The sequence below is a fragment of the Pseudomonas sp. C321 genome (genome assembly GCF_055407105.1).
The window spans coordinates 1-57,671 of record NZ_JBUZRB010000015.1; the positions used below are offsets into that span (position 1 = coordinate 1).

At 57.7% G+C, this 57,671-nt stretch carries 45 protein-coding genes and 3 pseudogenes (1 of these 48 running past the window's edge); 4 read left to right on the forward strand and 44 right to left on the reverse strand.

Annotation, left to right across the window (positions count from 1 at the left end; all coding sequences use genetic code 11):
- Window positions 1-561: 561 nt before the first annotated feature.
- The 5 genes from ACZRJ6_RS25395 to ACZRJ6_RS25415 form a co-directional block, all read right to left on the reverse strand.
- Window positions 562-2,070: a class I SAM-dependent DNA methyltransferase gene (locus ACZRJ6_RS25395; protein WP_463970588.1), complete on the reverse strand. Its 1,509-nt coding sequence runs from the start codon at window positions 2,068-2,070 to the stop codon at window positions 562-564.
- Between the two features lie 14 nt (window positions 2,071-2,084).
- The gene (locus tag ACZRJ6_RS25400) at window positions 2,085-2,864 is read right to left on the reverse strand and encodes a hypothetical protein (RefSeq protein ID WP_463970589.1); all 780 of its coding nucleotides are present in this window, start codon (window positions 2,862-2,864) and stop codon (window positions 2,085-2,087) included.
- On the reverse strand, window positions 2,851-4,590 hold the full coding sequence (locus ACZRJ6_RS25405) for an AAA family ATPase (RefSeq protein ID WP_463993560.1): 1,740 nt from the start codon (window positions 4,588-4,590) through the stop codon (window positions 2,851-2,853). The genes ACZRJ6_RS25400 and ACZRJ6_RS25405 overlap by 14 nt, the downstream gene beginning before the upstream one ends.
- Window positions 4,591-4,592: 2 nt before the next feature.
- Complete coding sequence (locus tag ACZRJ6_RS25410) at window positions 4,593-6,332, reverse strand: restriction endonuclease subunit S (RefSeq protein ID WP_463970591.1); 1,740 nt, start codon at window positions 6,330-6,332, stop codon at window positions 4,593-4,595.
- 280 nt (window positions 6,333-6,612) lie between these two features.
- Entirely contained in the window at window positions 6,613-6,936 is a 324-nt protein-coding gene (locus ACZRJ6_RS25415; RefSeq protein WP_463970592.1) for an HVO_A0114 family putative DNA-binding protein, read from the reverse strand.
- Window positions 6,937-7,758: 822 nt separating this feature from the next.
- Here ACZRJ6_RS25415 and ACZRJ6_RS25420 point away from each other — a divergent pair.
- Complete coding sequence (locus ACZRJ6_RS25420) at window positions 7,759-8,010, forward strand: hypothetical protein (protein WP_463970593.1); 252 nt, start codon at window positions 7,759-7,761, stop codon at window positions 8,008-8,010.
- A gap of 295 nt (window positions 8,011-8,305) precedes the next feature.
- Here the strand turns inward: ACZRJ6_RS25420 and ACZRJ6_RS25425 are convergent, their stop codons facing one another.
- The 11 genes and pseudogenes from ACZRJ6_RS25425 to ACZRJ6_RS25475 all read right to left on the reverse strand — a co-directional run bounded on the left by ACZRJ6_RS25425 (window position 8,306) and on the right by ACZRJ6_RS25475 (window position 16,312).
- The gene (locus ACZRJ6_RS25425; protein WP_463970594.1) at window positions 8,306-8,926 is read right to left on the reverse strand and encodes a hypothetical protein; all 621 of its coding nucleotides are present in this window, start codon (window positions 8,924-8,926) and stop codon (window positions 8,306-8,308) included.
- On the reverse strand, window positions 8,923-9,495 hold the full coding sequence (locus ACZRJ6_RS25430) for an RNA polymerase sigma factor (protein WP_133103735.1): 573 nt from the start codon (window positions 9,493-9,495) through the stop codon (window positions 8,923-8,925). Before ACZRJ6_RS25430 ends, ACZRJ6_RS25425 begins: the two co-directional genes overlap by 4 nt.
- A gap of 32 nt (window positions 9,496-9,527) precedes the next feature.
- Window positions 9,528-11,201, reverse strand: a complete 1,674-nt coding sequence (locus ACZRJ6_RS25435; protein WP_463970595.1) for a vWA domain-containing protein — start codon at window positions 11,199-11,201, stop codon at window positions 9,528-9,530.
- A gap of 133 nt (window positions 11,202-11,334) precedes the next feature.
- The gene (locus ACZRJ6_RS25440) at window positions 11,335-11,988 is read right to left on the reverse strand and encodes a DUF799 domain-containing protein (protein ID WP_133103737.1); all 654 of its coding nucleotides are present in this window, start codon (window positions 11,986-11,988) and stop codon (window positions 11,335-11,337) included.
- A complete protein-coding gene (locus ACZRJ6_RS25445; protein ID WP_149414240.1) occupies window positions 11,985-12,344 on the reverse strand; it encodes a DUF4810 domain-containing protein in 360 nt (119 codons plus the stop codon). The genes ACZRJ6_RS25440 and ACZRJ6_RS25445 overlap by 4 nt, the downstream gene beginning before the upstream one ends.
- A gap of 29 nt (window positions 12,345-12,373) precedes the next feature.
- Window positions 12,374-13,053 (reverse strand): annotated as a pseudogene (locus ACZRJ6_RS25450) (CsgG/HfaB family protein).
- Window positions 13,054-13,094: 41 nt separating this feature from the next.
- Window positions 13,095-13,676 (reverse strand): hypothetical protein, encoded by a 582-nt coding sequence (locus tag ACZRJ6_RS25455; RefSeq protein WP_463970596.1) that lies wholly within the window; start codon window positions 13,674-13,676, stop codon window positions 13,095-13,097.
- Window positions 13,677-13,859: 183 nt separating this feature from the next.
- On the reverse strand, window positions 13,860-14,552 hold the full coding sequence (locus tag ACZRJ6_RS25460) for a transposase (protein ID WP_463970597.1): 693 nt from the start codon (window positions 14,550-14,552) through the stop codon (window positions 13,860-13,862).
- A gap of 156 nt (window positions 14,553-14,708) precedes the next feature.
- On the reverse strand, window positions 14,709-15,167 hold the full coding sequence (locus ACZRJ6_RS25465; protein ID WP_463970598.1) for an SMI1/KNR4 family protein: 459 nt from the start codon (window positions 15,165-15,167) through the stop codon (window positions 14,709-14,711).
- A 6-nt stretch (window positions 15,168-15,173) separates the two neighbouring features.
- Window positions 15,174-15,515 (reverse strand): HNH/ENDO VII family nuclease, encoded by a 342-nt coding sequence (locus tag ACZRJ6_RS25470; RefSeq protein WP_083351518.1) that lies wholly within the window; start codon window positions 15,513-15,515, stop codon window positions 15,174-15,176.
- Window positions 15,516-15,682: 167 nt separating this feature from the next.
- Entirely contained in the window at window positions 15,683-16,312 is a 630-nt protein-coding gene (locus ACZRJ6_RS25475; protein ID WP_463970599.1) for a hypothetical protein, read from the reverse strand.
- A 722-nt stretch (window positions 16,313-17,034) separates the two neighbouring features.
- Between ACZRJ6_RS25475 and ACZRJ6_RS25480 the strand changes: the two genes are divergently transcribed.
- Complete coding sequence (locus ACZRJ6_RS25480; protein WP_116643810.1) at window positions 17,035-17,583, forward strand: RNA 2'-phosphotransferase; 549 nt, start codon at window positions 17,035-17,037, stop codon at window positions 17,581-17,583.
- 2 nt (window positions 17,584-17,585) lie between these two features.
- Here the strand turns inward: ACZRJ6_RS25480 and ACZRJ6_RS25485 are convergent, their stop codons facing one another.
- From ACZRJ6_RS25485 to ACZRJ6_RS25570, 18 genes and pseudogenes are all read right to left on the reverse strand, one after another.
- Window positions 17,586-17,978: a hypothetical protein gene (locus ACZRJ6_RS25485; RefSeq protein WP_463970600.1), complete on the reverse strand. Its 393-nt coding sequence runs from the start codon at window positions 17,976-17,978 to the stop codon at window positions 17,586-17,588.
- Entirely contained in the window at window positions 17,978-18,448 is a 471-nt protein-coding gene (locus tag ACZRJ6_RS25490; protein ID WP_463970601.1) for a hypothetical protein, read from the reverse strand. The genes ACZRJ6_RS25485 and ACZRJ6_RS25490 overlap by 1 nt, the downstream gene beginning before the upstream one ends.
- 66 nt (window positions 18,449-18,514) lie before the next feature.
- A complete protein-coding gene (locus tag ACZRJ6_RS25495; protein ID WP_463970602.1) occupies window positions 18,515-19,381 on the reverse strand; it encodes a hypothetical protein in 867 nt (288 codons plus the stop codon).
- Between the two features lie 18 nt (window positions 19,382-19,399).
- Window positions 19,400-27,676, reverse strand: coding sequence for a two-partner secretion domain-containing protein (locus tag ACZRJ6_RS25500; RefSeq protein ID WP_463970603.1), 8,277 nt, complete (start codon window positions 27,674-27,676; stop codon window positions 19,400-19,402).
- A gap of 31 nt (window positions 27,677-27,707) precedes the next feature.
- Window positions 27,708-29,429, reverse strand: coding sequence for a ShlB/FhaC/HecB family hemolysin secretion/activation protein (locus ACZRJ6_RS25505; RefSeq protein WP_463970604.1), 1,722 nt, complete (start codon window positions 29,427-29,429; stop codon window positions 27,708-27,710).
- 376 nt (window positions 29,430-29,805) lie between these two features.
- Window positions 29,806-30,282: a poly-beta-1,6-N-acetyl-D-glucosamine biosynthesis protein PgaD gene (gene pgaD / locus ACZRJ6_RS25510; RefSeq protein ID WP_463970605.1), complete on the reverse strand. Its 477-nt coding sequence runs from the start codon at window positions 30,280-30,282 to the stop codon at window positions 29,806-29,808.
- On the reverse strand, window positions 30,279-31,625 hold the full coding sequence (gene pgaC / locus ACZRJ6_RS25515) for a poly-beta-1,6-N-acetyl-D-glucosamine synthase (RefSeq protein ID WP_463970606.1): 1,347 nt from the start codon (window positions 31,623-31,625) through the stop codon (window positions 30,279-30,281). Before pgaC ends, pgaD begins: the two co-directional genes overlap by 4 nt.
- Window positions 31,626-31,628: 3 nt before the next feature.
- The gene (gene pgaB / locus ACZRJ6_RS25520; RefSeq protein WP_463970607.1) at window positions 31,629-33,626 is read right to left on the reverse strand and encodes a poly-beta-1,6-N-acetyl-D-glucosamine N-deacetylase PgaB; all 1,998 of its coding nucleotides are present in this window, start codon (window positions 33,624-33,626) and stop codon (window positions 31,629-31,631) included.
- A gap of 12 nt (window positions 33,627-33,638) precedes the next feature.
- On the reverse strand, window positions 33,639-36,098 hold the full coding sequence (gene pgaA, locus ACZRJ6_RS25525; RefSeq protein WP_463970608.1) for a poly-beta-1,6 N-acetyl-D-glucosamine export porin PgaA: 2,460 nt from the start codon (window positions 36,096-36,098) through the stop codon (window positions 33,639-33,641).
- Between the two features lie 217 nt (window positions 36,099-36,315).
- Complete coding sequence (locus tag ACZRJ6_RS25530; RefSeq protein WP_463970609.1) at window positions 36,316-37,812, reverse strand: YdgA family protein; 1,497 nt, start codon at window positions 37,810-37,812, stop codon at window positions 36,316-36,318.
- 165 nt (window positions 37,813-37,977) lie between these two features.
- Window positions 37,978-38,610 carry an NADH:ubiquinone oxidoreductase subunit N gene (locus ACZRJ6_RS25535; protein WP_133103608.1) on the reverse strand — a complete coding sequence of 211 codons (633 nt, stop codon included), beginning with the start codon at window positions 38,608-38,610 and terminating at the stop codon, window positions 37,978-37,980.
- Window positions 38,611-38,692: 82 nt separating this feature from the next.
- Window positions 38,693-40,135, reverse strand: coding sequence for an efflux transporter outer membrane subunit (locus tag ACZRJ6_RS25540; protein ID WP_463970610.1), 1,443 nt, complete (start codon window positions 40,133-40,135; stop codon window positions 38,693-38,695).
- Window positions 40,132-41,022 carry an efflux RND transporter periplasmic adaptor subunit gene (locus ACZRJ6_RS25545; protein ID WP_463970611.1) on the reverse strand — a complete coding sequence of 297 codons (891 nt, stop codon included), beginning with the start codon at window positions 41,020-41,022 and terminating at the stop codon, window positions 40,132-40,134. Before ACZRJ6_RS25545 ends, ACZRJ6_RS25540 begins: the two co-directional genes overlap by 4 nt.
- Window positions 41,019-41,228, reverse strand: coding sequence for a DUF1656 domain-containing protein (locus tag ACZRJ6_RS25550; RefSeq protein WP_149414255.1), 210 nt, complete (start codon window positions 41,226-41,228; stop codon window positions 41,019-41,021). Before ACZRJ6_RS25550 ends, ACZRJ6_RS25545 begins: the two co-directional genes overlap by 4 nt.
- On the reverse strand, window positions 41,225-43,303 hold the full coding sequence (locus tag ACZRJ6_RS25555) for an FUSC family protein (protein WP_463970612.1): 2,079 nt from the start codon (window positions 43,301-43,303) through the stop codon (window positions 41,225-41,227). Before ACZRJ6_RS25555 ends, ACZRJ6_RS25550 begins: the two co-directional genes overlap by 4 nt.
- Entirely contained in the window at window positions 43,300-43,731 is a 432-nt protein-coding gene (locus ACZRJ6_RS25560) for a MarR family winged helix-turn-helix transcriptional regulator (protein WP_149414257.1), read from the reverse strand. The genes ACZRJ6_RS25555 and ACZRJ6_RS25560 overlap by 4 nt, the downstream gene beginning before the upstream one ends.
- A 144-nt stretch (window positions 43,732-43,875) precedes the next feature.
- The gene (locus tag ACZRJ6_RS25565) at window positions 43,876-44,127 is read right to left on the reverse strand and encodes a DUF2789 domain-containing protein (RefSeq protein ID WP_463970613.1); all 252 of its coding nucleotides are present in this window, start codon (window positions 44,125-44,127) and stop codon (window positions 43,876-43,878) included.
- A 66-nt stretch (window positions 44,128-44,193) separates the two neighbouring features.
- Window positions 44,194-44,505: pseudogene (locus tag ACZRJ6_RS25570) on the reverse strand (glycosyltransferase family 39 protein); the annotation flags it as partial.
- A 230-nt stretch (window positions 44,506-44,735) separates the two neighbouring features.
- Between ACZRJ6_RS25570 and ACZRJ6_RS25575 the strand changes: the two are divergent.
- Together ACZRJ6_RS25575 and ACZRJ6_RS25580 are read left to right on the forward strand one after the other, a co-directional pair.
- Window positions 44,736-46,898: a PA5441 family protein gene (locus ACZRJ6_RS25575; protein WP_463970614.1), complete on the forward strand. Its 2,163-nt coding sequence runs from the start codon at window positions 44,736-44,738 to the stop codon at window positions 46,896-46,898.
- Between the two features lie 3 nt (window positions 46,899-46,901).
- Window positions 46,902-47,606 (forward strand): DUF3142 domain-containing protein, encoded by a 705-nt coding sequence (locus ACZRJ6_RS25580; protein WP_463970615.1) that lies wholly within the window; start codon window positions 46,902-46,904, stop codon window positions 47,604-47,606.
- Between the two features lie 121 nt (window positions 47,607-47,727).
- Here ACZRJ6_RS25580 and ACZRJ6_RS25585 read toward each other — a convergent pair.
- From ACZRJ6_RS25585 to ACZRJ6_RS25630, 10 genes and pseudogenes are all read right to left on the reverse strand, one after another.
- Window positions 47,728-48,003, reverse strand: a pseudogene (locus ACZRJ6_RS25585) (TonB-dependent receptor domain-containing protein); the annotation flags it as partial.
- A 148-nt stretch (window positions 48,004-48,151) separates the two neighbouring features.
- Window positions 48,152-49,597, reverse strand: coding sequence for an efflux transporter outer membrane subunit (locus ACZRJ6_RS25590; RefSeq protein ID WP_463970616.1), 1,446 nt, complete (start codon window positions 49,595-49,597; stop codon window positions 48,152-48,154).
- Window positions 49,594-50,652, reverse strand: a complete 1,059-nt coding sequence (locus ACZRJ6_RS25595; protein ID WP_463970617.1) for an HlyD family secretion protein — start codon at window positions 50,650-50,652, stop codon at window positions 49,594-49,596. Before ACZRJ6_RS25595 ends, ACZRJ6_RS25590 begins: the two co-directional genes overlap by 4 nt.
- Window positions 50,653-50,678: 26 nt before the next feature.
- Entirely contained in the window at window positions 50,679-52,214 is a 1,536-nt protein-coding gene (locus ACZRJ6_RS25600) for an MFS transporter (protein WP_463970618.1), read from the reverse strand.
- 137 nt (window positions 52,215-52,351) lie between these two features.
- Window positions 52,352-53,272 carry a LysR family transcriptional regulator gene (locus ACZRJ6_RS25605; RefSeq protein WP_463970619.1) on the reverse strand — a complete coding sequence of 307 codons (921 nt, stop codon included), beginning with the start codon at window positions 53,270-53,272 and terminating at the stop codon, window positions 52,352-52,354.
- A 171-nt stretch (window positions 53,273-53,443) separates the two neighbouring features.
- Window positions 53,444-54,292, reverse strand: a complete 849-nt coding sequence (locus ACZRJ6_RS25610; RefSeq protein ID WP_463970620.1) for an ABC transporter permease — start codon at window positions 54,290-54,292, stop codon at window positions 53,444-53,446.
- 26 nt (window positions 54,293-54,318) lie between these two features.
- Window positions 54,319-55,170, reverse strand: a complete 852-nt coding sequence (locus tag ACZRJ6_RS25615) for an ABC transporter ATP-binding protein (protein ID WP_463970621.1) — start codon at window positions 55,168-55,170, stop codon at window positions 54,319-54,321.
- A gap of 1 nt (window position 55,171) precedes the next feature.
- Complete coding sequence (locus ACZRJ6_RS25620) at window positions 55,172-56,197, reverse strand: ABC transporter substrate-binding protein (RefSeq protein WP_463970622.1); 1,026 nt, start codon at window positions 56,195-56,197, stop codon at window positions 55,172-55,174.
- A 14-nt stretch (window positions 56,198-56,211) separates the two neighbouring features.
- The gene (locus ACZRJ6_RS25625; protein WP_463970623.1) at window positions 56,212-57,096 is read right to left on the reverse strand and encodes a TauD/TfdA dioxygenase family protein; all 885 of its coding nucleotides are present in this window, start codon (window positions 57,094-57,096) and stop codon (window positions 56,212-56,214) included.
- Window positions 57,097-57,339: 243 nt separating this feature from the next.
- Window positions 57,340-57,671: the final stretch of an HlyD family type I secretion periplasmic adaptor subunit gene (locus ACZRJ6_RS25630; RefSeq protein ID WP_149414263.1), read on the reverse strand. The gene runs 1,033 nt beyond the window's last position; the window shows 332 of its 1,365 coding nt (coding positions 1,034-1,365); its start codon lies beyond the right edge, outside the window; its stop codon occupies window positions 57,340-57,342.

Genomic DNA, 57,671 nt, shown 5'->3' on the forward strand with positions numbered 1-57,671 from the left:
GTCGGGACGCATCATGGTTGCTGGCTCCTGAAAGAGATCGGGAGCACAGCTTCAGGCTTCAACTAGCGGATTTAAATGTGGGCACGGTGGATCGCTTACTAAGGAACAACCCTTACTCCCATTCGAAAAAGCCGGCAACAGTCGGCTTTTTTAGGCGCTAGCCGTGATGGCCAGACTGCTCAATCGAATACCATTTTCACCCACAGAATCCAGACGACCAGTTCAGACGCACGATCTTACCCAAGGTGCTGAGCTGGCAGTCCGGTTATATGAAGGTAACGTCATCCTTCACGTCTATTGACACTCAGTAAAGGGTCTGAAATTTCCTCTAGGCGGACAAGCATAAGTACCTTATATGCGTGTGAATTATGATCAATATGATTTTAACTATCCGGGTTAAGATGTCTGAACTAATTAGATTAACCTGCCGTAACGAGTCGATACGGATGCATTTGAAATGCCTAGGACCGAAGTCACTGATTGAGCATTACACTGCAATCAGCGCCTTTACATGATCTCAAAACCATACTTTTTAAAAAGTTATGATTTCAGGTGATGACCTTAGCGCTCCGAGCTAGGTAAGCTCGCAGCAACATCACGAAAAGCCAATAAAGCAGCTTCAAGATGATCGATAATTTCCAGCTGTAACACATCAGGAGCTGGTAAGTTTTCAAGGCTATCTAGGGTACGATCCTTGAGCCAGAAAACATCAAGACTTGCCTTGTCTCGTGCGATTAAGCTTTCGTAGCTGTAATACTTAAAACGTTCAGTCTCTAGACGATCGTTTCTATTTTTCGGGTTGTAACAGGCAATGAAATCGCGTAAATCCTCAAGCTTTAACGGTCGAGTTTTCAGCGTAAAGTGTTGATTAGTTCGCAGATCATAAAACCATATGCCTTTGGTATGCGTCTTTCCATCCTTGGGTTTTGCGTCGAAAAACACCACATTTGACTTTACTCCATGAGCATAAAAAATTCCGGTAGGCAGCCGAAGAATTGTGTGTACGTCGCATGTTTCCAAAAGCTTTTTTCGAATTTTCTCCCCTGCACCACCCTCAAACAATACATTATCCGGCAATACTACAGCCGCTTTACCTTTTACATTCAACATCGCGACGATATGTTGCAAAAAATTCAATTGTTTATTTGAAGTCGTATCCCAGAAATCTGGACGCTCATAGGTGAGTGCATCCTTATATTCCTCACCTTCCTCGTTGGTAATAGTCATACTGCTTTTCTTACCAAAAGGGGGATTAGCCAAAACATAATCAACAAGTATCTTTGGCTCGCTGATCAATGCATCGGAACGATCTACGGAGGGTTCGCCAACTAGTTCGCCGATGTTATGCAAAAATAGATTCATGAGGCAAAGACGACGTGTATTAGGAACAATCTCATTGCCGTGGAAAGTTTCGTCGCGAAGAAACACTTTTTGTTTGGCAGTAAGTTTAGGTGTTTCGTAGTTTAGCCATTCCGAATTATGCTTTAACCAATCCCCCGTACCGCTCAACCATTCATTGGCCACCAAAAAAAACCCGCCAGTACCGCAAGCTGGATCGGCAATTGTTTTGAGCGGTAGCGGACGCAAACAGGCAACCATAGCTTGAATCAAGGCACGAGGGGTGAAGTACTGACCAGCGCCGCTCTTTGTGTCTTCCGCATTCTTTTGAAGTAGGCCTTCATACAAATCACCTTTGGCATCGGTGTTCATATCTATCCAGCTTTCAGCATCAATCAACTGCACTAGACGCGCGAGCTTTGCGGGATCTTGGATCTTATTTTGGGCCTTGAGAAAAATTGCACCCAACATACCTGGTTGCTGACCGAGCCTGTGCAAGATATCAAGATAATGCGTCTCTAAAGGCTCACCCATTTTACTGCGCAGGCTGGCCCAGTCATAAGCCTTGGGAATTTGGGTCTCACGTAGCTCGGCTCCTTCAGAGTATTCATGCGCCATTTTTAGAAATAGCAGATAAGTTAGCTGCTCCAGATAATCGCCATATCCCACGCCATCATCACGCAGGGTATGACAAAAATTCCAGATTTTCTGGACCAGGGTGGATGTGTTCATTATTTCTTAAATCCTCAAGCACACTGCAGCAGGTCTTCAACCCAAGGTTTATCTCTGTAACCGTCGACTATGCGCCGGGCAAATACTGAGAACTCAGCTCTTTCACCTAATGCTCGACAGATGCTTTCTGTAAATTTCGAAAAAGCTAATTCCAATTTCGGGTCGCCCTGATCCACCTCGTTATAAATTGCATCCGCGCCGTCTATCCAATCTTTGATTTGAAGGGCCAGCTGGCGTCGTGACTCCACTAGATCTGGATGGTCCAGATGGTAGTAGTGAATGGACTGCTCTGCTCTCGAAAATCGTTTCGGTTGGCTTGGATATTTTGCACATGCGGCACCATCATCACGGAAATCCAATAGACCCGGATCGGACCCACAGCACGGATCTAAGAGAACCTCATCTTCAATATTTAATTCTAGGAGATTAGTAGCCCGACGAGTATTAAATAACGGGAAGTGGTCTCCTTTTCCTGCCGACTCACCCGTTTCTGGGTTATTCCGAATGCTATTGCAGAAAGTGCACGCGTAACGAAAATTAGATAATTTAAACGCAAGCCAAGGATACAGACTTTTTGGGCGATAGTGATCTACAGCATTATCTGATCTTTCCTGTCTTGCCTCACAGTACCAGCACTTACCGTTAGAAACAGCCTTGAGTCGGGCCTTGGCATTCGCCCACACCCGGGAGTAATCACTTGATTTACCCCCGTTCACAACAGCTACCTCGGCAGCAGCTGCACTAATATTCCATTGAGCGTCAGCAGCAATTTTAGCCAGATCAATTCTCCGCATTATTGCTTGCCTCCTCAGATTTCACTTTCTCTAACGCGATTTGAATAAGTTCCTTAGCCCTTTCTCTGCGCTCGGTTGATGGTAGTTGCTCTATCTGTTTATCTGCTGATAGTTGACCATCGCTGCTGTATCTGGCGCGTAAATACTCTTCGAAGATAGGATCCCGCATTGAGTACCTAAATCCGTAACCATCCAGTTCAATGTTTATTTCTTCAAGACGATCACAATCTGCTTTTGAAAGCGGTTGATCGCCTAATGTCAGCGATCGTTTCTCCTCTAAGAGAGCTTGGGTGTGGGAATCTAGAGAGGATGCCAAACCAAACATGTCACTGGTAACAATACCTGCATACCCCATACCGCGAGGATCAAATTCGGGCATCCGCGCCTCAACCCGACGTGACACCTCATCACGCTTGAGGATTTGAACCTGTCGCTTAACCAACTCTGCAATCGCTAAAGGATTATGAGTTGTCAAAACAATATGACTCGTCGTCGCATCTTTTTCGTCGCTGCTAACAAGATCCTGAAGGTACTTCAGGTAATTAGCTGACCAACTTGGATTTAAATGTGTGTCCGGCTCGTCAAGTAAAAACAAGCTCTCCTCTTCAGCTGTAAACCTTAACAGCCCCAACACTGTAAGAAACTGTTGTTCACCCTCACTCAACTCTCGAAAAGTCACACTCCCATCGTTTTTCTTCAGCCGCACGCGGATACGAACTTCCTCGATCAGCTCAGAAACATAGGTACTCTCAAGGTCTCTAAAAAAATTAGTCGGAGACTGGCTTCCAACCAACTCCCGAAGAGCGGCAATATCCTTAACAAATAGATAAAGAAACTCTGTACTTTCTTCATTCCATAACGTTGTAGAAACTTTCCGCGTCGTCCGAAATGGCGCGAGTGAAATATTATGCAGACGATTTAAGAACTTTTGAACGACGCCTTTTGCGCCCCACAAACGGTCATCTCCATCACTCTCAGCTAATTTACGCTTACCTCGGCGCTTACTCCAACTTGGCTGTTTTAGGACAAAAAGAACAGACTCAATGCCTTCATTTGGATCAAGTCCTAAGTGGTCATCTAAGAACTGACGAACAGCATCAGATTGTTGAATTAAAAATGCTAATAAAACGAATTGACTATGAACCGGAAGCGCGTAAAAAAGCCGCTTCATCCCCGGATCCTCACCACTTGGATTACGCAATTTACTATCGTAGCTTTCCAAATAAGGACGAAACACATCGTGCATGCGCTTGCTTTCACCAGAGTAGTAACTAAATACGTAATGGGGTAAATTCAGACGCTCTTCTGCGAGGAAAGCAGCTAGTTTAATAGGTTTCCCAAGAAACGGTGATGAAGGTTCCTCGCTTATTAAACAGGGTGCTGTGTCTTCCCCATTTATTTCTTCAGCATTCGTAGCAATATGGATAATAAGAGGGTCTTTTTCTCGATCCGGATCGGCATCAATGTGAATATGTCGTACAGCCTCTCCAGCTCCCATACGATATGCGAGCCTAAAAGCGAACTCAGACGTACGCTTTTTACAAATTAGGTCCCGAAAAATTATAGCAAGCGCTTCTAAAACGTTAGATTTACCAGTACCGTTCCAACCAATCACCACAGTTACCCAATGGTCTTGATCAAAATCGATCGTGACATCTTTGAGGTTTTTAAATTGGTGAGTAGGGCTGTTTTTAGCGCTACCTATTGTTAATTTATCGAGCCGCATAGTCAGGCCGCCGCTACTATTTTTAAGCGGTCATATATCTTGCGGCCATGCTCATCGATTACTGGCTCGACCGTCAACTGTTGAGATTTATCAAGCTCACGGAGCTCGGCATATAATGCCTCGATATCCTCGGTGCGCGCGCCATTAGCTACTCCGCATAAGAGAAATGCCTCCTGTGTGGTTAGCCAATCATCTGCTTCTTTAAGAACCTCAATTAGTTTTTTAGCCACGCTGACAATCTCCTTTTTTGCCTTACTTTTGCGCTGCTTCGGTTGTTTTTCTCGCATTTCTCGATCTACACGAATATGTGCAAGCAACACGCTAGCCTGTTCGTCGTTTGGGTCTTGTGGCACTAGCTGTCCGAAAAACGCTGCCTTCAATATGTTTTGACGTTGGGCCGCGGCTTGTTTGAGAGATATCCGAATTGTTTGCTCTTGATCATTAGAAGCAGTCAGGGCACCACTCAAAAGAGCAACAATTTGTTGTTGTTCTCGGTATGGGGGTAAAGGAATGCAAACCCGTTCAAGAATTTCCAGATTGATATTTTTCTGAGCTGTAGCTGGAGCTTCATCTTCTAGTTTTTGCTGGACCGTTCGCATGAAGTATTCAACGAAACTCGTAGACACCTCAGAATTAACAGGTAAGAAACCAACCACACTATCAGGAAAGCAGGCTTCGATTGCTAAAATTGCAGTCTGGCCGATATTGGCAGCGATAGTTATACAAATTGTACCCTTTGGCCAGAGCCTGCTTTGAGCAAGACCCGCCTCACTATAACTTGCATCGACAGTAGTGATGTAGGTGTCAGCATGGCGAATATCACCAGTTTGCACAAAAGGATAAGGACCGCCATAGAGATGTGGTGCATTTCTGGGCCGGTGTTTTGAACGCCCCCGGTCCAAATATCCAATTTGAGACAATGTTGCCCAAACCCACCCGCGCGGTAATTCTGGCAGGCTATTAGTGTCGGGAGAAATTGGCTCAGGGTATTTATTCTTCCAATCTCTCGGAGGGGTCTTGCTTTGTTTCTGAAACTTCTCGAGCTGCTTTGCTTCCCAGCAAACGCGACTTTCAATGAGTATTCGACGTAGCAACTCGCTACCGGTTTCAATTCCTGGGTTTTGTGTGCGCCAGTCTCTACTAAGTGAGCCGTTTATTCCCGATTGCAGTAGCGACTTTCTATATTGATTATTTTTTTTATGCGCAGCGCTTAGTTCGGCTATACCTGCTTCGAGGTCAGTGAGTAACTCTTCCACTTTAGCAACTATTCGATTTTGCTCTTCCCTTGGAGGAACGAGAAGAGGCCAGCCCTTTACGATTCCCAATGAGATATTAGGTTGAGCGCCACCTTTTCCAGCGTCTATAAATCCCTGAGTCTGCGACAGCAAGAAATAATATAAATACTCGGAGCTCACAGCATCAGGTACTGCTACAGCGCAAGCTTGATTCGTAGCCGCCTCAATTCCTAGGATAGATGCCTTTCCAATAGTTGCACCATACATTGCGACGGCAACGGAGCCAGAGGGGAATAATTTTGCGCTAGAAGAACTTAATGCCTCTTCTGAAATATGCTCCTCTGCTTCTGTTAGTATGCGCGGGCCTAGTTCGCCCGTTTTGAACCAGGGGATACTCCCCAAGTAAAAGCCTGGATTAGCTCTTGATGGTGTTCCACCAGACGACCAAACTGCTACATCATTAAGGGTAGCGGAGGTCCAACCCATAGGTAGTTTTACTTCACTCACGCTAACAGCTCCTTATACTTCGATGAATGCAACCGAACAATCCATTTAATTATGTATTCAAATTTTATGGAACAATAAAATTCCGCTTCGTTTCGCGAGTTTTTTTCGCAAACTAAGCCGGTCGACCTACTCGTAACCTCATTCAAAAACATTCGCAAACAGCGGCTATTGCGCCACTTAAGACTTAGGGTAGAGTAGCGATCATCCTGCGCCGAGTGCTCAGTCACTCCTAATAGTTTTAAACTAAAAACGAATGAGTAACCGTTGGTTTCGAAGAGCATTATTCGAGCACCACAAGGAACTCTGTTGCCAACGCAACAGGCTCAATCTCACGCATATTTCGATTGAGCATCACTAAGCCGTAACCCGCCATCATCCTGAGAGTACGTGAAAGGTTTGGAACCTTACGTCCGCTGAGTTCAGCTAGTTCAGTAATGGATTTAGGGTGACGCTCGTGGATAGTTCGTAGAAGCGCGCGATTTTCATCAGAGAGCACTGCTGCAAGCGACGCCATTGAGGAGAACCAGACAGTAGGTTCGACGTCACCTTTGAGCTCAGGGGTAGGCTCACCTGGCCGGCAGACTCCAGCAACACAGCGGTTCATCGTACAGGCTCAAATGGCGTTGGGAAGGAGCGAACTTTATCAGTCATTGATAAGCATCGTCGAGCCGTTACACCGGTAAAATCGAAAGGCTCTACGTTGCGTGAATAAGCAGGAATGCTTGCGATTGGCCGAAAGCGGTCCGAGCGGCATCCGAGAGGCAGAGCCGGCGGGCATGTCTATCATCCTGTAACACAATTTACCTCTGTAACACGGGATAAAAAATGCTTCCCTTCGGTGTTACATAAAATATAATCAATAAAATCAATATCTTAACTGATGACGTAACACTAGTAACACGCGTAACACAATTTTTAGCTACGCCCCCTTGTACCCCGCCAGAGCGGAAGCCTTCCGCGATAGAAACACCCTCACGACAACGGAGCATCTAAATTTCGTTTGCACTCCTGAGAGGTCGGTTCAGATACGGAGTTGGAAACCCGCGAGCTCAATTGATTGACCGAGGAAAAATCTGTTAACAAGCACCCAAATAGTGCCGGGGCCCCTGAGGATCTCCCTCGACACGGGGCGAGGAACCCGCGCGTTCGTGTTAGCGGATGGATTTTTTAAGTTGGTTGACAGGTTGACACCCATCACCGTGGTTGACGCCATGCAGGTGTTCACTATCCGCAACAGATACAGCCACCTTTACCGAAGCTGTAACGATGGCCTTTTTTCTTCAAGATCTTTTCAATTTCAACGATTGAAATTTCAGTAACTTCCGGTACCTCCCACTAACTCGATCCCGCGGGTTTCATGCCCCGTGTACTCAGGATATCGTCAGGGTCCCCAGCACCTTTTTCTGCAACCCACCCGAGATCTCAGATGAGTAACCTCCAGAACCTAATCGTAAATGCCCGATCCGGCTTAGCTCTCGACGAAAAAATCTCTGATGACAGTTGGCAGGCAATCGCTAAGCAATGCGGTGCCGCTGAGATCGAAGAAATCGAACAGCGTATCGTCAGCTTACGAGCCGAGTTAGAAACGGTTGAGGAGTGGGACGGAGATACCCAAGATGACATACACCTCGCAATTTACAGCTTCACCCAATTACTGAAGGCAGAGAAGGCACGGTAGTTGTGCTGGTGGCGAAAGAACCACAGGATTCAACGTGGAGAGGCCATTGAATACAGCGAGTCACCCATCGGGATCTCGGTCACGAGGAGCTTCGATGAAGCCTTCACGAAGACCGTTAACGGCGTCAGCACACTGCGCCCTGTATGCCCACGTGTATGCCTAACCGACGAACCACCAAAGAAACCCAATAAATACGGGCATCTTACTACCCAGTTCAAACGACGCCGGGGCACCAGATACAGACAAAAAAGCCCCAGGTCGAAAGACCTGGGGCTTTTTTGTCGCCGCCGTTTACTTATGGTTTTTGCAACGCCTCCAACCGAGCCGGCAAGTCTTCCTGGGGAAAGCGCTTATACAGCGCCAGAAGCTTTTCATCGGCCGCCTTGGCCTCTCCCGCTTGGCGCAGGCGCACAATTTCCTGAAGCCCTTGCTCCAGGGATTGTGGCTTGGCAGCCATTCGCTTGCTCATTTTTGCCACAGACTCGTCCGCCATGGCTCCCGCCACTTCAGCCTGAACCTGCACACTGTCCGCCTGGGGTGCCATGGCGAGTCGAGTCATGGGCGGTGCGGGCGCTTGCAACGCTTGCGGCGCTGGGCGAGCGAGTTCCTCGCGGCTGGCGGAGTACTGCGCCGCCGCTGGCGCGGGCAGGTCGGCATTGGGCACTGGTGAGCGCACCACCAAACCAATCATCAGCGCCACACCGGCAACGGTGGCGAATGCCATTTGCCAGCGTGGCCGTTGGCAGGCCAGCAGCCAGCGTTGCCACAGATTTGGTTGGGGCGCCGGGGCTTCGCGGCGGGCGGTGGCCAGCAGGAAAGCGTCCAGGGAAGCAGGCGGTTCGCCGCTGGTGTGTTGGCGAAAGTGTTGGATCAACACTTCGTCGTCGGGATTTGGGGTGTGTCGGGAGTCAGTCATACGGGTACCTCCTCGGCCAGCAGTCGACGCAATTTCTGCTGGGCGTAACGCAAGCGGCTTTTGACCGTTTCCAGTGGAACGCCAGTGAGCGCGGCGATTTGCGGCACCTCCAGGTCGCCATGCAGGCGCAGCAGGAATACTTCCCGCTGGTCTTCGGGCAAGTTTTGCAACGCGGCGTCCAGACGGCCCTGGTCGCGGCTCAGGCTCAAGAGTTGTTCGGGGCTGCCGCTGTCGTCGGGCTGGGCGTGAAGCTGTTCATCGTAGCTGTCGTGCAGCGGATTGTGGACGCCGTGCTTACGCCAGTAATCGATCAGGCGGTTGCGGGCAATCTGGAACAGCCAGGTACGAAAACTCGCTCGCCCTTGTGGCTGAGTGGCGCTGCGGATCAAGCTGAGCCAGGTGTCCTGGTAGATTTCCTCGGCAAGTTCCGCCTTGTTGCTCAAGGACACGAGGAAACGATACAAGCCTTGTCGATGACGCGCGTACAAGGCCTCGAATGCGGCAGTGTCGCCGGTGCGATAGCGGGCCAGCAGCGATTCGTCGCTGGGTGAATCAACTGGAGCGGGCATGGGGGTGGCGAACTCCTTTCTTTTCAGCATCTTCAGTGTTTGACCGAGGCCTTGAGGCTCTGCGCCAGTTCGACCAATTGCACGAGCTCATTGCGCAAGCCAAACGGGTCGTCGCCTCGGGCAGAACGAGCCAAGGCAGCCGTGTCTTTCAAACTCATGTTCCCAGTGTAGCGACCGTCACCCTTGAGCTGCTGGGCAAAGGCTGCCACGGCGGCTGAGAAGCGTAGGTCGTCGCTGGCCTTGCTGGCGTTTTGCTCGCGGCTGATGGGGCGTTCTATCAACTGGCTGCTGCCTCCTTGGACGGTCTTGTAGCGTACGCGCAAGATCGCCAGCTCCCCAGACGTGCCGCCTGATACAGGCTTAGTGGCATAGCGCAGCGGTTCCAACCAACCTTTTTCACCCTTGGGGACGATTTCATACAAGGCCGTCACTGTATGCCCCGCACCGATATCACCGGCATCGACCTTGTCGTTGTTAAAGTCCTCACGCTTCAACGCGCGGTTTTCATAACCCAGAAGGCGATACTCACTGACCTGCGCCGGGTTGAATTCCACCTGCAATTTAACGTCCCGCGCGACCACCGCCAGGGTCGAGCTGAGCTGGTCCACCAATACCTTGCGCGCTTCGCGCAGGTTGTCGATATAGGCGTAGTTGCCATCGCCGGCATCGGCCAATTGTTCCATCAGGTGTTCGTTGTAGTTATCCACACCAAACCCCAGGGTAGTCAGGGATACGCCGCTTTTGCGCTGGTCGACCGCCATCTGCTTGAGGCTGTCGAAGTCACTGATGCCGACGTTGAAGTCGCCATCGGTGGCCAGCAGGATGCGGTTGATGCCCTTGTCGATAAAGCCTTCCCGGGCCATTTGATAGGCCAGTTCGATACCCGAGGCGCCTGCCGTCGAACCGCCAGCGGTCAACTGGTCGATGGCGTTGCGAATCTTCGCCTTGTCACCACCCGAGGTCGGCTTGAGCACCACGCGCGACTCACCGGCGTAGACCACCAGAGACACCCGGTCCTGATCTCGCAGCTGATCCACCAGCAGTTTCAGGGTGCTCTTGACCAGTGGCAGGCCTTCGCGGCGGTCCATGGAGCCAGACACATCCACCAGAAACACCAGGTTGGCCGGCGCCAGGTCTGCCACGGCGCGGTCGGAAGCCTTGATGCCGATGCGCAGCAAACGGGTGTGGGCATTCCACGGTGACGGCGCCACCTCGGTGGTCACGCCAAAGGGCGAGCCATCTTTGGGCAGCGCGTAATCGTAGGGGAAGTAATTGACCATTTCTTCAAGTCGCACAGCGCCTTGGGGCGGCAGGCTACCTTGATTGAGGAAGCGTCGGACGTTGGCATAGCTGCCGGTATCCACATCAACACTGAAGGTCGACACCGGGGTTTCGGCGACGCTATGGATCGGATTGTCCGGCAGGTTCTGGTACTGCTCGCGGGGTTCAGCGCGGTATTCCATCGCGACCGAATCGCTCATCACCAACCGTGAGGCCATCGGCGCAGGCATGGCCATGCGTTTGCTCAACGCACCCTGAACGCGAGCCGGCTCGCTATGCAATTCGGGGCTGGGGGTAACAGGGGATGCTTCGGCTGTCTTGGCCACATCCCTGGAAGAGGACAGTCCGCACCCGGCGAGCGCCACCAGCAAGGTGACGGCAAAACCCTGGGCTGCGGGGCGCAAGAGAAGAAGAGGACGGGACATGGGCTGAACCTCGGGAGTGAATGATCCGTTCACAAGGTCAGACGCAAGGCAATTACGGTTCGGGTTAAAACCGCAAATTTTAAATACGAAAACTGGCTACCCGAAGGTAGCCAGGCTGTTTATTGCAGGTCAATCAGTCCGACCCATACTTGGGCGAACGCGGCCCGTACAGAATCCCGGTGCGTTGGCCTGCCGACAGCAGACGCGCACTGGTGATGCCGGCAATCGGGTGGCCGGCGTCGGTTGAGCTGTTGATGATTTGCTTGACCGCTGCGGTGATCAGCATCCCCACCAGACCGCCGCCGCCATTGTTACCGCCCTCTTCGCTGGAGGCGCGAGCGGAGCCGGTCCACAGCGTGGTGCCGGTACGCAGGTCTACCAGTTTGGCCGACGCCGTCACCGCCGTTTCACTGGAGATCAGCATGTAGCTGGTGCCGTACTCGGTGATGGTGATGTACAACCCGGCGTCCGCACCGAAGATTTCATGCAACTTGCCCGGTGCCACGCCCTGGATGTCCGTCGGCGTGGTCAGACCGTTCTGGCGGAAGGTTTCATCCACCAGGGCGATCGGCAACACGTAGTAGCCGGCTTCGGCCAACGGGTAAGTCACCTGCGACACCAGGCTGTAGGACGCCTGCACTTCCGGCGATTCGTTGATCGGTGGCAGCACCAGGATCGACTTGGGCCGGGCCTGTTTAAACGCCGAGTAGTCGACGGTCTTGGGTGCCGCACAACCGCCCAGCAACGCCAGGGCCAGCAGAGCGCCAGTGAGTTTCAAAAGGCTCATTTGACGTCTCCGGTCTTGGCGTTCTTGAGCAGGAAGTCCATATAGGCAGCGGACTCAGGGAACAGCGCCTTCTCGGTGCGAAATTGCTGCACCATCTGGTCATCCTTGCCCATGCTCAGGTACAGCATGCCCAGGTGGGCGTGATAGCCCGGCGGCGCCTGGCGGCCACTGGCGTTGATCTTCTGCAGATCCCGCTCCAGCGCTTCGACCTGGGCTTCCTTGGGCTCACCCTTGAAGTATTCGTAAACCTGCGGCTGGTAGCTCTCCCATTGATAGAGAGGCTTGGGCGCCGTCTGGCACCCCGCTACTGTTGCTAAAACTGTCAGCATCAGCGCCAACGTCACTGCCTTGTTCATCCGTGTACGACTCCTTGTAAATCTGCTGATCAGTTGCGTGGGTTCCAGGCGCCGGCGTTGATGCCGTCTACCAGACGATTGATCGCTTCGCGCATGGCCAGGTCGAGGACCTTGCCATTGAGGGTGGAGTCGTAGCTGGCGGTGCCGCCGAAGCCGATCACTTCACGGTTGGACAGCGCGTATTCACCGGCGCCCTGGGTGGAATACACCACTTCGGAGGTACTGATGTTGACGATGTTCAACGCGACTTTGGCGTAGGCCACTTGGGTCTTGCCACGGCCGAGGATGCCGAACAGCTGGCGGTCGCCGGTCTCTTTGCGGCCGAACTCGGTTACATCGCCGGTCACCACGTAGTCAGCGCCCTTGAGCTTTTGCACGGTGCCTTTGATCGCGGCTTCCTGGGAGATTTCACCCATGTTGTCGCGGTCCAGCACGCTGAAGCGGTTGGTCTGCTGCAGGTGGTGATCAGGATGGTCTTGGCCTGGCCACCGAGGCGGTCAACGCCGTCGGAGAAGATGCCGCGCATGTAGCTGGAGCGGTTATCGAACTTGCCCACGGCAATCGGCACGCGCACGCCGGAATAGGCGATGTTGGCGCTGGCGACTTGTTCCACCGGCATCGCGCGGTTGCTCTCCGTGGCACAACCGGCCACGGTCAGCAGCGCTGCGGCGGTGAAGCCCGACAGCAGGATTTTGGACAGTGTTTTCACGGGGTGCTCCTAGAGTGAGAAATCGGGTGCAGCAGGTAACGCTAGCGGGACGGAATATCGCGCAGGTCATCAAGGATGTAGTCGCTCAGCCCGCCAGTGAAATATGGCTCGACACTGGAATTACCGGTGTTGGTGATAATGCCGCCAATGGTCTTCCATTGCTGTGGCTGGCCCCGCCAGTTGTTGGGTACCAGGCCGGGCCGGTTCTGGGCGAAGTGAAGCACCTCGGTATCAGCTTTCTTGACCTTGACCTTGTAGCCGAAATCGATGCTTTGCAGGATGGTGCCGTCGCTGACCACAAGGTTGGACAGCCCACCGTTGGAGTCGATGATATGGCGCACATAGACGACATCCACGTCCAGCAAATAATCGGCGGTTTGCTTACTGGCGGCGTAACGCTTGGCGTTAAGCAAGCGATTGACCAGATCGACGCCGAGTTCCTGGCGGACCTTGTCATCAGGCATGAAGTGCTTACTCTCGCCCCTCACCTCAACGTTGAAGGTGTCGAGCCAATAGGTAGCCGTCTTGGGAATGGTGACCGGCGCCGGGGAGATGTAGTAAGCAGGCTTGGAGGCGCAACCGGCCATCAGGCAGATGGCCAGGAGAAAAGCAAAAACACGCATGTTTTGATTCGTCCCTGAAAGGTAGCATGTTGCTATAGCCGCGGCATTTTACGGGGTTGATCGCGGTACTCAAGCGGTTTCGGTGCGCTGGGAACTCTCACCGCCCAACGGCAACGCACGGCTCGCGGCGCAAGCTTCAAGGCCGCAGGGCAAGTAAATAAGGGTCAGACTACGATTACACGACTAACAAACAATTTTCTTTGGACGTCCCGCCAACCCTCGGACAACTCGTTTACCCAAGGCGTGTGAAATCTGTGATGCAAACCTAGCCCCGCCCAGAACATAATTTCCATTTGTAGATGTTCGTATCTGATCAAAAAAATCTGAAGAAAGTTGACTCTTAAAAAGCTCCTGATATCCCTTGGCGCGGCCTAGGGGATCGGGACCTAGCTCGTTATAAATAGGATGCTGCGTTACAAGATTGGACGATTCGCCCAACGCGTTCACCCTATAACTCGTCCAGTGATAGTCTGCCGGGTGCTTCACCATTCCCGCCCTAACTGGGTTCAGCTCAATGTAGCGATAACAGGAAAGTAAGTAGCTCTCTTGTTGCACTACACAAGAACGAAAACGTCCTTCCCAGAGGGTGCCAGTTCTTTGGTAGGTGCGATTTATATACTGAACATATCGCTGCCCCAACCCCTTCATCAATAAAGCAGTCCCCTTAGAGCAGCTAGGGGTCAACAGAATGTGAACATGATTGGTCATCAAGCACCACGCATGAACCTCACAATTATGCAACTGCGCCAACGCGGTCAGCGTATCAATATAAAATAGATAATCGTCGTAGCAGAAAAAACATGCTGAACGGTTATTTCCCCGCTGGATAATGTGGAGTGTAACACCTGCAAGCAAAACTCTAGGACGACGAGGCATGAGAAACTCCTTAATAGATTAGAGCATATCAGCGTAGTCATCCATTGCGAGATCAAGAAAATTTAATAGTTTCAAAACGTATAAACTTTTAAAGAACAGTATTACAAATGTCGCCTCCCCTAATTCCCCAATCGTGGTCTGACCCCTATTTCTTATTCAACTGAAAGACATTATTCTTTTTTCTAAGAAATCGATAAAGTTTTTCGCATACAAACTAGAAGTTTGATCAGAAAGTTCAAGCCTATAAACAGGATACTCTCCATCATTAAGACCATCGTCCGTGGCAAAATAAAATGATTCCCCTGCACCCGGCGGTTCGCAGATAAATAGCCTCTCCTTCCCACACAACCCATTTCGACCGTTAACGATTGACATATAAACGATATCACCACCCCTTACACTATCAAAATCCATTTCGTAGATACTATAAATCTCCTCCCCAGATATTTCCCCGCCAGAATAACACTTCAGCCACCATTTATAGCTATCAGGCAACTTCAACCCAAGACGAGCTTCAGCTTTATAAATCCACTCATCAGCAATCCCGTCACCATAATCAGCAAACTCAACGAAATCCGACTCTTTAATAAGATTAATTATTCTCGAATAATCCACGCCTAATTACTCCCCGCTCCGAGCCCGCAACTTCCAATAATCCGACTGATAAGAGTTAAACTCTTTAGCCTGCTTTGTCAATGTTTTTGCATTCAAGTCCGTAGGAACTGAAACATAATCAGTCGTAGGGTTTCTGTATTCTGCAGAGTCTTTGTAACGAGTATACCTAAAGCTTTGAGCGGCATTGGATGGGACATGAAGAACACTGCTATTCTGGCTATGGAAAACAGAACCAACTTCTGCAAGTGAACCACGAGTACCAGCGAATCCATTAACTTCAGTTTGCGAGAGATGATGTAACTCAACTGATTTCCCATCATACCCAATTGGTGCTCGACCCGAGGCCATCCTCTCAAGGTTTGAGCCTTCAACAGTTTTACCTCGTACTCTCCAAGTCGATAGGGCCTCTGGGTCAAAGAGGTCGTTACGTTGATAAACTGGAAATAGGGGTCAGACCACTATTCTTCTATGTTTTTAAAGAGCAACTCTGCCAGCCTTAAAACGTGGTCTGACCCCTATTTTCTCAATTTGAAATCATCTAGTTTTTTGTTTGCTTTTTGCAAAAAAGCTTTAGCAAACTCACTATCAACCTTCAACAAAAGATTCAGAACATCATAAATCTTCCACCTGTGAACACTTGGAAATCCAACTATCATCGAAAGATGCTCACGCAAAGCTGGAACATACTCGAGAAACTTCTTATCTTCTACCAACCAGAAGAAACCGGAAATTTCAAATGGGCGACTATTTGAAAAATTAATAATCTGTTTGATTGGCTCAAAAATTTCAACCCTTGCAGGGTCTCCCTCCCCCCTGTCAGAGGAGCGTGTAAAATATCCAACAAGCGCTGCCAATGCAAATTTGAATGTATCGTCATAGCCGTATAGCCTATGAACTTCAAGCCCCTCAACCTCCATTGGACGGCATAGAGCGTTAGAGAGATATAATAACCCCTCTCTATACCCCCAACTCGTCAACAGTCTTGCTGCAGAGAATCTTATATTTTCATCATCGTGTTCCAAAAGCTTAAAGACACCCTCTGTTCTGCTACGGGGAATGTCCTCTGAGTCTATATCTGTGGCATCAACGGCATAATCTGCGTTCGGGGGAACAGAATACAGCAGCTCTTGGATTTCTTTGTTCATTCTGACCACCTAGTTCTTTACAGGCTTGATATATTTAGACGGGACGCAGCCTTTTATCAGGCATTCTCCGTCTCTACTAGCATTCTCAAGGTCTTTCTGAGCAGCTTTTGAGGAAATAGGGGTCAAACCACTATTCTTCTATGCTTTTAAAGAGCAACTCTGCCAGCCTTAAAACATGGTCTGACCCCTATTTTCTTATTGCTCGTGCAGCAGGGCCAGCAGCTAAAGGAAAAGAGTCATGACGACAGCCAAATACAGCCTGTAGTCGCTCAAACACAGGAATGGCGTGGCCTACAGCCAAAGCTGTAGTCGCTTGGCAATACAAGGAAAAATCCAAAAGCCGGATTAATCCTATATAAATCAATATATTACGAGCACCCGTAGGGTGCGTATGGTGTATCGCAAAATGGCTAGGGTTTAAGGGCAGCCAAACACCTCGAAAACCGCACCGATTTAAGGGCAAACACCGGCCAGAGGGTCAAAATCTTCGCCAGCGGCCCGACCGCTGGCAGCGGTAGCAGAAAGATAGCAGCTAGATAGATGAGAGATAGCAACAGATAGTCGATAGATAGCAGCTAGATAGCACAAAGGAAGCAGCTCACCGGCGTGATGCAGACATGATGCAAGTTGCATGCAGCAGTGATGCAGGCATGTGGCAAGAATGATGCGCCGATGATGCAAACCGCTGCCAATCAATGAATGATTCTGAGGCGTTAAGCAGGATGAATACCAAGCAACCCAACGAGACCAGCAAATTTCTTAGCTATGTTCTCAGGCATGAACCACACGCCATCGGCTTGCAGCTAGACAGCGAGGGCTGGGCAGATGTGGAATCCTTGATAGCCGGTGCCGCTAAGGATGGGCGAATTTTAGATATTGCCCTGATTCAGGCTGTCGTCAGCAGCAGCGATAAAAAACGCTTCAGCCTCTCGGATGATGGCCTGCGCATTCGCGCCGTACAGGGCCACTCAACAGCCAGCGTGAGCCTTCAGCACGTAGAGAAAGAGCCGCCAGAGTTTCTCTACCACGGCACCGCCACACGCTTTCTGGAGTCGATTCGTCAACAAGGACTGATTGCCGGCTCTCGCCACCATGTACACCTGTCGCAGGACATAACGACGGCCATTGCTGTTGGACAGCGCTATGGAAAGCCTGTGGTACTAAAAATTGAAGCCCTGCGGATGTACCAACAGGGCTTCAAGTTCTTTCAAGCAGAGAATGGGGTTTGGTTAACGAATCACGTGCCCATGAGCTTTATACATCAGGATTGAGCTCAATATTCGGCGCGCTCAGACTTATAGCGAGCCGACTCTTCGTAGGTCTTTTTAAGCCATTCGGAGAAACTCACAACACTCCCTCTTGCCTCCCACCCCTGAGAAGCAAAAGCATGCACATAAATAACTATTGGATCACCCGTGTGATCGCTCCCATCAAAACAGGCAAAATCATCAGAGTCCTCTAGCTTTGCAAATGGAATGAAGTGAAGACCCGGGTACTGTCGCGCCAAATCATTAAGCCAATACTCTGCATCATCTTTGAATTCGCACAAGAACCACCAAGGCTCAAGATCAGGAATAGATTCCTGACTTATGAAATCAAGATAATCCTTAGAGAACAAAAATCCGGCAGGCAATACCGACTCAGGATACAAATAACGCTCACTCATTACTCGCGCCCCGTAATGCGTGGAGGCTGAGATGCCCCATATGGGTTCTCCTTATAAAAGCCACCTGTCTGCTTATTGATCCGACCAGTCATAGCCTCACCCCAGGTTTTGGGAACAAATCCTTTCTTGGGAATTGTAAAGCGCTTTATCTCAGAGGCGCTAAGCAAATCATCAAACCCTCTAACTGTTGCTTTGACATCTATCCCTGCCTCCCTGGCCGCAGCAATACGAGTGTTGTCGATAGAGGTCAACTTCCCATCAGGCATCCTTACCACATCCACCGGATCGCCCTTCCACCCATCAGACTTCATACTTTTCACTAGATCGCTATAAGTGAAAGCTCCCCCATCTTTATCTGTCTTATTGAATGTAACGGTATTCTGCGAAAAACGAATATCGTCAGCCTTATGGGAAGTGGCATTAACTATTCCTTTTGCACCAAGTGAACTGCTATTCAGCCACATCAACATCTACGAAAAACGTGGTCTGTCCCCTATCGTTTATCAGGGTCAGTTCCCGATTGTTCTATCTGTGCTTTAGCTGAAGAAATTTCTATAGGCCGTCTCAACCCTTACAGAAACGTCATCAGGCTTGAAAGCCAGATTCTCCAATGCAGCCACTTCAATAGATAACAAGGGATTCGCAACTGCAAGTGACTTCAACCCGCACTGTTGGCGAACCTTAAAAATTGCGAAAACCTCCAAAGGCAGCAAATCAAAAGGTGGGTTTTTGAACTCAGGGTCCCAAGCCCCGCCCTTATCTTCGGAGTTAGCTAAGTGATATTGGCATACCTCGTCCAGTACACCGGCAAGCCTTTGCTCATCTGCCCAACTGTCTATCACTTTCTTGTAAATGCCGAGATCCATAGACTCAATCAGGGCAGGTGCACTCCCACCCGAATAGACACAATAGAGCCACAGCATGAAAGGTTCGAATCGACGCCCTTTGAGATAGCCGGGATCAACAGCTCCATCAACAGTTAACATCCCGACAAGCACATCGGCGACCGACTCTGCTAGATCATGCCTATCCGCAGCAATGAAACCTGCAAGTAAGCAACCTGCATTGCTCAACTGATTAGTCAGATTCGGGGCGTTTCTAATGCCTTGAAGAAAGCTCGTATTAGAAAAGGTCTTAGCTCTGAGCATTAGCACCCAATAGCGGTAAATCATCGCGCGGGATACTTCCTCCCAGCCAGAAATATCACCGGCACAAATAGAAACCTCTCCCTGTATACCGTGACAAACTGCAAGTATCCCCAATGAATCAGATACATTGCCCAACCCCTCCAAGGAGTCACAGGCAAGATCCTCTTCAAGGTACTCAAGCTCTTGAGCCACCATCCCATCCGACTGAGACAGCCAGTGCCGATGCTGCTCTAGGATTCCTTCTATTTTTTTCATTCTGGTACGCCCCATCAGTCAATTACGCGCCCAAGGTGAGACCCGCAATACTTCACCCTGTAGGTCAACGCCGATCAAATTACCACTCACATTTTCAGGGGCACGCCTGAACTCCCGAAGCATCTGCCTAGCCTGCTGCTGCTCTGCCACGCTGATGCTCTTGTAACGACCTTGTCGACTAGCTGCCTGACCCAGAACATCCTCGATGAACGTTGTCATGTTCTGCTGTCGTACAGAAAGATCTCCCACATTCCCCGTTCGCGAAGTTTTTACTTCAGTGAACGCGAGGCGGCCATCCGGTGTACGGCTGACAATGTCGATACCGTTACCACTGCGGTTCTGCACAGCGAAGATGTCAGTGTGGTTGTTGTCACGCAAGAAGACCTTGGAGATATCTTCACCTAGGTCACCAACCTGCTGATTGGTTAGCTTCGAAAGATCTTTACCTCGGGTGGCTGAAAACAGATCAAGTGTCGTACCCGGAGTAACGGCTCCACCTGTCTGACCTAGCCCTTTTGCACCAACAGCTTCCGCCCCCGCCCGGGTAGCCCAACGCCCCGCAAACCACTCAATCGCCTTACCACCAACCAGTCCGCCGGCAGCACCTGCAGCAGTGCCCAATGTCATATCAAACAATCTGTCGCCCAATTGCTCGGGTGTGGAAAAGACCAGTTTGTCCTCAGCCCGGGCGATGGCTTGTGCTGGAATCGGCCCCGTCCACCAATCGACGCCATCCCTGGCCGCCTGTGCGATGCCTGCGGGAATTTGGTCGTAATTATTTATGAGACCCTCGAGCCCCGCCTTGAATCGCCCAGGAAAATCGGCGGCAAGGTCCACAACATGACTACCTAAAGCCTCAGCTCGGTAACCCAGTTCGTTGGCGGGCGCGTAGCCCGTGAAGACCAGGTCTCTCGGATCAAGACCATTGAAGCCGTTGAGCAGTGCTTCACGGTACTCACCTTGCGTAATTCCGTCTCGCAAAACTGATAGCTGCAATGAGCGGTCAAGATCAAACAGTCCGAGGTTTCTGGACTTATCGAGCTCGTCCATATCCCTGATGATTTTCTTCTCGCACGCACCCGCTCCCGCTCCGAGCGCACCACACCCAGCTCTCGCCTTATCCGCATCCTCAATTTCACGGTGAGTCAGCCAGTTGTACGTCGAGGCTTTTTGAGCGATCTCCGAGCCCTTTTCAAGATCACCATCAACGGCTGCAGCTGCTAACAAGCCCGTCAGCTGCGACAACATCAAAGTGATGTCATCATTACCGCGTGCTGCCCAAGCCAGCTGGTTGATCAGTGCCTCATTCAGTCCGGCAGCCGCAGCACCGGTTTTGAAGTCGCTGCCAGTCGCTTCTGCTAGCAGGCCGCCCATCAACGCGTGGGCAGCGATCTTCTGAATGCTGCCATCCGGGAACTTGATGGTGTCACCCACCCAGTTGAAACCGGTCGCCATTGCTACGTTGCCAGCCTCTCCCAGTAACGCCGCGTTGAAGTTGTCGCCAAAGCTTCCGCCCTGGATAGCCGTCGAGATTCCGCTGGAGATGACCGCTCGACCACCAGCACGCAAGGCAATGTCACCCGCAGACGTCCAGGTAAAAATATCGCTGGGAGAGTTGGTGACGGCCAAGGTTGACCCCGCGCTGGGGCTCACGCCTTGGACTGCTGTTGTACTTGTGCTCTCAGTGCCGCTGAACCAATTGGTGTCAGCATAAGAAAGCGCGCCAGCCGTAAAACCGGCGACTGCCGCACTTTTAATACTGTTGCTACTAACGGTTTCCTTTAAGGCTCTGCCGAGGTTGCCTTTATTGTTAATAGTGCTGGTAACACCAGTGGTCGAGAAGCTCGTGGCTACTGCCAACTCCCAGCCCCCAAGACCAAAACCTGCGGGCCCCATGATCGCGGCCATCATGATCGCAATCGCGATCTTGGCGCCGGCGCCCAAGCCAGAGTTGTCGTACTTGAAGCTCTCGTGAATCTCTTTGACCTGGCGCCAATCGATGTCTCCACGTGCCTCGGCTTGCTTAAGCCACGCCAGATTGGGATCAGCCTTGACCATCGCATCAACGGTCTGACTTACAGTCTGCTGATCGACCTGTTTGACATCGATGCGGATCCCCTCGGCGGCCTTGATAACGAGCTGGCCTTGAGCAACCAATTCGCTTTGGCGCAGGGTTTCATCCGTATTGCCTTTACCTTTGGCACTGAACCATGAGAGGTCACTTTTGCTTTTAGTATGGCTCTCATCGTGCAGGTCTTTGACCCCTTCAAAGACAACCGCACCACCGCTATCGAGGATGATGTCCTTACCGCTATTGAGCTTGGCAACTTGATACAGCTGGTCGCCTTCACTTTTAAGCGTCAGATTGCCACCCGTCTTGATCTCGGTGCCCATCTGGGTCGTGCGGGTGACTTCATCTGTCTGCGCTTTTTTCGCGCCCCAGCTTCCCTTCTCCTTCATGTCATACAACGTATGCGTGCTGTTCTCAGCCGCCAGCAAATTCAACTTATCCCCGCTATACAGATAAGCCTCATTCCCCGCACTGATCTTGCTCGCCACCAGCGTGGTGTCGCGCCCCGCCTGGCTCGTAAAGTCCCTGCCCGCCGTCAGCACACTGGCTAACTGCGTGGTCTGCTCATCCGCCGTCTTGATGCGTTTCTTGCCGTCTTTTTCCTTGCCCTCGACGTTGTGCACATCGCTGACAGAGGCCACGTTGAAATCGCGCCCGGCCTGAATGTTCAGGTCCTTACCCGCGGTGGCGTTGCTGCCGATGATGTTGACGTCTTGCCCCGCCACCATGCTCAGGTTGCCACCGGCCGTGACCGTGGCCGCTTGGTTTTTCACGTCGGTGGTGATGCTGGATTTGTGCCCGCCGTCGCTGAAGGCGTGGATCTCACTGGTGTCGCTGACGGCGATCAGGTTGAGGTCGCGCCCGGCTTTCAGGTCGGCATCGCCGCCGGCGGTGAGTGCACCGTGGTTGGTGAGGTCGCGGCCAGCGTCCATGGCGAGGTTTTCGCGGGCGACGATGGTGCCGGCGCTGGTGTCGGTGAGGGTGCGCATGCCGGCGCCGTCGCGTACCTGGATGGCGGTGGTGTCGTTGGTGATGTCGCCCTTCAGGGTGGTGAGGCTGACCTGGTTGCCGCGTATCTTGCCGGCCATGGAATTGCGGATGCTGTCCTGGGCCAGCAGGCTGAGGTTTTTGCCGGCCTCGATCAGGCCGCCGGTGTAGATGCTGCCCTTGCTGGTCACCGAGAGGTTGTTGCTGGCGCGCAGGGTGCCGACGTTGATCAGGTCGCCGCCGGTCATCAGGTTGAGGTCGCGGCCCTGGATCAGGCTGTTGCCGCGCACATTGCGGGAGTCGGCCTGGGCCAGGTAGAGCACGGGCACGAGGACGGTCTGGCCGTCGACCACGCGGTTTTCCATCCACACGATGTCGTGGGTCAGGGCGCCGACTTGCTGGTCGGTGAGGGACACGCCGACGCTCAGGCGCAAGGCGTCCTTGCTGGCCAGGGCGTTGTCCATCAGGTAGCGGAACTGGTCGTAGTCGCTGGTCAGTCCACCGGCGAGGAAGCGTTGCCCGGTTTGCGCCAGCACGGCATCGCGGATCAGCCGTGACTCGTATTGCCCGTCACCCAGGCGACGCCAGGCGTTGTCGGGGTTATAGCCGAGCTTGTCGAGCATGTAGTCGGAGCTGAAGAAGCCCGCCAGGGTGGTGAGGTTCGAATTGGTCTCGATCAGGTAGTGGCTGGTAGGGTCGGCATTCTTGATGAACAGGCCGTAGTCGCCCTTGGGCAACTGGAAGCCGGGCGCGGTGGTGGGGTCGACCGGGGTGAAGGACTCGCCGGTGTAATCCACAGGTACGTAGCGGCCGTCGGGCGCGATGCTGGTCACCGGCAATACGCTGCTCGGCGCCTGGGCCGTGGCGTCGTTGACGTGCTTGCTCAGGTTGATATTGATGCCGCCGACGGGGATGCCGGTCTGGTCGTCACCGAGGGTGCCGGTCAGTTGCTCCAGGGTGTTTGTGTGCAACGTGCCATTTTGCAGGGTACGCGCAACGTTGAGGTTGACCGCGCCACCAGCCTGTATCGTCGCGGTGTAGCCCGGGCCGCCGTTGTCGGTCCAGGTGGTGACGTTGCTTTGTTCGGAGAAGCGCCAGTCGCTGGACCGGGCCTTGAGAACCTCAAAGCGTGCTTTATCGAAATTACCCGCTGCCACCGCTGCGTTGAAGGCGGGTACGTCGATGTATTCCATCCGGTCCCACTCACCGGTGTCGATGCGCTCCGGGGTGCCGATGACGATGGTGTTCTGCCCGGTGCGGGTCGCGGCGCCCTGGTTGAGCAGGTCGTTGGCGGTGATGCTCAGGTTGCCATTGGCCGCCAGCAGGCTATAGCGGTTCTGGACGTTGTCGCCCTGGATCAGCAGGTCTTTGCCCGCTACCAGGCGCGCAGCGGCCGAGTCTTTGATCGCGGATTCAAGGAAGGTCTGGTTGATGGTGATTTGGCCGCGCTTGAACGAGTCGTGCCCGCCGCAGTGCTGGCCGCACTGCCAATTGAGGCTGCCAGTGGTTACGGTCTGGCCCAACTCGAATTCAGCCTTGGCGTTTTCCACATTCCGCGCGCTAATGCCGATATTGCCTTCGCTTTCAACCGTACCGGAAAGGTTGCTGAAGCCCGCCGCCATGCCGCCGTCGAGCGCCGCGAAACTCAAGTTGCCCTTGCTGTAGACGTCGCCGTACAGGTTGCTGAAGCTGTTCCCGCGCAGGGTCAGATCACCGCCGCTGAACAGCAGCGTGTCCGCGCTATTGCTGATGCCATTGCTGGCGCTCAGGTTGACGCTGCCTTGTGAACCGAGGGTGCCGCGGTTGTTGATTTGTGCGGCGGCAATGTCGAGTTGCTGGCGTGCGGTGAGGTAGCCGAGGTTATCCAGCGTACCGCCCAGGGTGATCCGGGTGGTGGTGCCGCCGGCCAAACGCCCACCGTTCTGGCTGAGGTTGTTGGCGACCACGCTCAGTTTTTGCTGGGCCGAAAGGCGGCCGCTGTTGGTCATGTCGCCGGTCAGGGTGACGCTCAGGTCACCGTCGCTGAGCAACTCGCCCGCGTTATCCAGGCTGGCGACATCCAGGGTCAGACCCTTGGCGCTGGCCAAGCGGTCGCCGGCCTTGAGGCTCAGGCCCTGAGTGCTGGTGTAATGCAAGGCTTCATTGAGTTGCACGCGGCCGAGGCCATCGACCCGGCCAAACGACCAGTCGGCGGTGCCCAGGCCATTGATGCTGCCCTGGCTGCCGGTGAGGCTGGTGGTGTTGAGGCTGAACACGCCGGCGCCGGCGTGCTGCAGTTGCCCGGCCTGGTTATTCAAATGCCCGGCGTTGAGGCTGAAGGCCTGGCTGCCGAATTCAAGAATGCCGTTCTGGTTATTCAGTTGGTCGGTGACCGTCAGCGTGCTGCTGGCGCCTTCCATCGCCCGTAGTTGGCCGCCCGCGCTGTTGTCGAGGTTGCCGCCATTGAAGGTCAGGCCCTGGTTGGACTCAATCAGCCCGCCCTGGTTGGTCAGTTGGGTACGCGAGGTCAGGCTGATCTGATTGCCGCTGATCTGGCCGTTGGCGCTGTTGTCCAGTGTGGCGCCGGAGACGGTGACGTGCTCCTTGCCGAACAGTTTGCCGCCACGGTTGGTCAAGGCCTCGACCGTCAGTTGCAGGTCGCTCTTCAAGGCGGTCATCGCGCCGGCCTTGGTGCCGTCGTGGCTGTTGTCGACGCTGTCGGCGGTGACCGTCAGGCTGTCACCCTGCACGGTGCCGCCCTGGTTGTTCAAGGTGCCCAGCGTCAGGTCGACCGCCGCACCACCACTAAGAATCATGCCCTGGCGGTTGCTCAGGTCCTGGCCACGGTAGCTCACGCCCTGGTTGCCGGCCAAGAGCTGGCCCTGGTCGTTGTTGAGGGTTTGCGCCGCGATATCCAGGCGCTTGCCCCGCAATGTACCGCCCTGGTTGTTGAGGGTGGTCAAGGCCTTGACCAGCACACTGCGCTCGGCAGCGTCGATCACGCCGTTGGTGTTGGTCAGCAGGTTGCTGATGTTGAGGGTGATGTCGCCGTCATTGCTGACCAGCGCGCCCTTACTGCTGTTGTCGAGGTCTTGCGCGGTGACAGTGAGGGCCTTGCCCAGCAGGATCCCGGCGCTATTGCCCAGGCGCTTGCCGGTCAGCAGCAAGTCACCCTCACTTTGAACACGGCCCTGGGTGTTAAGCAATTGGTCGCCCAGCACCACGCTCACACCCGGCACACCACCGGCCAACAGCCCGGCATCGCGGTTGTCGAGGCTGCCGGCGCGCACGTCCAGTTGGTCACCGACGATACGCCCGGCGCGGTTGTCGATCTGCCCGCTTCGAGCATCCAGCAGCAACTGCTTGCCGATGATGGCGCCGCCCTGGTTATCCAGGCTCGCGGCGTGCAGTTCGATGTCGCCTTGAGCGGCCTGCAAATGACCTTTGGCGTTGTTCAACTGTTGGGCGACGGTCAAGGTCAACTTGCCGGCATCCGCGCTGAGTACACCTGCGTCGTTGTTGCTGAGGCTGCCGAGGGTAGCGGTGATCTGCCCACCCACCAGCTTGCCGTCCTGGTTGGCGACGTCACCGGCGGTGAGGTTCAAGTCAGTGCCGGCCTGGGCATGACCCTGGCTGTTGTTGAAGGCGTTGGTGACAGTGAGGTTGAGCGCGCCTTTCTCGGCACTGATCAAGCCCTTGGCGCTGTTGTCGAGGCTGGCGGCGTTCACTGTCACGGCGTCGGCGACAATCTGCCCACCGTTGTTATTCAGCGCGCCGCTGTTGAGCGTCAAGCTGCCGCCCGCGACCTGGATGCGGCCTTGGCGGTTGTCCAAAGTGGCGCTGTCGAGGGTAGCGGCCTGGCCTTCGCCGAAGCGAATCAACCCGCCCAGATTGACGATGGCCGGTGCGCTGATCGCCAGGCTTTGCTCGCCGTACACTCGGGCGGTGGCGCCTTGGTTGGTCAGCTTGGCGGTGCTGACGCTGACAGTTTTGCCCTGGATGATGCTGCCCTGGTTAGTCAGCGCCTGCGCGGCGGTGATCGCCAAAGCGCGGCTGGCCAGCAGGTTACCGCTGGTGTTCACGGTCTGCGCGTTAACCACCACGTCGCCCGTGGCATTGCGGCTGTTATCTACCTGTACGCCCGCTTCGATGATGCCCGGGTTGGTGACCTTGATCGCGTTGAGTTCGATGCGCTGGCCCGCGGCCAGGCTCTTTTGGTTGACCAGTTCTTCAGCACTGCTCACCTGCACATTGCCGGTGGCGTAGACCTTGTCGGACAGGTTCACGTTCTGCGCGGTGACCTTGAGGTTACCGGTGGCCGCCGTCTGCGCCATGCTCAGGTGCCCATTGGCATCCAGCTGGATGTCTCCGCCACTGGCGGCCAGCGTACCGTCGAGCTTCACGCCCACGCCAGCTTCGGTGCCCACCAGTTTGATCGCACCGGCGTACATGCCGCCCAATGCCGAGGAGTCGATGGCCAATTCTGGTTTGGCGCTGCCGTCATCGGGGCGCGCGGTGGCTTTCAGGCTTTTGGCATCGACGTCGTTACGCCCGGCGATCACGGTCAATTCCCGTGCGTTGATCTGCGCATTGATCTTGGCCGAGCGGGTGATGATCTCGAAGCGGTCGACGTTACTGGCGTTCAGGCCCTGGCCGTCGATGGTCACGGCACCGCCGTCGACCTGATAGCGCTGCAACTGGCCGCTCGCGTCGAGCACCGGTTTGCCGGTAGTGAGGGTCACGTTGGGAGTGTTGATGAAGCCGCAGCCGCTGCACGTGACGCCGTAAGGGTTGGCCACGATGACTTTGGCCGACTGGCCCGCCACTTCGGTGTAGCCGCGTAATTGGCTGGGGCTGCCGCCGTTGACTTCGTTGAGGATGACGCTGGCCGCGCCGCCCTTGAGGTTGGGGTTGCCGACGATGTAGCCACCCAGCTGGGTGTTCGTCACGGGGCCGCTGGCGTTGTTGAGGATCACGCCGTTGGGGCCGACGTTGTAGTCCTTGAATTGGTTATGGGACAAGCCGCTGCCATTGGGAGTGGCGATGTTCACCACTGGTACGCCATTGCCGGCCTGGCCGACGGTGGTGCCTGGCCCACTGACCACAATGCCTTCGGCCTGGGCCAGCAGCGGCTGCCAGAACAACGCGTTGGCCAGGATCAGCGCCAGGCCGCGCTTGGGTAGGCCCCAGAACGAGTCGCGGCTTTTCAGTGCAGAAGAAGGCTGGCGAGCCAGGAAGGCAAAGTGGCGAACATCCATTGTCATATTCTCGATGTAACGGGGCGTTGAATTACAGGAAGAAATCCATGCGGAAGTAGATCGGCGCTTCGCGCTCGCTCATCACTGCCGGGCGTTCCAGAGAATGGGCAAAGGTCACGCTGGTGCTGACGTATTTGCCGCGGGCGAACAGCTCCAGGGAGTTGCTCGAGACCCGGCCATGCACTTCACCGTTGTAGCGGTCGTTGCTGATCACGCCCTGGTCGTAGCCGACGCTTGCGCCGTATTCGGCAAAGGCCGGGCGCATCCAGTCCCAGGTCACCGGGCGAGCCCAGCGCACGTCGTTGCGCCAGTAGCCGCCGCTGTCGCCGGTGAGCTGCTGGTCTTTAAAACCGCGTACCGAGGCCGAACCGCCGAGGCTCATGCGCTGGGGGCTGAACAAGATGTCTTCACTGCGTTGGCCGGTGGCCAGGCTGGAGAAACTGAACGACTCGCCCCACAGCGTGAACGGCTGCAAGTAGCTGACGGTGGCGGTGTATTTGCGGTAGCGCGCGTTGGGCTGGCGATTGCCGTACGCGTCACGCTCTTCGTTGGCTTGAGCATCGAAGGCGCCGATGCCGTTTTGCATGCCCAGGTCGAGGTTGACGAACGAGTTGCCGATACGCCGGCCGTGGTTGATGCCCAGCTGCAGTTCGCTGAGGCGGTTACTGCTGGGCTCGGTGCGGATGTCGAGGATATAGTTGTTGGTGCGCAGGTGCGACAAGCCGACGTTCACCGACGTCTTGCTCACGTCGTCACGATGGATCACCCGCTCGGCGCGCAATTGGTGGTTCTCGTTGTCGCCGTTCTGCTTGAACTTGTAGTCGTTGGTCACGCCGTAAGTGCGGTAATCACTCTCGCTGTAGGTGTAGCTGAAGTTCCACCAGCCCCACGGCACGTTGTAGTAGAGCATGGTGTTTTTCGAGGTTTTCTGGTGGTCGCTGACGGCATCGTGGCCGCCGCGCAGTACCAGTTGGTCAGCCAGGCCCAGCGGGCTGTCCCACTCAAGGCCAGCGCCCCACTGCTGTTCGCCGGTGCTTTTCTGCCCGTCGTTGTTGCGCGACAAGCTGGTGCGCCAGGGCTTTTGCGGGGCATTTTTCACCAGCACTTCGCTACCGCCTACCTCGCTGCCAGGGGCCAGTTCCATCTGCGCCTGTTTCGACGGCAGGCGGTTCAACTGGTCCACCAACTGCTCGATTTCCCGCAGGTTGAGCTGCTCTCCGACTTTGCCGGGAAAAGCCATGGCCAGTTCGCGTTCGGACAGGTTGCTGCCCTGGGCACCCTTCATGCCTTCGAGCTTGCCCTCGACCACCAGCACGCTCAGGTGGCCGCTGGACAGGTCCTGCTGCGGCAAGTAGGCGCGGCTGGTGACCATGCCCTTGTCGATGTAATAGTCGGTGATGACCTTGAGCAGCCCATTGAGCTGGGTGACGCCCAGGCACTGGCCAATATAGGGTTTGAGCAGACGCACGCGGTCTGTGGCGGACAGACTGTCGGCGCCCTTGAGTTCGATGTCCTTGATGGGAAAGCAGCGGCTGTCCACCGGAGCGGCGGGCACAACGGGCTTGGCTTCTTTACCGGGCAGTTCCTTGAGTTCTTCAAGGCGCCGGCGCTGTTCTTCCAGCAGGCGATTTTGCCGGTCGCGGATCAGGTCTTGATCCCCTGGCGTGGGTGCGGCAACCGCGCTGTTCAAAACAAGGCAGGCAAACAGCGAGATACACAGCAGATACCGAATCCGAGGCAATAACGAAGACATGTTCGATCCATCGAAAAACAAGGGCGGCAAACTACCATCGAACTCCAGGACGGCCAAGAATCTGGCTTAGTTGGATTCGATAATTAATAAGTTCGTAAGTCCTTGATTAAAAACAACTAAAAAATCAAGTAACGATTACCAACTTGTATTTGGAATTTTTATTCCGACAAGCGGTAACAGTTTTGATGCAGGTCTCGTCAAGGCTCTAGAGAGTTGCCACTAGTTAGCCACCAACCTTGCGTCGAGATTGATTAGTAGCCAGAAGAGAGGAAAAGTTCACGAGCCTTTTGTGAATTGGATCCCATATTTGAATGTTGATCGTTGCCACACTCTGTGGGACACGGAGCGTGGCAACGATCATCAACAGAGGCTGTATTTAGCCCACTTCCTTGACCCGCCCCCGCACCAGCTTCAACCCCACCCGCTCCACCTCACGGGACACATGAGCGGTCACTTCCCGCACCCCACCGTCCTGGTCGTTATGAATCACCAACACCCCCGGCCGGCGCAGTTGTTCCAACTCGCCCTCGGCCAGGCTGAAACTTGCGCTCAACCCTTTATCACTCAGGGCCTTGCCGGCAGCTCTGCGCTGGGCAAAACGCTTGCCTCGGCGTTGTTGATAACGCGCCCAACTGATCAGCAGCACCGCGTTAAATACCGCAATCCACAGGTAAATCTGCAAGGTATTCAAGGCCGCGAAAATCGGCGCATCCAGGCGCGGGCCGCCGTGGGTTTCCAGCATCGGCACCAACCCGCGTACCAACAAAATAATCAACCCGGCCCAGGCCATCAGGGTCAGGAATACATCGATTGCCCACATCACCGGGCGCTGAGAGGTTCGAATCAGGTTCATGGCTGCACTTCCTTGTGGGGGGCTTTGATTCCGCGATCCGGACTGACCCAGCGCGCGCGCTTCTGGTGTTGGCGGAACAGCACTTTGGGGAAACTCACCAGCGTGGTGAACAGGCTGACCAGCCAGAACACCAGCGGGTACCAGACGGTCCAGAACAGGGTTTTCCACAGGCCGCGCTCATAACGGCGGTCGATCATGATGCTCACGGCGAACTGCACCAGGCACACCACCGCCAGCAGCAAACCGGTGAAGGCCGGTGGCATCAACGAATCCACGGCAATCGCTTGCGGCAACGGAACAATTTTGCCCACGCCCCAGAAGATCACCGACAGCAGAAAAGTGAAGGCCCAACCGGTGGACAGGCAGTACTCGAACAGCAACGGCCACAGGTAGCGATGGCGCCATTGCCAGATGCCACGGATATTTTTGAACAGTACTTCGGCGCCACCCTGGGCCCAGCGCAGGCGCTGCTTCCACAAGCCGCCGAGGGTTTCCGGCATCAGAATCCAGCACAGGGCGCGGGGTTCGTAGAAGATGCTCCAGTGGTCCAGTTGCAGCTTCCAGCTGACGTCGATGTCTTCGGTAATCATGTCGGTGCTCCAGTAGTCGACCCGGTCCAGGGCCGCACGACGGAACGCCACCACCACGCCGGAGACGGTGAAGATCCGCCCGAACACCCGCTGGGTACGCTTGATCAAACCGATGATCGAGGAGAACTCGCCCACCTGCACCCGGCCGATCAATGTGGAGCGCGTGCGGATGCGCGGGTTGCCGGTGACCGCACCCAATCGCGGGTTGTCGAGCATCGGCGCCACCAGGTAGGCCGCCGCATTGCGGTCGAGCAAGGCATCACCGTCGATGCACACCAGGTACTCGCTGCGAGCCGCCACCGCGCCCATGCGCAGGGCAACCGCCTTGCCCTGGTTTTGCGCCAGGTGCAGCACTCGCAGGCGCGGCTCCCGCAACGCCAGGGCATCGAGCACGGCGGCGGTGTTATCGCTGGAACCGTCGTTGATGGCGATTACTTCGATGTTCGGGTACTGCTGGGCCAGCGCGGCGCCAATGGTGTCGGCGGCGTTGTCGCCTTCGTTGTAGCAAGGGATCAGGATCGAGATCAGCGGGTTGCCCGCCAGCACCGGCGCCGGGGTGTCATCGGCCCACGGCCAGTGGCGCTCCCAGTGCAGCCAGAAGTACAGGCCACCGGCGATCCACAGCCCGGACATGAACAGTGGGTAAAAAAACACGAAGTCCATCAGGAACTGCCCGGTGACCAGAAAGATCAGGCCCAGGGGCACGCCCAACACCAGGGACAAGACGAGTAAAGCCAGGATTCTGTCGAACATGGGTCAAGGATTCCACTGGTTGGAAAGGGCCGGACGCACGGTGTTCAGGTCCGGCGAGTTCTCCAGGAAGTTGTCGGGGTAGTAGCCAAAACTGGTGACGCCCTGGCGCTTGAGCACGCCCATCCACTCGGCCATTTGCGCGCCGGAAAGATCAGGCGCGGCGGCGGTGCGCCAGTCCTTGGCTTGCAACTCGAAGACCGTGCGTTGCAGGGCACCGGGGCGGACCTTGACGGTGGCCACCAGCTTTTCCAGCCAGGCGTTGGAGTCTTCAAGGCTCTGGCCTTCCATCAGCGGCATGGCCATGGGCGCGGTCCAGTCGTAGCTCTGGAGGAAGTCATCGAGGTTCTGGGCAAACCAGGCTTCGCTGCCAGGGTTAAGCATTGGCTCGGCGAAAATATTGCGTGCGGTCTGCACTTGCGAACCGCGAAGTTTGCGGACCTTGGCGGTCAACTCGTGGGTGAAATCGATCAGGTATCGGCTCTTGAAGCGGGTCCAGCGCTGCATCACCGCAGGGTCGGCACGCAAGGCTTCAATACTGTCTGGCAGGCCGTTGGCGGCATAGGCCTTGAGGGCGGCGGGGCTGGCGTCTTCAAAGTCGGAGAGCACCGCATCATCGTGGAACAGCACGCCGTCGATGGCATTGATGCGGGCCAGGTCTTCGTAGATCTCGCCAATGATCTGCCGCACCTTGGGATCAAACGGCGACAGGCGCTGGTACTGGTCCGGGTCCTGGCCAACCTTGCCGGTCTGCGGGTCCCAGCGGGTGACGCGAGGCAGCTTCGCATCAAGGGCGAAGCTGAGCACCGGCATCCAGGCAAACACCCTGGCATGGGCGCGGGTGTGCAACTGCCAGGCGACGCGGTTGAACAGGTCGGCGCGCACCGGCAAGTGGCGGTTGGGGAAATACAGCGAATGCACCAGCCCATCGCCCTTGGGGTCGGCGAAGGCTTGCAGGAATACCGTGTCGGCGCCCATGTCCACCACGCGCTGGACCAGTTGGTCGAGGTTGCGCGCTTCTTGTGCCTTGTCGGGGTCGTAGACGTTGTCCAGGTCCACATGCAGCACGCGCAACGGCGCCTGGGTCTGAACGTTGACGATGGCATTGGCAAAGTGCTCGCCGTCCGGGTCCGAGGCCACCAGGAAACGCGGGCTGCTCATCAGGTTGCCGAGGCTATCGAGGCCGTCTTCCAGGGTCAGGGCCATTTGATAGCCCTGCTCGTCCACCACTCGCAACGTGGTGCCATCCGGAGCGCCATAAGGCCAGACCCACACACGCGGGGCCTTGCCAGTGACAGCGCGGATCTTGTTGGAAATACCCGCCACATCGGGACGCATCCGCGCCTGGAACTGTGCCTCGGTTTCATAGCGACCGGTGGCTGTATCAAAGCGGCGGGTGGTGGCCGCCGGTTGCAGGTTGCCCTGGGGATTGGCCAACACGCCCTTGTGGTTGGCGTCGGTGTGGGCGGCGATTTCCACCAGGCCCGATTGCGACACTTCGCGCACCTGCTGCCAGGTCAGGAAGTCGGAACGCGGGCGCGGCGTGCCGGCGAAATCCACCGGCTGGTTTAACGGCGTGTCGATCCAGGTGCCCACCGGCGCCAGCAGCGCGTGCCAGTTGTAGGCCCTGAGGATCGGCATCACGCGGGTATAGAAGCTGGCGTAGCCGTCATCGAAACTAAGCATGATGGCCTTGGGCGGCAGCTGCGGGCCGCCCTTTCGGGCCGCGAGGATCTGGTCGACGGAGACTGGCTGGTAGCCGTTTTCCCGCAGCCAGGCCAACTGTTCGATCAACCGCTCGGTGCGCACCGCCACCACCGCCTGATCGGGGTCGCGGTCCTCGACATCGTGGTAGGCAATACCGAGAAAATGGTTTTTCGGCCACGGCGCTTCGTTGGCCGCCTTGGGCCGTTCGGCGGGTGGAGTAAAGGGCGCGGGTTGCTGGGCGCAAGCGCTGCTCAGCACGAATCCCAACACCAGGCAGCAGCGGGAAAGAATGGACATGATCGGACTCTTCTAGAAGCGGTACGTGAGGTCGACGATCAGGCGCAAATCGCTTTCGCGCTCACCGTCATAAGGTCGGCTGATCCAGCTGAGGTTGGCGCCGGTTTCCAGTACGTCGTTCCAGCGAAAACGCTGGCCGTAACCGATCAAGCCGACGCCACCAGTGGAATAATCCCGCTGGCTGTAAGTGCCCGCTCCGACCTGGAACTGCTGACTCCACTGGGTCTCGTAGCGGTGATAGAGCACGTGGTTGACGTTCACCGTGGGCAGCACGCTGAAGTCCGAGCGCGGGTTGAAATACGGCGCGCCTTGCTTGCTGTTGCGGCTGGTGCCGACTTCAAGGCCCAGGTCCACTTGCACACCCGGCGAGCTGTAGACGCCTTCGCGCCCGGTCAGCAGGGCTTCGACACGGTTGTTGCCGTCGCTGAAATGGGACGGGCTCAGGGCCAGTTTCCATTCGCGGCTTTCGTTGGCGCGCCAGCGGATAAAACCGCTGCCGCCGTTGGCGGTGATGTCGGCATTCAATGCCCGCAGCGGGGTGGCGGCGGCGAGGTAGTCGAGGCTGCCGCCGTATTGCCAGTGATCATTGATATCCCGTGCAATCGCCAGCCGGGCGCCTTGCTTGGAACCAAAGCCGTAGGAGTGATTGGAGACTTCGGCTTCGAGGGTCATGTCACGGGTGCGCCGCTCCACGCCCAGGCGCTGCCAACGGTGCTGGCCGGTGCCTTCCTCGAAGTCGGCGGTGGCGTAGCCGACGCCGCCGAACAGGCGCCAATCCTCATCGATAGGCGGGCTGTAGAGCAGGGTTTCGATGCCAAAGTCGCGGCTGCCGACGACCGTGCCGCCGTTACTTTTGCCGGTGTAGGCCTCGACCCGCAGCTCGGCCATGTCGTGAACCTCACGCAGGCGCTTGAGGCGCTGCACCTGGCGGTTCTCCGGAGCGCGGGCGACCACATCATCGGTCAGCGCATCGAGCTGGCGCCACTCCTGCAAATCCAGGGCGGTGTGACCTTGGGAGACCTGCAGGCCGATGTCACGCGGGGCCTGGTTTTCGGTTTCCTTGAGGGCGTTTTCGGCGCGCCGTGGCCAGTCGCGGGCGCGGTACATATCGGCCTGGGCCAGGCGCAGCCCGATGTTGCCAGGGGCTTGTTTCACCAACGCCTCCAGGCCTTTTTCACTGGCTGGTAGGTCGGCGCCATAGGTGCCAGCCTGGGCCGCCAGTTGTTGGGCGTCCATCCAGGCGTCGTTGGGATTGCCGGTGGGCAGGCCCTTGAGTTCTACCCGTGGTTTCTGCGCGCTCGCGAGATTGTCGGCGACGGTGCGGGCTTCGTTGACCTGATCGTTTTCCAGCAGGGCGTAGAACAGTGCAGTGCTGTCTTCAACGTGATCGCCAGCATCCGCGTCCTTGGCCGCGAGGGCCTGACGGTACAGCGGCGCAGCTTTTTCCGGCTGGCGTTGGTCGAGGTAGGCGGCGGCGACCCAGCGCAGGGCGTAGGTGGGCAATTGCACACCCTCGCTGGTGAGGGTCTGGTAGTCGTAGATCAATTCGGCCGTGCGTGCGCGGGCCTTGAGGGCGCCCAGGCGGTCGATGCGCCAGCGCACCACGTCGTCATGGGCGCTGGGGTCCGGGGTCCAGGTGGCGAGCAGTTGGTCGTAATCCTTGAGGGCGCGGTCGGCGATGACATAGCGCTCTTTTTCGCTACGGGACGCGAACTCGGCCAGGCGTACGCGCTCGGCGGCGAGGTCACCTTCCAGGCGGCGTTGGGTGACGGGGTCGAGCAAACCGGGGTACCGGGCGGCAAGGCGCAGGGCGGGTTCCGGCAGGCGGGCGCGTTGCAGGGCGACGAGGTATTCACCAATGACTTCGGGCCGGTTGCCGGCGCGGATGAAGGCTTGGTCGAACTCGAACAGCGCATCAAAAGGTGAGCCTGCGCGGGACAAGGCGTAACCGAGGGCCAGGCGCCGGTCCACGTCCGCAGGTTTGGCGGCCACCAGGGCTCGGGCGCGCTCCACGGCTTCGGCGGTTTGACCTGCATCGGCGAGGGTCAAGGCCAGGCCCAACTGAAGGTCTGGGTTGTTCGGTTCGCGCACCAGCGCTTGGCGATAGACTGCAATCGCCGGGGCCCAACGTTGCTGGCTGCGGTAGGTACGGGCGACGGTGGCGAGCGCTTGGGTGGTCAGGTTGCGATTGCGCCCCTGGGCCTCGTAGACCGTCAGCACTTCGGCGTCCTGACGCGCCCAACTGGCAATCAGCAGGTGATCGCTGACCTGCCCCGGCGTCTGGCGTTCGACGGGCAATTGGCGCAGCAGGTTGAGGGCGGGCGTGTAGTTACCCGAGCGGGCCTGATGAATCAGGGCGTCATAGGCCGCATCGGCCGACGCCACGACAGGCCATAGCAGCTGGCTGCACAGGGCAACCCGGATAAACAGGCGCAATCGGCTTGGGATAGAGGGGTGAACATTACGCGACATGTCGTCAGCTTCCTTACCAAGGAAAGCTGTAGCGATAAATTCACCTGTACAACACGCATCAGGCGACCGGTATCTGATGACCCGGCCAAGCTTTCCTGGGGCGCAATATCCATGAGGGGGGGTATAAAAAGGTCAATTCAGAACAATTGTTCAGAATTTTCCTACAAGAATTTACCACCCTGTGGCGAGCGGGCTCACCACAGGGGGTTTTTCAGTTTTACTGAGCGCCGCTTACCGCCCCGACCTTGCTCATCACAAAACCAATGAACTCCTCGACGGTCATTTTCTGGCCATTGAGGGTCACTTCATTGTTGGCGTAGTGCAGCTTGGAGACGAGGTCGTTACCTTCAAGGGTCGCCAATTGGGTACCGACGGCCATGCCGCTGACCATCTCGCTGGCCATTTGGGATTGCTGCTCGATGGCTTTCGGATCAGTCACACCACCGACCTGCGCTTGCAGTGCGGCGACATCAGCGATCATCGGTTTGGACAGCGTCAGGTTAGTGTCCAGAACCGCAATGATCTGCTTGGCCAGTTCAACCGGCGGCAGTTCCATGGTCGACGGCTTGGTCAGGTCCACCAGCAGGTTGAAGCGACTTTCGCCATGGACGGTCTTCAGGGACAGGTTTTCCAGGGCCACTTGCGGCTTGGCGGCCAACAGTTTGTCGACGTTGGCCTGGGCCAGCACTTGTTCGGCTTCGTTCAGCTGCAACTCAGGAGCAGGCTGCCCGGCAGCGGCAGCGGCTTGCACCGGCTGCATCTTGGCCTGGTAGAGCTGGGTCAGCACCATCATGGCCGGAACATCGACGTTTTTCATGCTCACGGCCATGGCAGCCGAACCCACGGGTTTACCCTGGTAAACGATCTCGTCGATCTTGTAGTCCACGCGCCCGGCCATGTTGTTGTCCTGGACGTCGCTGGTGTCTTTTTGCTCGAAACCCTTCAAGGTCAGCATCAATTGCTGCGGGCCAAAGGTGAGTTGGGTGTTGGTCAGCTCAATCGTATTTTGCCCGGTGAAGAAGCCAAACGAGCTGCGGGACAGATTGCTGGCCAGGGTCAGGCCACTCAGCTCGGCTTTGAACGGCGCGCCGTTTGGATCGATCAGCGAGAGCTTGAGGTTGTCCATGTAACCGTTGACCTTGATCTTCTCACCCTTGGCTGTGTTGAAAAAATCCAGGTTCAGGCCGGAGAAGTTGACGCTGGAGGTGTCATCCTTGAATTCCAGGGGCAGCAGTTCCAGGTTGCCGTCCACCGAACGATTGAAGGCGATATTGGCGGTGGCTTTGAGCGGCGACACGTCTTTGGTGGCGGCGAACCATTTCTCGGTGGTGGGGTTTTTCTCAAGGGCCAGGTGGCTGGTTGCCAGGACCGGCAGCCATTTGAGGGTCAGCAGGCGGGAGAGCGGCAGCGGGCCGTGTTCGATGCGGTCGATAAACAGCAGTTCGGTGTCTTTATGGTCTTCACCGAACACCGAGCCCTGGGCCTTGAGGCGGAAATGGCCGGTGCTGCTGAACCAGCCACGGTCCAGGGACAGCATTTCAATGGTCACGGTGCCATCAACCCCAACCATGGAGCGCTGCATTTCCTTGTTGGCCTCCTCGATCGAGGTGTTCAGTACACCTTCCAGTTGATTGCCGGTGTACCAGGCGCCACCGGCACTGACTACGCCGACGGCGGCAACAAAACCCAAGAGAACGATTGCTGACTTATTCATGAAGAGACCTGATCAAATCCTGTGCGAAAGTGGGCTGTCTTCCCTGACCCCCTGCTGGGGTGTCGGCTCAAGCCCGCCGAAAAATCCGGTGAAAGATTAGCATAGGCTCCGTAGCAGCGGTCGGATGCAGCCTCGCTGCGCTCGACCACTGCTACGGGAGAGGACTCAGGAATATTCCAGCTCGATCTCGTCGAGTTGATGATCAAAACTCTTCAATCGCGCCGTCCAGGTGTACACCAGCACTTCAAACTCGCGATGGATCACCGCATTGCCCGGCGTATCGGACTTGGGATCGCAAAAATCCAGCTGATAACGCTCACGGGCCATGTCGGTGGCAACATCGGACAATTCTCGCGCGTTATTGAGCCAATGCCGTCCGTCGGCCACTTGCCGGTCCAGGGCCACACATTGTTTTTTCAGGGCTTCGAGGCTTTTTTCCAGGGGCGTACCGGTGAGTTCGCCCATGACTTCCTGAAAGGTGCGCCCCGGTTGCCAGTAACTGCCCCAGAAATAGCGGTCGAACACCGTCTCGACACGGCGCAGGGCAACCTTGGTGTCCCAGATCGCCACCCGCGTCTTGCCTTGTTCGAGGAGTTTTTTCTTGGTTCGCTGGCCTTGGTAAGAAGCCCAGGCCACCACACCAATGGACAGCACGGCAATCAGCGCACAGGCACTGTCGAGGAACACCATGGCCTTGTCGATCTGATGGGCAAGCATGATGCCGTAGAAGTAAGTTGCCGAGAGCAGCACCAGTGCGAAGAACACGCACCAGAAAGCGGGAGCATAAGGGTTTTTCATTATTGGAATCCCCATGAGCAACGCGAGCAGTGATCAGCGGGGCCATCACGAAAGCCCAACTGATCAAAGCATAGCAACCGTCTCAGGGTTTGCTGGGTTCTGTGCCTTGCGTTCGTCCGCTTTCCCAGCCACCGCCCAGGGCCAGGAACAAATCGATCTGGCTCATGGCGACCTGGGTGTTGGCCTGGGCCAACTGGGCGCGCATGTCGGTGTAGGTGCGGGTGGCTTGCAGGTCTGCCAGGAACGACGCGCGGCCGGCCTGGAAGAAGCGGTGGGTCTGGTCGGCAGCCTGTTGCGCCGACTGTTCGGCATCGGCCAGGGCGTCGCGGCGCTCCAACTGAGCGGTGTATTGCGCCAGGCCGGTCTGGGTCTCGCGGATGGCGTTGAGCACCACCCCGTCGAAATGCGCCAGCGCGCCCTGGGTCGCCGCTTCGGCTTCGTGGATGCGCGCGCGGGAGCCATTGGACGGCACCGTCCAGCTCAACAAAGGTCCGAAGCCCCAGCGGTTGGCGGCTGGTTTGCCGAGGTTTTCCAGCAGGCCGACGGTGCCGATGGAGGCCCCAATGCTGATGTCCGGGTACAGCTCGCCGGTGGCGACACCGATGCCAGCGGTGGCGGCAGCCAGGCGGCGTTCGGCCTGGCGCACATCGGGGCGACGCTTGAGCAACGTCGCGCCGTCGCCTACCGGTAGCAGTTGAGCGATGTGCGGCAACTCGGCGCAATCGCGGGTGCCGGCAGGCAGTTGGTCGACAGGCTTGGCCAGCAGCATCGACAGGCGGAACAACCCAGCCTGGCGCAATGCTTCATAACGCGGCAGTTCGGCGCGCAAGGATTTGAATTGGGTTTGCGAACGGGTGACCTGGGTCTCATCACCACGGCCGGCGTCCCGCAGGCGTTGGGTCAGACTCGTACTTTGTGCTTGCAGGTCGAGGGAGTGCCGGGCGATTCCCAGCTCCTCATTAGCCGCGCAGACTTGGGTGTAGGAACGCACCACATCCGCTACCAAGGTAATACGGGCGGTATCGACGGCCGCCTGGGTCGCATCGGCATTGGCCTGGGCGCCTTCGATACCGCGCTGCAAAGTGCCGAACAGATCGAACTGATACGAGGTGGTAATGCCGACGTCACCGACGTTGGCCACTGGCACTTTATCCGCCAGCAAAAACGCTTCGCCGGATTCCTGCAAGCGCTGGGCACCCAGCTTGACGCCGCCGCTCCAGCCACCCGCAGACTGTGCCTCTTGCACCTGGAAACGCGCCCGTTGCAGGTTGGCTGCCGCGACGCGCAAGTCGGTGTTGGAGGCCATGGCCTGTTGCACCAGTTGATCCAGTCGCGAGTCCTGATAGAGCTTCCACCAATCGGCGGGCACCGGTGCCGAGACCACGCTGGCGCCCTGCCCGGCCATCTGCCCTTGCAGGTCACCACGGTTCACCGCGGCCTGATCCGGCAGTTGATAATCCGGCCCAACCACTTGGCAAGCCGACAGCAACAACCCCAGCCCAGCGGTTGCTAACAGCCGTTTCATGGTTTGTCTCCCGCATTGGGCTGGTCGTCGATGATCGACACCGTGGCCGTGCGCCCGGCGATCATGCGAAAGTTCGCCGGCACCTCGTCAAAGGCGATGCGCACCGGAATCCGCTGGGCCAGGCGCACCCAGCTAAATGCCGGGTTGACGTTGGGCAACAGGTTGGCGCCGCTGCTGCGGTCGCGGTCTTCGATGCCAGCGACGATGCTCTGCACATGGCCGCGCAGGCGGGCGCGGTCACCGACCACGCGGATGTCGACTTTCTGACCGACGTGAATGCCGTCCAGCTTGGTCTCTTCAAAATAACCGTCGATGTGGAAGGAGTTGCTGTCCACCACCGACAACACCGGGCGCCCGGCGGTGACGAACTCCTTGACTCGAGGTGCGCGGTCGTTGACGTAGCCATCCACGGGGCTGGTGATTACCGAGCGGTCGAGATTCAACTGAGTGCTGTCCACCGCCACTTGCGCTTCGGCAAGGGCCGATTGGGCGCGGGCCACGCGGGACTGGCTTTCTTCCAGTTGCTCGCTGGCCACCAGGTTGCCAAGGCCACGGTTACGTTTGTTTTCACGCTGGGCCTGGGCCAGGGTTTCCTGGCGGTCGGCCATGGCGGCCTGGGCTTGGCGCAAGGCTAACTTGAAGCGGTCCTGGTCGACGGAGAACAGCACCTGGCCGCGCACCACCCATTGGTTGTCGCGCACGTCCACTTGCTGGATCAGCCCGGAAACGTCCGGGGCGATCTGCACGATGTCGGCGCGGATGTGCCCGTCCCGCGTCCAGGGCGCGAACATGTAGTACATCACCATGCGCCACACCACGACGCAGGCGAAGGTCACCACCAATAACGTCAGGACCACGCGGCCGATGGTCAAAAAAGGTTTTTTCATGTCATCAGGTATCGACTGAGTGAATCCACTGCGCCCAGTAACAGAGCGTAGAGACCCACATTGAACAATGCCCGGTGCCAGACCAGGCGATAGAAGTGGAAGCGCGTCAACAGCCCGTGCACCACCAGGTACAACACATACGTAATGCCCATCAGCACCAGCAGCGTAGGCAGGAACACCCCGCTGATATCCAGATCACCGATCATAAAGGCGCTCCATCAGGTAGCGGCGCGTCCATCTCGCCTGCGCTGACAAACTCCACGCCCGGCAACAGTGACAGGCGCAAACCGCTGAGAGCGTGGAGCAGGTGCAGGCGGGTCTCGTCTTCGCCTTGCAGGCCTTGCCCGTTAAGGGCGCGGCGGGTGCGGTCCAGGGTCATCAGCAGACCGCTGGGAGTCGGCAAGCGCTCTCCGGCTTTCAGGCACGCCTTGAAATAGGCGCCGACGTCCTCCACCACCTGGTTGAGCAGCACCCGAGGCACGCCGAGGATTCTTGGCGAGTAGGCCTGCAAGTCCATCAGGCTCAGCGCCACGCCCAACTCGCGCAGGGCGATCCCGGTGTCTTGCCCGATGATGGCCAGGCGCGGCAGGTGTTGCATCAGCCGGTCGAGCATTTGCGCGCCCATGTGCCGATGTTCGGCCAGGGTTGCAGGCTTGGTGAGGCTGACGATGTCGCGCCAGCTGAAGCGGGTCAGGCGCTTGGCCGCCAGCTCCGCGCCGAACGGGCGGGCGATCAGGGTCCAGAGGAAGGCGAACAACAAGCCCACGGGGCCGGCCAGGTTGGAATTGACGAAGCTTAGAAAATCCGCGTCGTAGGCGCCCTGAATGCTGATAAACGAGGACGTGTTGACGATGGTCAGCAGCATGCCCAGGTAAAAACGCGGCTGTACGGTCAGGGTCCCAACGCAGATAAACGGCACCGCGAAGGCCAGCACCAGCATCGGAAAATCATGCAGGTTGGGCAGGATCAGAAACAGGTAGAGGCTGGCGAACACCACCGACAGCGCGGTCCAGAAAAAGAACTTGTAGATCTGCGGCGCCGGGTCGTCCATCGAGGCAAAGAAGCTGCACGCTACTGCCGCGAGAATCACCGCGCTGCCGCCGTCGGTCCAGCCCAACAGAATCCACAACACCGAGGCGACGATGATCGCGCTGACCGTGGAAAACGCCGAGTAGAACATCAGGCCTCGGTCGAGGAATGGCGTCAGCCGGCCCAGGCGCCAGTGGCGGTAGACGGCGCGCCAGGTGTCCAGGTTTCCGCACTGGATGGCCGCTTGCAGGCTGCGGCAGTCTTGCCACAAGTCGATCCATTCGCCAAGGCGATAGAGGGCGTTGGAGAACAGCAGTTGATAGCGGTCGTCCAGGGCATCGGCGTCGGGTTGCAGGGCTTCAAGTTGATCGCGCAGGACGCGCCAGCGTTCGACAGGCGCATCCTTTTTGGTGCTTTCCAGCCACTCGGTGGTGGCCGCCAACAGCGGCGCTAATTTTCCGACCAGCTCCGGGGTGCGGCGCTCCAGGGCATACAAGGCGTCATCCAAGGCCTCCACCACCGGCAGCAGGTGGATCATCCGCCCGCGCAGCTCTTTGGTGTTGCGCACCGTTTGCGGCCGCGCGCCCTCGTGGGGGAGTTGGCCGATCATTAATTCCAGGGTGTTGAAGGTGGCGACCATCCCGCCGCGCAACGTGCTGACCTCTTTGGGCTGCACGTTACGACTGAGAAAGCGCTGGCTGTAGACCTGCGCATCGGCAAACCATTTACTGACCGAATCATCAAACACCGGCGCCAGGCGCCGGGGCCAGAACATCGCGCCGACCACCGCCGCCACGGCGATACCGAGGAAGATTTCTTCAGCACGCGCCTCGGCCACGTCCCACACCGCCAAGGGGTTATCCACCACTGGCAGGGCGATCAGCGGCAAGGTGTAGCCGGCCAGCATCAGCGCGTAGCTGTTGGCGGTGCGCAGGTGCAAGGACAGGAACAACAAAATCCCGGTCCACAACGCAATGACCACCACCAGCAGGTAAGGCGTCTGCACAAACATCGGCACAAAAAACACCGCCGCCATCGCCCCGAGAAAGGTGCCAATGGCGCGGTACAACGCCTTGGAACTGGTGGGGCCGACAAAGGGACTTGAGACGATATACACGGTGGCCATCGCCCAATACGGACGCGGCATTTGCATGAGCATGGCGATGTACAGCGCGATCATCGAGGCGGCGAACGTTCTTACTCCATAGAACCAGTCTCGTGCCGGCGGCATGCCGGTAAAAAATCCGTTCAAGAAGGCACTACCGCAGGGTGCTGATGGGCGCCTTCGAAAGCGCGCAACACGCGCAAGGCGGCCTCCAGGTCTTGGGGAGCAATGTCCGCCAGCACTTCACGGCGCAGGCGTACCAGTTGCTCTTCCACCGCTTGCACCAGCTCACGGCCACGGGCGGTGAGGCTCAAGGCCTTGGCGCGGCGGTCGTGAATATCTTCGCTGCGGCACACAAAACCTGCGCTGCACAGCTGGTCCAGCAGGCGCACCAGGGATGGGCTTTCCATCCCTGACGCCTGAGCGACCTTGACCTGATGCACACCGTCGCCGAGACGGCCGATCATCAACAGCGGCACGGCGCAGGCTTCGGAAATGCCGAAGCTCACCAGCGTGGTCTGGCAGATTTTTCGCCAGTGCCTGGCACCCACCACCATGCTGCTGCTGATGTTCATGTGAAGTTGTTCGAGATTTGGGGACACTTGATTGTTCGCATACAGTTAGCTTGCTAACTATCAATATGGTGGATGGATACGAGCCCGTCAAGTTTTGATACAAATTGGTGGATTTGGAGACGCAAGGTAAGTAGTGCTGCATTCCTACGCGTTCACGTCTCGGCTACGCCGCAACATCAAATTCAATTCATCCACCACCTCTGCCCAATCCGCATCATCCAAAATCTCATCCCGCAAGAACGCCTTCTGGCTGTCCGTCCAGAAAAACGCATCCGCTAGGTGCAGTTCGGGCTTGAGTGGAGAGTGGACGGCGACGAAACGCTCGATGCTGACCGGGTCATCGGGCAGGCCGAGTTGCTTGAACAAAGACGGCAAGCTGTGGACTGGGGATTGCATAGTGTGTTCCTGAGCAGGAGGTTCACTTGAGTCTAGCCTCACAGGCGAGCATAAGCCTGGCGCAGCTTAATCGCAGCCCTCCCGGTGAGTCGCCTCCGGCACGTTACACAGCACAAACAGGCGCGCCCGAGCGCCGCCGCCGTCCTGCTGACTGAGCTGGCGCCAGCCTTCGGGCAGAGGGGCAAAGTCATCCGGCGCTTCATTGCTGCTGATCAACCACACGCGTCGAGTATCGGCAGGTATAGCCGACAAACGATCGAGGTAGATCCGCCCACCGTCCTGATCCACCAGGGTGCCAAAACCATAGGCATTGGGTCGCGTCGGCGTGCCATCGGCCTTGGGCGGTGTGTAGAGCTGCAACTGGGCATCGGTCTGGTCGTCTTGTTCCGCCACAGAGCGTCGCACCTCTATTTCCTCACCCACGGCCCTTCTCCAGGGCAAAACCCGCGCTTGCGCGAACACTCGCCACTCTAGGTCAAAAGACCTTGATTCGCCTGCCGTTTTGCCACCAATCGGACAAATCTGAATTCTTCGTAGGCCTGCACTGATGCCTTTGCAGGTTCGCGCTATCATTGCCGCCTTCAAGGATTCAGGATCAAGGACATCTCATGCACATCGGTCTTCTGTCACCCCTGGCGCTGGTACTGCTCGCCGGCCTTGCCCTTCAGGCCCAGGCCAGCTCCGACGATTCGTGCTACCCGGACTGGCGGATTTCACGCAATAACCTGGATGTGTGCAGCAATCTGCCGTTCCTGAGTCCGGGCAATGACAGCCGGGTCAACCTGCGCCTGTTGTTGGCTGACAAGAAGACCGAGCCGCTGGTGCCCAATGCCTTGAGCGAAGATGCCTTGTCCCAGGGATTTGGCCAGGTGCCGTTCCCGCTGTACCGCCTCACGCTTTCTGCCGATGAGCCTGTGGATAAACCCGACAACTCGCGCACGGCCGAACTCGATGAGCTGCTCGCACCGCTGGGCATCAAGCGCGACGACTACAAGACGGCCGGCGAAGCCTTTATTGATGGCGAAGGCAGCCGCTGCCGCAGCAACAACGATGACAGCGCCACGGCGTTTATCCAGCAGGTGGTCAAGGCCGATATTCCGACTGCCGAACGTCAGGCACTGGTCAATGCACGCCTGAAATTGCTCACGACGTGCCGTTGGGAAGGCCAGGTCCTGCTCGATCCGCAACAGATCCAATCGGCCAATGGCCGCGAGTTACGCACGTACCTGCAAGCCGCCGCCGACTTTTACAGCGGCCGCTTTAGTGAAGCAGAACGAGGCTTTGCCGCCGCCTCCGCAACCTCCCTGCCGTGGCTTGAGGAGACCGCGCGGTACATGACCGCGCGCACCTCGCTGAACCAGGCCCAGGCAAATGCATTTGACGAATACGGCATGCCGCAACTTGAGCATGTGGATAAGTCCATCCTGGAAGATGCCGAAGAAGGCTTCAGTAATTACCTGAAAACTTATCCACAGGGCGAATACATAGCCTCCGCTCGTGGCCTGCTGCGTCGAGTGCATTGGCTGGCGGGTGAGCCGGACAAACTGGCAGACGACTTTGCCTGGCAACTGACCCAGGCCACTGACGCTCAGCGCAACGTATCCGTGGATGCGCTGGTGGAAGAAGCCGACACCAAGCTGTTGATGAGCAACGCCAACACCGTAAAAAACCCGATGCTGCTGGCGATCAACGACCTGATGTGGATGCGCGCCTACAACCCGCCACGGCTGACCCGTGAAACCCTTGAAGCGCAAAAAACCGTGTTTGCCAACGAGCCTGCGCTGTACGACTACGTGCAAGCCGCGTTTGCCCTTTACGTCGAACATCAACCCGGCAACGCCTTGAAGCTGTTGCCACAAGACGTGCCGTCAAGCCTGGATTACTTCGCCTTCAGCCAGCAGACCCTGCGCGGCCTGGCGCTGGAGGCCAAGGAGGATTGGAAAGCCGCCCAGACGCTTTGGCTGCAACTGCTGCCGCTCGCCAAGCAACCCTTGCAGCGTGACCAATTGGAGCTGGCCCTGGCCATGAACTATGAGCGCAGCGGCCAATTGGCCAAGGTGTTCGCTGCCGACTCGCCGATCAGCACCAAGCAGGTGCGCTATATTTTGCTGCGCAACGTCGCCGGCCCCGAGTTGCTGCGCCAACAGATCGCCCAGGCCAGCGACCCGCTGGAGCGTCAGACTGCGCAATTCGTGCTGCTCTACAAAGACCTGCTCCGCAGCCAGTTCGCCACCTTCGCCGAAGACTTGAAACAGCTACCGGCCTCGGCACCCGAAGACAAGATCGGCACCAGCCTGGGCTATGTCTACAGCGGCGGCCAGTCGCTCAAGTTGTTCCACTGGAACGGCGACAAGGCTGAATCAGGCTATGCCTGCCCGACCATCGCGCAAACCGCCAGCACCTTGCAGAGCGATCCGAAAAACCCACAGAGCCTGAACTGCTTCGGTGAATTCATCCTGCGCAACGGCCTGGACGGCATGCCTCTGGAACAGGCGCGCTCAGCCGGCAGCTTGGGCAGCACCGCGTCGGACTTCAAAGGCGAAACCTTTTCTCGGCTCGATGGCTACAAACAAGTGATCGGCAACGCCAAGGCGCCACGCGACGACAAGGCCTACGCGCTGTTTCGCGCCCTCAACTGCTACGCCCCTGCCGGCTACAACAGCTGCGGTGGCGAAGACGTCGACAAGGCGGTGCGCAAGGGCTGGTTCCGCCAGCTGAAAACCGGCTTCGCCGATACTCAGTGGGGCAAGTCGCTGCAGTACTACTGGTAAGCAGTGAAAGGCTTCTGGCTGTGCCTACTCCTGCTGGCAAGCCCGGCCTTCGGCGCGGTCGACGCACGCGACTATGACGCCTTCTGGCTGTGGAGCGGCGTCGCTTCCCAGCCGGTGCTCAAGCAGGCAAAAACCCTGTACATCCTCCAGGGCCAAATCAACTCAACGCGCCGCCACCCCCGGCGCGGCGTGCAATTCATCGCCCAAGGTATGAGCGTGCCGCGCATCAGCCAAGGCGAGGTATGGATCGTCTACCGCGCCCACACGCTGCACTGGCCAGAGTCGGTCTACACGCAATTATTGGGGCAAGTGCAACGCTGGCGGGATGCCGGCAACCCGGTGATCGGCATCCAGATCGACTTCGACGCCCGCACACAATACCTGCACGAATACACCGACTTCCTCAAAGACCTGCGCCAACGCCTGCCCAAAAACCTGCGTTTGAGCATCACCGGCCTGCTGGACTGGAGCAGCAACGCCGACCCCGAAGCCATCGCCCAGCTCAAGGGTGTGGTGGATGAAGTGGTAGTGCAAACCTACCAGGGGCGCCACAGCATTGCGGATTACGCGGCGTATCTGCCACGGATGAATCGAATGGGGGTGCCGTTCAAGATTGGCTTGATTCAGGGTGGGGAGTGGGAGGAGCCGGGGTATTTGGAGGGAAGTGAGTGGTTTCGGGGGTATGTGGTGTTTTTGCAGAATCGCTGAATTCAGCTTGACTCCCGATAGCTGAATACGGATTACCCCCTTGAGTTTAGGGCTGCTAGGCAGCCCAACGGCATCAAGCTCCCTCGCCACAAGTTATTGGATAGCCTCGGAGATCCTGTCCCTACCAGTCATACGTCAAACTCGACACCACCGTGCGCCCTTCGCCGTAGTAACAATCCAGGTCGCTGGTGCATTGGGCGACGTAGGTTTTGTTGGTCAGGTTCTGCACGTTCATTGCCAGTTTCACGCCTTTGAGCTTGAGCGGCGAGGCGCCCAGGTCGTAGCTCAGGCGGGCGTCGTAAACGGTGTAGGACGGGATGCTGAACGCCCCTTCGTAATAATCACCGAAGCTGCTGCGGGCGTAGCGAGTGCCAAGGCCTGCGCCGAGGCCGGCCAGGCGCTTGCGCAGCCAGCCTTGGTGGTCTCGATACAGGAGGTGAAGCTGTTGCTGGCCGTCAGTCGCGGTATCCATGAAAAGCCCGGACGCGCCGTTGAGATAAATTATCATTACACTTTGTATCGCGACTGGCAAAACCCTTTGTCGGTTAGCGCCCCGCTGTCTGCAACGGATACACCGACTCCCAGCCTCCTCCCAACGCTTTATACAAGCCGACCATGGCCAGGGACACGCCGGTGGAGCTTTCGACCCACTGCTCCTGAGTCGCCAGCAACGCACTTTGCACGGTGAGCACGTTGACGAAATCCACCACGCCTTCGACGTATTGCGCCTGGGCGGTGGTGAGGGCGATCTGGTTCTGCCGCACCGCTTCGGCCAGGCTGTCACGACGCAGTTGGCTGGCGTTGTAGCGGGTCAGCTGATCGTCAATTTCATGCCAGGCCCGCAACACGGTTTGCTGGTAGGCCAGGGCCGCTTCCTGTTGCTGGGCTTCACGCAAATCGAGCATGCCCTTGAGCCGGCCACCGTTGAAAATCGGCAAGCTGAACTGCGGGCCGAAGGCAAATGCACGAGAACCCCAGGAGCCGAAATCCGACAGTTGCATGGCCTGGGAACCGAGGCTACCCGACAGGGTGATGCGTGGGTAGAAATCGCCCTTGGCCACGCCGATGGTCGCGGTCGCCGCATGCAACCGCGCCTCGGCCTGGCGGATATCGGGACGGCGTTCAGCCAGTTGCGACGGCAGGCCAATAGCAACCTGGCGTTGGGTCTGGGGCACGGCGCCATCCTTGGACAATTGTGCGTACAAGGCTTGCGGCGCCTGGCCCATCAACAAACTCAGGGCGTTGATCAGTTGGTCCTGGCGTTGCTGCAAGTCCGGCAGGCGCGCTTCGATGGCGGCGACCTGGGCGGCGGCTTCGGCCACGTCGAGGTCGGTGGCCACACCATCGGCCAAGCGCAGTTGTGAGAGTTTCAGACTGTGGCGGGCGACGTCGAGGTTTTGCTCGGTAACCGCACGGGTGTTCTGCACACCGCGCAGTTGGATGTAGTCCTGGGCGGTTTCCGCCAGCACCGACAGCAGCACCGCGCGGCGGTCGTTTTCGGCCACTTGCAGGGTGGCGTCGGCGGCTTCGGTTTCGCGCTTTACCCGGCCCCAAAAGTCCAGTTCCCAGGAGGCGGAGAATCCGGCATCCCAGCGGTTGAAGGCCGAACGGCCGTTCTTGCCGGACGGGTCGCTCAGGCCCTTGGCGCTGTTGCGTTGACGGCCGTAGCCACTGCTGGCATCGACGCTCGGATAGCGCTCGGCGGTCGTCACCTGGCGCACGGCGCGACTTTGTTGCAGGCGGCTGCTGGCCAGTTTCAGGTCGAGGTTGTCGGTCAGCGCGCGGCGAGTGAGGGCAGACAGTTGCTCGTCGTGGAATACTTCCCACCAACGCTCTTCCAGCGCGCCATTGACGGCGTGGCTGGCCGCTTGACGGCCTTGAGGTTCGGTCCATTGCGTCACCTGCGGGCCTTGAGGGCGCTGGAAATCCGGGCCAACGGTGCAGGCGCTCAGGCTGATCATGCTCAGGGTAAACCAGGCGATTCTTCTCATTGCTGGGCCACCTCACGCTGCAGCGTGGCGGGCTGGGTATCGACGCTGGCTTCCACCGACATGCCAACCCGCAGGTGCCCGGTCAGCAGCTGGCCGGGCTCCAGGATGATTTTCACCGGAATGCGCTGCACCACCTTGGTGAAGTTGCCGGTGGCGTTGTCCGGCTTGATCGAGGCGAAAGTCACACCTGTCGCTGGTGCCAGGCTTTCGAGATGGCCCTTGAGGACTTCGCCGTCGAGGCTGTCGACGCGCACTTCTACCGACTGGCCGGCACGCATGTGGGACAGCTGGGTCTCCTGGAAATTGGCCACCACGTAAGCCTCGGCCAACGGCACCACGGCGAGAATCTTACTGCCCGGCGTGACGTAGGCGCCGACCCGCACGGCGCGCTCACCGACCATGCCGTCCACCGGGGCGACGATACGGGTATAGGACAGCTGATAACTGGCCATTTCCAGCGCCGCATGGGCCCGCTTCAGGCCACCTTCGGCGGCATCGCGCTGGGCGGTGAGGATTTCCACCTGCTTGCGCTCGGCGGCCAGCACCGCCGTGGCGTTGGCCAGGCGTGCGGTGGCCTGGTCGATACGGGTCTTGGCTTGCTGGGCGTTCTGCACGGTGCCAGCGCCGACACCGGCGAGATGGTTGTAACGGTTCAGTTCGTGTTCGGCGAAGGCCATTCCGGCACGATCCGAGGCCACCGTAGCCTGGGCCTGAGCGATCACCAAGGTCTGGCGCTCCAGGGTCGCCTTGGCGTTTTGCAACTGCGCCCGGGCCACCAGGGTATCAGCGTCGGCCGCCAGGGCCGCGGCACGAAAGTCGCGGTCATCGATCAACGCCAGCAATTGCCCTGCCTTGACCTGCTGGTTGTCTTCCACCAGCACCTCTTTGATAAACCCGGCCACACGCGGTGCCACCAGGGTGTAGTCAGCGGCGACGAAGGCATCGTTAGTGCTCTGGCGCTTGCTGCCAAACAGGCCCGGCGCCAGCAGGTACACCAGCACACCCACGGCAAACACGGCGATGACGGTCACGGCGATTTGGTCTTTGCGTTTCATAAAAAATCCTTTGTCTCAATGAACAATCAAGCGGGCGCACGGGGCGGATAGATCCGCGTCGGCATCCAGAAAATCAGCAGGATCAATGCCGCCGCGACAGCCGCCATGACGTAGTAGAGATCCGAAGAGGTCAGCACCACAGCCTGCTCGTGCAGCCGATGGGCGAGGCCCGCGGTGCCACTGTCGGCAAGCGGTGAGTTGCCCAGGCTGTCCACCAACATGGTCGAGTGAAAGTGCAGACGGTGAGTGGTCAGCGCCTCGATCACCCCGGTGGCAACCACGGCGGCCAGGCCCTTGACTGTGTTGAACCAGGCCGAGGCGAAAGGCCCATCCGCCGGGGTGATGCTGCCGGTGGAAAGTATCAGTAGCGGCAACACCGCCATCGGCTGCCCGAAAATTTGCAGCAATTGCAGGGCGTAGAAATCATCGCGAATCCACGCGGAGGTCAGCTGTGCGCCGCCGACACAGGACAGGATCAACATACTCAAGCCAATCCCCAGCACCCAGCGGCAATCGACCCAACGCACGTTGCACAGCGCCGCCACCAACGGCAGCGCGATCAACTGCGGCAACGCCATAATCAGCATCACCGGCGCGGTTTGCAGCGGTCGGTAGCCCTGTACCTGCGCCAGGTAGTTGGACGGAATGATGATCACCGCCAGCAACACGACCAGCACCCCGGCCAATACGATCAGCGCGAAGGCCAGGTTGCGCAGCCCCAGCAACTGCAACTTGAAGAACGGCATCGGGTGCGACCACTCATTGATCATGAATAGCACCAGCAACAGCGAGCCACCGCACAGCAGCGAGGTGATCAGCGTTGATTCGAACCAATCCAGGCGATTGCCCTGCAGCAGGCCGATCACCAACATGCAGATCGCCGGGAACCCCAGCAGCAGACCACGCCAGTTGAACTGCTTAAGGCGCTCCAGGCGCAACGGGTCCTGGGGCAGGCCGTAGGCCACGGCGGCCATGGCCAGCAGGCACGGCGCGACGACCTGCCAGAACGCCCATTGCCAGCCGACGTATTCGGTCCAGAGCGCCGCCAGCGGTGTGCCAAGGCTAGGGCCGAAGGTGGCGGTCAGGGCGTAGCCGGCCAGGCCGTACAGCTTCACATTGGCCGGTAAAAAGCGCAGGGCCACAGTCATCAGCATTGGCGGCAAGGCACCACCGGCCAGGCCTTGCACGGTACGCAGCACCAGCAGGCTTTCGTAGTTGGGCGCAAACGGGCACAACACACCGAGCACGGTAAACAGGCCGATGGCCCACAGGGTGAAACGGCGCAGGGAAAAGGTCACCGAACACCACGGCGCGAAGGCCATGGCCGACACCGAGGTGGCGGTGTACGCGGCCACCAGCCAGGTACCTTCGTCAAAACCGATGTACAGCGCACCGCGAATATCAGCGAGGGCGACCTTGGTCACCATCTCGTTAAGGCCCGATACCAGCACCGCCAGCAACACGCCCACCAGGCCGATGATGATTTGCGGGCCGAAGATGGGGGGGCTGATAGCTGTCGGCTTGGCTGCAGCCTGAGAGGCGGGGGCAGCGAGGGAGGTCATGAAGATACAACTCGGAATTAGAAATACCCGAGAAGTTTAATAAGGTATTAGCATGACGAAAACTGACTTATCTGAAGGTTATAAGTGCGTCAAACGCAACTATTCACCTATAGGAGCGAGCTTGCTCCTACAGGGAATCAGGTGGGTTGGGCTTCGCGCCATGTCGCTTCGCAGCACTCGCGCATGGTCTCGCGCAGCCATTTATGCGCTGGGTCCTTGTCGAAACGTGGATGCCAGGCCTGGGTCAGCACCAGGGTCGGCAGGGAGATAGGCAAGGTGAAGGCGCGCAGCGGCAGATTCAGGCGATTGACGCTGTACAGCGCTTCCTTGGGCACCGGCAGGATCAGGTCAGAATCGGGCAGCATGAACATAGCACCGTGAAACCCCGGCGCGATCATTGCCACCCGGCGCTCCAGGCCCTGGGCATTGAGGGCGGTGTCAATCGGCCCACGGGCGATGCCACGGCGGGAGATGCTGATATGGGAGTAACTGGCAAACCGCGCGGCGGTGATTTCCCCATCGAACAGCGGATGGCCGATGCGTGCCAGGCCGACGAAGGTGGTGGAAAACAGGTTTTGCACCTTCACCTCAGGCGTGATCGGCATGGTGTTACCAACCCGCAGGTCCAGCCGCCCTTCTCGTAGCGCTTCATCATCGCTGTCGCCTTCGGGCACGAAGCGCAGCTCACACAGCGGCGCCATGCGTTCCATGGTGTCGAACAAACGACCGCCATAGACCCCGACAAAAAAGTCATTGGCCCGCACGCTGAACCGCCGCCGTAGGGTACTCAAGTCCACCTGATCGGCTGAGCGAAACAGCAGCGCCGCTTGCTCCACCACGCTGCGCACCTGGTCCTGCAACTCCAGGGCCTTGGGGGTCGGCACCAGGCCGCGCCCGGCACGCACCAGGATCGGGTCGCCCACCGCTTCGCGGATTCGCGTCAGGGTGCGGCTCATCGCCGCCGGGCTCAGGTTCATCCGCCGCGCGGCGCCCACCACACTGCCCTCGTCGAGCAACGCGTCGAGGGCCACCAACAGGTTCATGTCCGGTAGTTGCATGCCAAGCACTCGTGATCAGTGGGGAGTGAACTTGGCGCAATCGTAGCAGGCTTCTCTGTAGGAGCGAGCTTGCTCGCGAAGAGCGTTAACGATAACGCGGGCATCCTGAAGGAACGCGTTGCCTGGGCATTTTTCGCGAGCAAGCTCGCTCCTACAGGGAGCAGCAGGTGATTAGCGCTGCATACCCCAACGTTTCACGGTGACCCGCTCCAGGGTGTCAAACACCAGGTTTTCCACCAGCAGCCCGATGAGGATCACCACTGCCAGCCCGGCAAAAACCTTGTCGGTGTACAGCTCATTGCGGTTCTGGAAGATGTACCAGCCCAGGCCACCCTTGCCGCTGGTGGCGCCGAATACCAGTTCGGCGGCGATCAGCGTACGCCAGGCAAACGCCCAGCCGATTTTCAGCCCGGCGAGGATCGACGGCAACGCCGCCGGAATCAGGATGAACAGCACAAAGCGCATGCCCTTGAGGCCATAGTTGCGCCCAGCCATACGCAGGGTTTCCGAGACGCCGAGAAACCCCGAGTAAGTGTTAAGCGCCAATGCCCACAGCACCGAATGCACCAACACGAAAATCAGGCTGTTCTGCCCCAGGCCAAACCACAACAACGCCAGCGGCAACAACGCAATCGCCGGCAACGGGTTGAACATCGAGGTCAGGGTGCTCAACAGGTCGCGGCCCAATTGGGTCGATACCGCCAAGGTGGTCAGGGCGAATGCCAGCACGATGCCGATCAGATAGCCCTTGAGCAGCACCACCAGGGAAATGCTGACCTTGCCCAGCAACTCGCCGCTGGCAATGCCGTCGTAGAACGCGTGGAAGGTCTGCAAAAAACTCGGCAGCAGCAAATCGTTGTTCTGATAACGAGCGGCCGCTTCCCAGAGGATGGCGAGCACGATCAGGATCAGGCTTTTGCGCAGCCAGCCTTGTTGCCACAGACGCTGACGCAGAGGCAGCTCGCGTTCCACGGGGACGCTGAGCAGCGGTTGGAGGGTGACTTCATATTCCTGGCGCATGCTGTAATCCTTCAAGGTGCAGCCCTTCAATAAGCGATGCGGATATCGGCGAAACCCAACTCACGTTCGGTTTCAGGCACTTCATCAAACAACAGCCGATGAATGCGCCGCGCCGAGGCCTGGAACTCCACACCGCCAAGGCTGTGCAGGTCATATTGATGGCTGTGGATTTGCGCGCGAACCCGTCCCGGATGAGGCGACAGCAACAGGATGCGATTGCCCACCACCAGCGCTTCTTCAATGGAGTGGGTGACGAACAGCAAAGTGAAGCGCACCTCTTCCCAGAGCAGCAGCAACTCCTCCTGCATCTTGCGCCGGGTCAAAGCGTCGAGGGCAGCGAAGGGCTCATCCATCAGCAGGATTTTCGGCTGCATGGCCAAGGCTCGGGCAATCGACACACGCGCTTTCATGCCGCCGGACAGCGTGTGCGGATAGGCATCGGCAAAGGCCGTCAGGCCGACTTTTTCCAGGTAGTGCAGCGCACGTTCTTCAGCTTCGCGGCGCTTGAGGGTTTTGGAAGCGAGCAGTGGGAACATGACGTTCTGTTTGACGGTTTTCCACGGTGGCAGTTGATCGAATTCCTGGAACACCACGATACGGTCCGGGCCCGGCTGGTCGACCTTTTGCCCCAACAAGCGGATCTCGCCTTCACAGGGTTTTATAAACCCCGCGACGGCCTTGAGCAACGTGGATTTGCCACAGCCCGAAGGCCCCAGCAGCACAAAGCGGTCGGCCGGATCGATCTCAAAACTGACCTGATGCGTGGCCCGCACCACTCGTTCTGGCGTGCGGTATTCAAGGCTGACATGGTCCACCGACAGCAGTGCGGAAGGGGTCTGCAGGTTGCTGGCCGTATGGCCTTGCAAGGGCGCGTTCATCTCAGCTCCCCTGCAACGGTTTGGCATCCTGAAAGAAGTAATCCTTCCACGATGCGGGTTTGTTTTTGATGGCGCCGACGCGATAGAGGAACTCGGCCAGCGGGTAGGTGTTTTTCGGCGTAACGCTGAATTCAAATTGCGGGTTATCGATAATTTTCAGCAACGCAGCACGGTCGATCTTGGCCTTGGTCACGCGGATGTAGGTGTCGGCGGCAGCGCCTTTATCGTTCTGGGCGAACTGCGCGGCTTCGGTCAATGCCTCGACGAAAGCCTTGTAGGTTTTCGGGTTGTCGTTGCGAAATTTCTCGGTGGCAAACAGCACCGTCGGTGAGTTCGGGCCCAGCAGGTCATAGGTGTTGAGCACCACATGGACGTTGGGATTGGTCAGCGCCTGATCCTGGAACGGCGGGTTGGAGAAGTGCCCGGTCAGCTCAGTGCCGCCGGCGATCAGTGCAGCGGTGGCATCCGGGTGCGGAACGGCGACGGTGTACTTGTCCAGGCGATCGAATTCCTTGTCGCCCCATTGCTTGGCGGCGGCGTATTGCAGGAAGCGCGACTGCACCGAAACGCCGACGGCAGGCACGGCGATGCGGTCTTTCTCGGTGAAGTCAGCGATGGTCTTGACCTTGGGGTTGTTGCTCACCAGGTAGTAAGGAAAGTTGCCCAGGGAGGCGACAGCCTTGACGTTCTGCTTGCCGTGGGTGCGGTCCCAGATGGTCAGCAGCGGGCCGACACCGGCGCCGGCAATATCAATGGAGCCGGAGAGCAACGCGTCATTGACCGCCGCGCCACCGGACAGTTGGGTCCAGTCGACCTTGATGTCGATGCCCTCTTGCTTGCCGTATTTCTCGATCAGGTTCTGGTCGCGCACCACGTTGAGCAACAGGTAGACGATGCCGAACTGTTCAGCGATGCGAATTTCGCCTTCCGCCTGGGCTACGGCCGGTGCGATCAGGCTGCCAGCTAGAAGGCTGACGCTTAGGCCAAGCGTTGCGGCCAGTCGTGCGAATGGAGTTTTCTTGGACATGGTGCTGCTCCGAATCAGAAAGGCGCGTCGCCCTGGATGGTGGTGCGGTACAGCTTGCGGCGCAGGTAGCTGGGGCAACCGGCGGCCAGGTGGACCAGCGAGCGGTTGTCCCAGAACACCAGGTCGTGGGGCTGCCATTGATGGCGGTAGATGTTTTCCGGCAGCACGCTGTGGGCGTAGAGCTGGGCCAGCAGGTCGCGGCTTTCGTCCTCCGGCAGGCCGACGATGCGGGTGGTGAAGCCTTCACTGACGAACAGCGCCTTGCGGCCGTTTTCCGGGTGGGTGCGCACGATGGGGTGTACCACTTCGGCGACCTGGGCCAGTTGCTCGGGGGTTAGCGTCGGGCGCCAGTTGCCTTCGAATTTGGTTTCGCTGTAGCGCGCGGTGTAGGAGTGGGCGGCGCTGCGGCCTTCGATGGCCTGGCGCAAGTACTCGGGCAGTTGCTCCCAGGCTTTGTGCATATCGGCGAACAGGGTGTCGCCGCCTTCGGACGGCAGCTCCTGGGCGTGGAGCATCGAGCCCAGGCTCGGCAGTTCCTTATAGGAAAGGTCCGAATGCCAGAACTTGCCGGCGTCTCCCAGGCCGATGGATTGGCCGTTCTCGATGATGTTGGAGACGATAAGGATTTGCGGGTGGTTGGCCAGCAGGAACTGTTTGAGCACGTGGATCTGCAGCACGCCAAAGCGGCGGCTGAAGGCGATCTGTTGTTCGGGGGTGATGCGTTGGTCGCGAAAGACCACGACGTGGTGGTCCAGGTGCGCGCGGTGAATGCGGGCGAAGTCCTGGTCGTTGACCGGGCGGGAAAGGTCCAGGCCAATCACCTCGACGCCGACGCTGCCGGGGAATGGGCGGATGTCGAAAGTTTGGGTGGTGGTTGGAACAGCGGAGGTTGCAGGCATGGGTTCACTCCCGAGCGATCAGGAGAGTGACTTTATAGATATAAGAACCGCAGTTTAAATACCGTTAGCGAATATCTATATGGCTTTTGGGCCGCAGCGTCAGAGGGCCGACGGGGTGCGGCCCTCTCCACTTTCGTAGCAGCCGCCGAGCTTTAGCGAGGCGACGACAGGTGCGACTCCGTGCCGAGGCCAGGCTTGAGTGCGGCCGACGTAGCCTCGCTGGCGCTCGACAACTGCTACGGATTAGCGCTCGTGCAACGCCTCTGCCCGCGCCCGGATGATGGGCTTGAGCAGGTAGCTGAGGATGCTTTTCTTGCCAGTGATGATGTCCACCGAGGCGACCATGCCGGGGATGATCAGCAGCGGCTTCTCATCGGTGCCCAGGTGGCTGCGGTCGGTGCGCAGGGTGATCATGTAGTAAGTGTTTTTCTTGTCTTCATCGGTGATTGTGTCGGCGCCGATGCGTTCCAGCTTGGCCTTGAGGCCGCCGTAGATGGTGTAGTCATAGGCGGTGAACTTGACGATCGCCTCCTGCCCCGGATGCAGGAAGGCGATGTCTTGGGGGCGGATCTTGG

Bases quoted from the DNA above. Each gene is read 5' to 3' on its own strand.
- ACZRJ6_RS25550 (WP_149414255.1), bottom strand. From the start codon at position 41,228: ATGATCGGTGATCTGGATATCAGCGGGGTGTTCCTGCCTACGCTGCTG.
- ACZRJ6_RS25485 (WP_463970600.1), bottom strand. From the start codon at position 17,978: ATGAGTGAGCGTTATTTGTATCCTGAGTCGGTATTGCCTGCCGGATTT.
- ACZRJ6_RS25495 (WP_463970602.1), bottom strand. From the start codon at position 19,381: ATGAAAAAAATAGAAGGAATCCTAGAGCAGCATCGGCACTGGCTGTCT.
- ACZRJ6_RS25535 (WP_133103608.1), bottom strand. From the start codon at position 38,610: ATGAAAAACCCTTATGCTCCCGCTTTCTGGTGCGTGTTCTTCGCACTG.
- ACZRJ6_RS25600 (WP_463970618.1), bottom strand. From the start codon at position 52,214: ATGACCTCCCTCGCTGCCCCCGCCTCTCAGGCTGCAGCCAAGCCGACA.
- ACZRJ6_RS25505 (WP_463970604.1), bottom strand. From the start codon at position 29,429: ATGTCTTCGTTATTGCCTCGGATTCGGTATCTGCTGTGTATCTCGCTG.
- ACZRJ6_RS25590 (WP_463970616.1), bottom strand. From the start codon at position 49,597: ATGAGAAGAATCGCCTGGTTTACCCTGAGCATGATCAGCCTGAGCGCC.
- ACZRJ6_RS25460 (WP_463970597.1), bottom strand. From the start codon at position 14,552: ATGCCTCGTCGTCCTAGAGTTTTGCTTGCAGGTGTTACACTCCACATT.
- ACZRJ6_RS25425 (WP_463970594.1), bottom strand. From the start codon at position 8,926: ATGACTGACTCCCGACACACCCCAAATCCCGACGACGAAGTGTTGATC.
- ACZRJ6_RS25470 (WP_083351518.1), bottom strand. From the start codon at position 15,515: ATGGCCTCGGGTCGAGCACCAATTGGGTATGATGGGAAATCAGTTGAG.
- ACZRJ6_RS25540 (WP_463970610.1), bottom strand. From the start codon at position 40,135: ATGAAACGGCTGTTAGCAACCGCTGGGCTGGGGTTGTTGCTGTCGGCT.
- ACZRJ6_RS25610 (WP_463970620.1), bottom strand. From the start codon at position 54,292: ATGCGCCAGGAATATGAAGTCACCCTCCAACCGCTGCTCAGCGTCCCC.
- ACZRJ6_RS25620 (WP_463970622.1), bottom strand. From the start codon at position 56,197: ATGTCCAAGAAAACTCCATTCGCACGACTGGCCGCAACGCTTGGCCTA.
- ACZRJ6_RS25530 (WP_463970609.1), bottom strand. From the start codon at position 37,812: ATGAATAAGTCAGCAATCGTTCTCTTGGGTTTTGTTGCCGCCGTCGGC.
- ACZRJ6_RS25615 (WP_463970621.1), bottom strand. From the start codon at position 55,170: ATGAACGCGCCCTTGCAAGGCCATACGGCCAGCAACCTGCAGACCCCT.
- ACZRJ6_RS25405 (WP_463993560.1), bottom strand. From the start codon at position 4,590: ATGCGGCTCGATAAATTAACAATAGGTAGCGCTAAAAACAGCCCTACT.
- ACZRJ6_RS25415 (WP_463970592.1), bottom strand. From the start codon at position 6,936: ATGAACCGCTGTGTTGCTGGAGTCTGCCGGCCAGGTGAGCCTACCCCT.
- ACZRJ6_RS25445 (WP_149414240.1), bottom strand. From the start codon at position 12,344: ATGAACAAGGCAGTGACGTTGGCGCTGATGCTGACAGTTTTAGCAACA.
- ACZRJ6_RS25400 (WP_463970589.1), bottom strand. From the start codon at position 2,864: ATGCGGAGAATTGATCTGGCTAAAATTGCTGCTGACGCTCAATGGAAT.
- ACZRJ6_RS25545 (WP_463970611.1), bottom strand. From the start codon at position 41,022: ATGAAAAAACCTTTTTTGACCATCGGCCGCGTGGTCCTGACGTTATTG.
- ACZRJ6_RS25480 (WP_116643810.1), top strand. From the start codon at position 17,035: ATGAATACCAAGCAACCCAACGAGACCAGCAAATTTCTTAGCTATGTT.
- pgaC (WP_463970606.1), bottom strand. From the start codon at position 31,625: ATGTTCGACAGAATCCTGGCTTTACTCGTCTTGTCCCTGGTGTTGGGC.
- ACZRJ6_RS25575 (WP_463970614.1), top strand. From the start codon at position 44,736: ATGCACATCGGTCTTCTGTCACCCCTGGCGCTGGTACTGCTCGCCGGC.
- ACZRJ6_RS25430 (WP_133103735.1), bottom strand. From the start codon at position 9,495: ATGCCCGCTCCAGTTGATTCACCCAGCGACGAATCGCTGCTGGCCCGC.
- ACZRJ6_RS25435 (WP_463970595.1), bottom strand. From the start codon at position 11,201: ATGTCCCGTCCTCTTCTTCTCTTGCGCCCCGCAGCCCAGGGTTTTGCC.
- ACZRJ6_RS25440 (WP_133103737.1), bottom strand. From the start codon at position 11,988: ATGAGCCTTTTGAAACTCACTGGCGCTCTGCTGGCCCTGGCGTTGCTG.
- ACZRJ6_RS25565 (WP_463970613.1), bottom strand. From the start codon at position 44,127: ATGCAATCCCCAGTCCACAGCTTGCCGTCTTTGTTCAAGCAACTCGGC.
- ACZRJ6_RS25500 (WP_463970603.1), bottom strand. From the start codon at position 27,676: ATGGATGTTCGCCACTTTGCCTTCCTGGCTCGCCAGCCTTCTTCTGCA.
- ACZRJ6_RS25625 (WP_463970623.1), bottom strand. From the start codon at position 57,096: ATGCCTGCAACCTCCGCTGTTCCAACCACCACCCAAACTTTCGACATC.
- ACZRJ6_RS25490 (WP_463970601.1), bottom strand. From the start codon at position 18,448: ATGTTGATGTGGCTGAATAGCAGTTCACTTGGTGCAAAAGGAATAGTT.
- ACZRJ6_RS25420 (WP_463970593.1), top strand. From the start codon at position 7,759: ATGAGTAACCTCCAGAACCTAATCGTAAATGCCCGATCCGGCTTAGCT.
- pgaD (WP_463970605.1), bottom strand. From the start codon at position 30,282: ATGAACCTGATTCGAACCTCTCAGCGCCCGGTGATGTGGGCAATCGAT.
- ACZRJ6_RS25455 (WP_463970596.1), bottom strand. From the start codon at position 13,676: ATGCGTGTTTTTGCTTTTCTCCTGGCCATCTGCCTGATGGCCGGTTGC.
- ACZRJ6_RS25605 (WP_463970619.1), bottom strand. From the start codon at position 53,272: ATGCAACTACCGGACATGAACCTGTTGGTGGCCCTCGACGCGTTGCTC.
- ACZRJ6_RS25560 (WP_149414257.1), bottom strand. From the start codon at position 43,731: ATGAACATCAGCAGCAGCATGGTGGTGGGTGCCAGGCACTGGCGAAAA.
- ACZRJ6_RS25595 (WP_463970617.1), bottom strand. From the start codon at position 50,652: ATGAAACGCAAAGACCAAATCGCCGTGACCGTCATCGCCGTGTTTGCC.
- pgaA (WP_463970608.1), bottom strand. From the start codon at position 36,098: ATGTCGCGTAATGTTCACCCCTCTATCCCAAGCCGATTGCGCCTGTTT.
- ACZRJ6_RS25475 (WP_463970599.1), bottom strand. From the start codon at position 16,312: ATGAACAAAGAAATCCAAGAGCTGCTGTATTCTGTTCCCCCGAACGCA.
- ACZRJ6_RS25395 (WP_463970588.1), bottom strand. From the start codon at position 2,070: ATGAACACATCCACCCTGGTCCAGAAAATCTGGAATTTTTGTCATACC.
- pgaB (WP_463970607.1), bottom strand. From the start codon at position 33,626: ATGTCCATTCTTTCCCGCTGCTGCCTGGTGTTGGGATTCGTGCTGAGC.